Here is a 57,671-nt window from a genome sequence, read left to right on the forward strand (position 1 = left end):
TGAGAATTTCTGTAACAGCTTCGGTGTATTCGTCGTCGCCGGAAAGGCGAGGTCGGTGACCGGAATGTCTTCCTCATTTTTGCGCTTTCCGACACTCACATCGGAGCACACGGCGAAAGAGCGCAGCGGCACCGCGGATTCAATGGTCCACTCTTTGAGCGTCTGGGATAGGAGCGAGATTGACGGAACGAGAAAGAGCACTGTGCCACCGGCGGGCACTAGCCTTTCGGCTAGCTTGAGCGACGTGAAGGTTTTGCCGGTACCGCACGCCATGATGAGTTTGCCGCGGTCAGCAGTTTCGAATCCTGCGAGAACCTTGGAGATTGCCGTTTCCTGGTGCGGATACGGCTGCTTCGGTGCTTTTTTTGTCAACTCGCTCGGATTCTCGATAGAGAATTGCGACCAGTCAATCGCACTATCGTCGAGGTCCTGCACGCGCATCCGCATGACCGGCGGGTTCTGGCCCTCAACAGCTTCCTCGGCGTTAGGACCCCAGTTGTCTGTTGTCGAGATGATGAGACGAGCAGAGAACTCCGCTTTACTTGACGCGGCCAGGAACGAGTCAATGTCTGGCTTCGACAACGGGTGGTTGGGCGCGTAGAACTTGCATTGAATCGCCGTCAGCTCCCCCGTGTCCCGTGTCCTTGCCACGAGGTCGATGCCCGTGTCCTTGCGCCCGTGCCGCTCCGGGTAGTCCGTCCACATCCATACGTCGCTGTACAGCTGCGCGTACTGCGGCTCCAGTTCGAGGTAGGAAAGCATGAGCCGCTCGAATCGGCCGCCTTTGTCACGCTCATCGAACGAGTGCGTTCGCAGTTGCGTCAGGATGTCATGGATGCTCGTTGTCAACTTGTGTCCTTTGTAAGTCCGGTGCTCCCTCCGAGGCTATCGGCTGCGCTGGAGCCAGACAGCAAGCAAACTACTTACTCCTCCCCAGTTCGGGCGCAGTGCCCGCTTCCACAGGTTCTGCTGCGTGCCCCCCTCTGGGGTAACGACAAAGGCCATGCTGAGCATGATTGACCGCACCTATCGATAGGAGTTGCAATGACACCCACGTGGCTCAGCCACTATCAGGAGGGCTTCAGAACGGCTAACGGCACGTCGTGCGTCATCCAGGACGAGGTTTGCTCCTTACGCACGTGGGATTCTCCAGCCGATGCAAGACAGGTGTGGGCGGAACGCGGTGACTTCGACGACCCACGAACGGTTCCGTTTCGTAATGGCAAGATTCAAACCGACGACGTTCGTGGTCGACCTGAGTTTGAGTATCTCGGCGTTGTGTCTATCTGGCGGTCCATAACTTTTATTGACGCCAGCCTGCCGGCCAGTCAGGGCAAAGCCGGGGTTCGCCCGCCGCGCAGTCACGAGGCGACTACGCGGCCGACGGCTCCTCACCGGGCCTCAGGGGAACCGTAGGGGTTAGGTCAGGTGGGCCCCGACCCTTCTCATGTCTCAGTTGCTATCCGCGACGGTTCCGTGAAGTAGGTCCGCGACCTGTTTCAGGGCCTATTCAGTGGACTTCCGACGCGAGAGGTTGGGAGCGGGCGGGCAGCTGCACCTGCCCGCCCTGTGCTTGTATATGCAGCCGGCGGCGAAGGTTCGGTTAGGGAACTCGGACACTATGGCGCGGTGAATCTCCAGGGTTGATATTTCCGTAGGCGGTCGCCTTAAGCCGTTGGCAAGGTTCACGGCGCCCTGCGGGTCGGTCGAAGTGATTTCCGCCAATAAGCGTCCGACTTTGCAAAGTCGTATGGCTGAGGACGGGGATATTAATGAATCGAACATTTGTCTCTTTCATTTTTGAGCAACAGGCCTTCCGACACGTTGACTCGGAGACGGCGATAACGAAGCCGGAGCCGGAACCGGCTCACTCGTTACCCTGCGGCGGGTTGCCTGCGGCCTTCACCACCCCACCATCCGACCCCAGAGACGGCCGCGACGAGTGGGCGACAGCTTGACGAGGACCAACACGACCACCGGTTGACCGCCCGGCGAGCGCGACTAGTCACCGTTATCCCCAATGTTTGAGCGGTCTAAATCGGAAACTGACCAAGTGACCATATTTTTCTCATGAAATACAGAACTTCTCCTCACTGCTCCGCTGGATGTCTTATCTGACGAACGTCTCAGAGGTCCTGTCGCGGGCCGACTCTCCCCGATGGACTCCTGGTCGGTTTCGTCGAGCATCCCTGTCACCGCAACGGTCTGGGGCTGACCATGCCAAGAAACGTGTTGGTCGATGGTGGGCTGCTCTCGCCCGCGCAGGGCCCCCGGGGGCATTGCGCAGTTAGAACCGACCAATATTTCGCAGAATGTGCACCTCGTCTCAGGGGCGCGCATAGACCCGGCATGAATAACCAACGTTTATTACATCCCCCCGTCAGCGATGCCCCCGAGGAACTCTCGGTACGGCCGACCCCTACTACTCCCCCTACGGCACGTGATGCCTGGGAGACCCAATACCAGCTTGTCTGGGGTGAACACCTCGACGAGCTCCCTGAGACTGCTGTTCTAAGCTTCACAGCCAGCAGCGCGCACCAGGCGTGGCGTGTGCTCGGCACCGCCCCGGTGCACTCGTCCGATGCATGCTGGAACGTCATGCGCGCCGCCGTAGAGCGGGGCGACAGCGTCTACGTGGGCGTCGGAGTCCGCAACCCCGGTACGACCAGCCAAGGTAAGTCAACAGATGTCCTCTGCCACACGGCTCTAGTCGCCGACCTCGACATCAACACCGGAACACATGCCTCGGCCAACCTCCCGACTTTAGGGGAGGCGCTGCGCTGGGTCGCCGGTCTCCCGCAGGAACCCACGTTGGTTATTCACTCCGGCGGAGGGCTCCACGTTTGGCAGGGTTTATCTTCACCGATTGACGTCAAGGACGGCGGGAGCGGTGAAGCGCTCTATTCAGGGTGGGCGGACTACTGGAAGGAATGCGCTAGCACCGCTGGCCTCAAGGTCGACGAGGGGCCGCTGTCGAACAGCGCCTTAGTGCTGCGCGTCGCCGGGAGCCGCAACCATAAATACGACAACTCCACTGTGCAGATATTGACGTCTTCCGGGCACCTCCTTGACCTCGCAGAAGCCAGTACAGCCTTCCCAATCCGAGAACGAACAAACCCGCCCGTAAAGCTCCTGACAACTCCCGGCCTCACCCACAAAACTCCTGAAGGTGCGAACGACACCCGTCCCGGAACTCTCTTCGCCCGTGAAGTGACGCCTGAGTCCCTTCTCGTCGCCCTCTACGGCGGCGTGCAGGAAGGGGGCACCCTCAGGTTCCCTCGTGGGGATAACCCTGGCAACCCGAACACACACATCTACGTCGAACCCGACGGGACGCACAAGGTGGTGTTCTACGGAGAAACAATGGCGAGAATGTTCGATGCAAACGGCCATCAAAAATTCAATTCGTTTGATATTTTGGCTCACCGCCTCCAAGTTGAGAAGTCGCAGGCCGCAAAATACGTGATGAAATTTCGGCGCCCCGATGGCACGTACGCGCCACTGATTGAATCTCTCACATCGCCGGAAACGCCTCAGTCGGGGATACCCGGTGCGGCTGCTGAGGTGGGGGCAATGGAGAACGTGCGTCAGCACGACACTGACCTGACCAACCGTCCGGTGCCCGCTACGGTGCGCGCCGCGATTGAGACGAAAACCACCCTCGCAGTCTTCCTTGAGGGCGGGGTCGTGGTCCGGCTGGGAGCCAACCCGGAGATACTCTTACGAAGCTCGCGGCCTGGTGAAGACGGCAAGAAAGTCGAGTATCTGCAGCACCTCACCGCGTGGGTACCGTGGATGACCGGTACGCACGAGGTCTACGAAGTTCGGGTAGATGGTCGGGTGCAGTCAACGCAGGAGTCCGAGTTCTTCCTTGAAATTCTCACAGCCGGCGGGCGCCGCCATACGCTGGCAGACCCGCTCAACGAAGCGACAGTTTATGACCTCAAGAAGTTGCGCTCCCGCTTCCATCGCGCAGCGATAACTCTTCCAATTCCGGCCGCGCACCGCGCTCACATCGAAAATGTCATCAGCACGCTCGGCGCGGCAGACCAATCCAGGGACGCGCGGATTGCGTACTCAGCGATGGGCTGGGCTCTCGTCGACGGAAACTGGACATATCTGGCACCAGCAGGCTCGGTGACCGCCGCCGGCATCCGAGACCTTGTCGTTGCGCGGCCAGGCGCCCGAGACGGAGAAGGCCTCCCACCCGCGATGGCCAAGGTTGGATTTGACCGCATCCCCGCAGGAGATGAACTTCACGAAGCCGCTGCTTCGATTGCCGCCTTCAAAGCCATCATGCCGAACAGCGACGCCCCATGGATAGCGCTCGGCGCGCTCTGGTCCGCAGTGCTTCCGCAGGACAAACACACGACTCTGGCTATCCGTGGCACGACTGGCGGAGGCAAATCCGGTGTCATGGGTGCCCTGCAGGCATTTCAATCCGGCGCCGGCCCAGCAGCAGGCGAATTCACCGCTTCCCTCATCACCCGCCCCTCAGCCATTGGCCTGGAAGCGCGCGCAGCCTGGTCACGATTCGCCCTCGCCACCTGGGACGACCACCGCATGAGCGGCACGGACGCGGTCGCGGATGCTCAGGCCGCTGCCCGAGTAGAGACACTAATTCAGCTGGGAATCGGTGCCGAAACGGGCGCCAAGTCGAACGTGGGTCGAGGCATCGCCCAGTCCCGCGACATGTCCTTCACCGGAGTACTGACGTGTGAAGAGCTCCCACGCGGTGGCGCTGGCATTGTGAACCGCTTGGTCGCTGTTCAGCTGGAGCCTGGAGATGTTGAACTGACCCCTCGTGGGACCAGCGCCTTCGACTTGTTCATCCAGGATTTCGCGGACAGCGGGAAGGCGCGCGCGCTTCACGCCGCGTATCTGAGGTGGCTTGCTGAACGCATGGACAACGCCGACGGTAACGGCCTGCGCTCGCTGCATCGTGAGGTCGAGAAGGAGAAGAAGGCATGGCACCCCGAGAGGGCAACGCGTGCCGACGTCTCCGGCTCGACTATCGCGGTCGGCTGGCGGATGTTCCGTATCTTTGCTCGCTTACATGAAATCGAAGACTTACTCCCACCGGAGAAAGAAGTCGATGCTGCGATTGTTTCCGTGGTGAACGCCAACGCTGGGCTCGCTGCAGACGAAGACCCGGCGCTCCGCATTCTTTTGGACATCCGCGACCGTCTCGGCAGCCGCGGCTACATCTCTGGCGACTCATTTAGGGTTCCCGGAAACCACCAATATCGCCTTGGGTGGGAGGCCCAGCGCGAGGGCTACTCACACGGCAACAAGCTCCACCTCGGCACGATTACACCCGATTTCAAAAACGTAATCATCTCCCGAAACGCTGTCAAGGAGGTGGCGAAGTCGCTGGGTATCACCACGGCACCAGCGGCCCTTTCCAAGATGTTCGAGAAGCATGCTCACCCCGATTCCTTCACGGGCAAGCCGTCGGCCCGATGGGGTCTCCCCTCGCGCCCCCGCGGTTTCATCGTCTCGTCAGACGTCATCGTGAACTTGCTGACCGAAAGCGCAGATGCGCAACAAACGGAGCCCGACGTTTCCGCGTAACCATCGATGCGCGGAGCGCCGGCCCCCCGCCGGTGGCACGCGCTTGGAGCAAGGGGGGCGCCTAATCGGCGCCTCCCTTGCAGCAGCAGCACTCATAATTCCTAAGAAAGAAGAAGCCATGAATTTCCAAAAATATTCAAGTGTGACCGTCCCCCGTTTCGACGTGCGATTGAGCACGTCACGACAGAGCGGGCCTCGCTTACGTTGGCGGCCCACTCGCGAAAACGCGCCGTTTTCAAAAACGTCCACGGGCTGGTCCTCCCCCTGGCTCATCTCCCTCGACGTCTCGAATGGTGCGTGAAACCATGAGCGCACAACTCTCCTTCTCCATTTACCTGACCAATTGCGGAACCTCCCCAATTTTCTTCGATGATGGACGCTATCTGGGCTACCTCAACATGGATAACCACGGCGCGAAGCTCCATGCCCGCATGAGAGAAGACCTCACGTCGCAAGGCTTTGAGATACTCCATTCCAAGGCCCACGGCACCCTCAAACACCGCGGCCTCCTGCGCGTCACAGTGCGATGGTGAACCATGCCCGCACCCACGCAATCGCGGCGCGGTACACAAGCTGGGGCCAGCCGGTGCTCAATACGGCGGTAGCCGCTTCGCGGCAGTCCCCACGACCGGACGATGCGTCAAGCCCACGACTTCGAACTGCAACGTCGCGAACACAACGGTCCCTCCGATTGACAGACCACCAGGCTCCCGCTCTCCACAGCACTGGCCTTCCGGCGCAGTCTGAGCAACCACGGGCGCGCCACCCAGCAACGGTTCTACACCAACGCTTCACCTATCGTTACGCCATGCTCGGCAATGCGTTGCGGCGCTCCCGAGCTGTCGGCCGAGTGGTTCGCTCCAGTCAGCACACATGGAGTCTCAGCACGGACGCCAAAGCAACTCTTGCACGCCTTGAAGTCCACGTCTTTAAGTCGATGAGTCACCCGGCGAGACCTTGAAGCATCATCTGACGAGTACCTCAGCAGTTGCAGGGACCACACCTCGGAAGGCTGACCGCTTTGGCGCCGCGCTCAAGTTGCACACGACGAAGAACCGGCTGCCAACCAGCTGGTTCACAGAGCACCGCGTCAACCCACAGAGCCACGCAGGGGACACCCGCCACACACCCGCCAGGACGGCGACAAGAATTGGTGGGAAGGGCGGACCGCGACATGAGTGCAGAACGGGCAGTATGCACTCCGTTCTCGGACGTTATGCAGCCATTCTCCCGGCGAATACTGGCGGCGCTATTCGGCGTCGCGCGCGGAAACCGTGTGAGGCCCTTAAGGGCCGGCCATCCCCATAAATCCAGCCTCTAACGGCTCTTGGCGGGTGGAAAGCTGTCGGCTTATCGGCACCGCGCATAGACACACGTAGGCAGCGACAAACGTCGAGGCCCATGCACCGCCGGGAGGCAGCGCCGAAGACCGGGCAACCGCCCGGTCTTCTTCCTCTTGAGCATCGGAAACCTACATGACCATCATCACTTCGCCCACGACCTCGCAGGAATTTGACCGCCGCGGCTTCAACACGGATGGAATCCATCGCGTCACTGAAACAATATTCAACACACGTGTACGAACTCGCGAAGGTGAATCTCCTCGCCAATATGGAGAACGCATCGCAACCGAACAGGGACTCTCCCCAACCGACAGCCGGTGGAAAGTCGCAATCGCTTCCGTGGCCTTGCGTGCCGGGTTGCGTCGAGGGTACGCCATCCATGTTTGGCAGGAAAAGGAAGGCGACTACCTCAAGCTCAGAGTCACGGGAAACTCCTTGCCTCTCGAGATGAGCCTCTGGGTTGGCGACGGCGAGGAGCCGCTTATCGGTACCCCACCCGTGCGGCTCATCCCAACCATTGAATCGTTCGTCCAAGACTTCACCCGGCAACGCGTTCGATAGCTCACGGCTAGTGCACCCGGCGCCATACCCGCCGGGTGCACACCCCTTCGCGTACTGAACGCGTCTCCGTCCTTGCCTTCTCGTCAGTAGTCTGAGGAGACCATGGGGATTCACAAAGAGCTCGTTACCGTCCATCACGGAGACGCGCGGGACGTGCTGATTGACTTCGCAGACAATTCTTTCGATGTACTCATCTGCGACCCGCCGTATGGCATCGGTATCTCAAAAAACGAAACCACCAGGCCGCATTGGGACGGCTCCGACAACGCCGCATTCGACCCCGACTTTTGGCGCGAGTGCGGTCGCGTTCTCAAGCCGGGCGCAACACTCGCCGCCTTCGGCCACAGCCGCACTGTGCACCGACTCACAACCGCGATTGAAAATTCCTTTAGCATCGTCGACACCATCGCCTGGCTACATGGCCAGGGTTTCCCGGCCGGTAACCGCAGACTCGATACGGAACTGCACCGCTTGGGCGCCCATGACCTCGCCGACAGTTTCGAAGGCTGGGGAACGATGCTTCGCCCCGCGTACGAGCCGATAGTTATCGCGCGCAACTTATCCAAACGCGGCTCGTTGTCCGAGAGCATTTCGGCTGGAGGAGCGGGCGGTTTCCACCTCGACGCCGTCCGAGTTCCAACAGCCGACGCTCGACAGCGCACCCACGGTCAGGTCTCTCCGACCGCGACCTGGCAAGTGAATCGTCCCGCGAGCAGTCGCTCGACTCCGCATGCGGGCGGCCGCCACCCCGCCAACGTCATTCTCGAGCACTCCGAAGCCTGCCATGATGACGCTTGCGCGCCCCAATGCGCGGTCGCGACCGTGCGCGCACAGGGCGAAGTAGTTCGCAAACGCGGAGAAGATGCATCCCGCTTCTACGGAGTCCTCCATCATCCGAAGGCCACCTCGGCCGAGCGACCCGTCGACGGCGTCATCGCTGGGAACGCAGTCAAGCCGCTCACGGTAATGGACTGGCTCGTCAAGTTGCTAGCTCGCCCAGGAGAGTTAGTACTCGACCCTTTTGCAGGCACCGGCACGACGCTCGAGGCATGCGCCCGGGCAGGCGTTCGGTCCGTCGGAATCGAACGTGAATCGGAATACGTGGCCTTGATAAAGCAGCGTCTAGCGCGAGTTCTGTAGGCACGATGCTGGTTGAGTCTTGCGTGCCGACGATTGAAAGTGACACCTGATTCGCGAGGCGCGCATAGAGCCGACGTGCATAACGAAACGTGCCACGCTCCCATGCCGTGGGTGATTCGTTTTTCGACCCCTCTGCTGTAGGCCGCCATCGAGCTCTCGGCCAGCCGCGCCTCGGCAGTGATTCGGGCGAGCCAGAGGCCGGTAACAAAACTCGATGGTGGGCGTGACACCGCACTCAGGCGTTGTGGGATACGAACGCGCAGCGTGGCATGGAGAGCATCGAAGGCGGCACGCTCCGCGGCGGCCGCCTCGACCTGGCGTGTGAACCCAACCGGGTCACGGATTCGCGTGAACGCCCGCCAGCGGGTTCCGCGCTGAGCCGAATTGATTTTGCGGTGGCCGCCCAGGGGCAGCCGCACGTTCGGGGACGCGAACCCCCTGCTATCTGCCAGCGGTTTGCTGCGACCGCGCATAGAGAGAGTATGGAGTCCCCAACCGCGCTTGTCGTTTCGGCATCGCAGCCGCTCAACGAACGGCTGCAGGTCAAGTTGGCCGATGACTGTGGTTGGCTGCCCATGGGCGGCTTCGGTGAGATGGTCAGCGTTTTGGCTGGGCTCGGCCGCACCCCAGAATTAGAATTTGCGTTGTTCCGCCGCTCTGACCGGCCGTCACTATGGGCACAGGTTGTCGGAGGGTCCGGACGCGGTTACATCGTCGAAGTCTTTCAGCCCGGGACCGAAAGCGCGTTCGGTGAGTCAGGCTTTGTGGCCGGAGTACGTCTCAATATCCTCGGGCACACCACGGTCACCTCATCCATGGGCCGGGATTACTGCGGCAGGCCCGGGCAGGTGATGCACGGTGATGATGCCGCCGCCGCTATCCGCGCCTGGCTGACGCAGGCCGCGGCTGCGCCGGGACAGGACCTCTCACCCATAGAACGCGGCGGTCTTCCATGCTCACACCCACCGCGCATAGACAGGGCATGAACACCGCCGCGCTTACCCAGTTCACTCTCATTCTCGCCGGACCGGCTCAGGCAGCCGCAGCTTGGGCCGAAGCCAACCTCGACGCCGACACGCGCTGGCTCCTCATCGAGAACGACACGGACGCAGTGGGCGCGGCGGCAGCAACGGTGAGAGTGTTTCGGCTGGACGACGCGTCGGTGTCGGCGTGATTGAGACGCTACTCATACTCACGCCGGACTGCATCGGTACGCCGGCCAGCGCGGAGGCCTCTCGGGAGCGGGGTCTGTTCTTCAGCGCGCAGACACCACTGCTCACTGTCCCAAGCCCGATAGCCGGCAGGGAGACAGCGCTGACCTTGATTGGGCGCGCCGGGGCGGTCCCTCGCATCGGAGTCATATTTTGTGACGATGGGTGGAGGGGTGTTCCGCGGTGGTCGCGAGCCACAGATTTGCATTCGGTGACAGGGGTGGACCTGGCGCACAGTGTCGATGCCCGGCTTGAGAGTCAGGTGGAAACGATTGCGCACGGCGACGTGGTCTACGATGCTTTCGCCAGGCGGATGATGGAGATAAAGGCGTTCCTCAAATCCCAGGACGAAGATTTTCAACCATCTCGAATCATCCTCGTGGACCGCATCGCCGCCATGACCGAAGACGACCTCGACGCCTGCGTCGGACACTGGCGGGGGCCGACACGTCTGACAATTGTTGACCCCGGGCCATGGGCCGGCTTCACCCAAGCCACGGCGGCTCAGCTTGCAGAGCTGATGGGCCTAGCCCCTCCGGCACCTTCCGGTCATTTCGTCGAAGCGGCGGGTTTCGACCCCGACCCGGACGAGTTGTTCTGACAAACACTCACTTCAACCCCGCACCTTCGATGAGGTGCGGGGTTTCTTTTTTCGTCAATCTAAATCATCGTTAACACCCCTTATAGGGATGGTCGGGGCATCTCCGCTTTTCGATAGTTGACCGCGCATAGACAAAGGTATGGAAACGCAACTCGAAGCCGCAGGCACTCAGTTAACTCCCCGACAAATCGAACTGGTGGAGGCGGCGCTGCTCGATAGCAAGGCCGCGAACACCAGGGCGACTTACGCCAGCGCAATGCGAACATTTAGCGCGTGGGGTTTGGCGAACGGTCAGCCGGTACTTCCGTCGAACCCAGCGACGGTCGCGGCATTCTTGACTGAGCTTGCCGACCAAGGTCGCGCGATGAGCACTATCACCGTGGCATGTTCATCCATCCGCGATAGCCATGTCAACGGGAACTTCAGGGACCCGACGGGCGAACGCGGAGTCGTAGTTGTGATGGCCGGGCTTCGCCGCCGACTCGGAACCGCGCCGCGTCGTCAGGCAAGGGCCTTCGATGTTGCGGAACTCAAACGTATTCTCGGAAGCATCGACCGCAACTCGACCGCCGGCAAAAGGGATGCCGCACTGATACTGCTTGCGTACGGAAGCGCGATGCGGAGAAGCGAACTCGTGGCTCTCAAGCGCGATGACGTTCAGTTGTCGTCTGAGGGCGTTCGCATAAATATTCGCCGGTCAAAATCGGACCAGGACGGGCGCGGCGCGACGGTCGGAGTATCCACCGGCGAACACCGCTCCACCGATGTAACGAGAGCCCTTAGAGCGTGGCTCGGTGTTCGTGGCGGGTCAAAAAGCGACCCGGTCTTCGCAAGGGTCAGTCGAACGGGGACTGTACTTGCCGGTGGACTCACTGGTCAGAGCGTCAACAACATTCTCAAACATCACGCGGCGGCTTCCGGTGTGGAAACACAGAGCTTGTCTGCGCATTCCACGAGAGCGAGTCACATTTCCGTGGCGGTGCGCGCCGGCGTATCGCTGCCTGATTTGATGCAGACGACGCGACATAAATCAATGGATACGCTGCTCGGGTATGTGAGGGTATCGGCGGTGTTCGACAACAATTCCGGCGGCTCACTCGGCCTCTGAGGCAGGCGGCAAACCCAGGACGGCGCGCAATTCAGATGCGCGTTCGGCACGTGTGACCTCACCGTTTACCCAGCGCATTGCTCTGGCCTGCGCATCCGCGCTGAACGGGATGCCGCTCGATAAAAATTGGTTCCACGACGCTGATTCCCATGCTTCTAACCGCCGCGCTTTCTCCTCATCGGAGATACCGCCGTCTGTCATTTTGGCTCCTGCCCACGGTCGTCAAGCGCCTGCGCCCTCACGAGTTCCATGAGTTCCATGAGTTCCATGAGTTCCATGAGTTCCATGAGTTCCATGAGTTCCATGAGTTCTTCCATGCTGATTTCGCCACGGGCGTGCCGCATTGCAAGCATCCGCGTGTCGGCCGGCATTGGCTTTCCAGAGAGCGCCCCGTTCCACGAGGCGGCGGTCAGCGCCTTCAGCCGCCGCTCATATTCTTCCGGTGTTGACAGGCCGTGGTCGGTCACCACGCCCGTGCCACCTCGGCTGATGCCATGCCTTTTCCCATGCTGTTCGTGCCGCCCGCGATGCTGCGCCAAGGTGAGGTGGGAGAGGTGCGGTGCATTAGGGCGAAACGAATTCCTTCTTGCGCGCCGATGACCAGCCTCCCGTAAAGGATGGCATCGGCTTTCGTCATGAAAGGGACAATGAGCGACCCGATGCTTTCGCTCGCGGAAGATAGCTGAATGCCGAACGTCTCATGCTCCATGCACTATCTATGCGCGGTGACCTGAGAGAATGCGACCAGCGGAAGCGCAGGGCTGCTGGCATTCGGTGACAGAGGGCAGCTAGCCGGCTCAGCGGGGCTGATATCGCCGCTGTAGCCTGTGGGAATGGCCCGAATTCATCACCACCTCGCAAGGACGCAAGCGGCTTTCACACACTTAGAGCCTGTGGAGAATCGGACATCGCTGGTTCTGAAACATCATCAGGTCGAAGCTCTTCGGTTAGTTGTGGACCTGCAAAGTCACTTGCGGCGAGAAACGGCTGACCTCGTTGCCGCTTTGGTGGGACGTCAAATGAGTTGGGACAAAGTGGCAGAAATCGTCGGCCTCTCTGGAGGCGACGACGCTCGCCGTCAATGGGACCCGACGTTTATCAACCAGGCGACAAAAAAGACGCCGGTACTGCGAAAGCTGACCACTGTGAGGCGGACCCGCCCCTGCTATAAGCCAGCCGATTTGCCCGGATTGTCGGTGCCTCAGACTGCTACAGCCCTCGGTGTGTCAACGAGCACGGTCTATGCCCGCATTGCCCGCGGGATGCTCGTGACTATTGAGATTTCTAAGACGCACACAGAAGGTGTGTGGCTGCGAGTCCTTCACGTCGCTCCACCAACGGTAACTTAAGCCACTAACTAGCGAATGTCCCGAGTTAACCCCGTCATTCCGGCCATTTCGCTGTTCGGTGAGCCTGGAACAGACACCGACTCGTCTTGCTGCGCATAGAGCGTATTGCACCGGTACTCCCACCGTGCAGTAACTCCAACGTTTATTCGCAGAAAGTAGACCAGAAATGTTTAGTGAACTTGAGAAGGAATTTCCCGGCATTATGAGCGCAATTCAGGTCGCTCCGCCCGTGCTTGTTGGACTCGACTTTGCCGAGATGGACGGAAGTACCAACGCCAATACGGCTTACCTGTCGAACGTGGCCACCGTGCTGGCCAAGCGAATGTTCGTGGACCCGTCCAGAGCCATAGAGACAGTTAGAAATAGTCAACGTGACCTGCTCGAGAACCGCGATATTGGTGTTGATGTTGACTCCGCTGCCTATGGCTGCGCCCTCTACCTATGCATCGAACACGCCGACTATGCCCCCAAGTTCATCGCGGCAGTCCTCCCGGCTATTCCGTTGGAGCATGCACGGAAGCAGGCCGCGCAAATCCTCCGCGCTCACGGAATCCTGTAGTCACGGGTCCCGGCAGATGTAACCAGCTGCTATCTCCTTGCCACAGACACGCGTTATGCCCAACCGTTCGGGCCCACCAATGCGGTCCCATCCGTCACCGCATTGGTGGTTCCCTCATGGCTGGTGTCGATACCGGCCGGCCATGTGCCCACGCTGACGTACGTACGCGCATAGACAATTCGACGGGCACGGCTGGTGCTCGAATGAGGAAGGTTTGACAGAATGAACGCTCTGCTCCTTACTGTACTGAACCTGTTCGTTCAGCCGCTCTCCGCCGCAGCTCCTATGCCCCACATGGTTGAAGCGGGAACCATTCATACCCACCGACACGCCACAGCTCACCAACGAATCTAGCCCCGCACCCGGCGAGGGGACGAGGCTAGATGTGGGAGTTGTTACCAACCGGGGTCGCAAGTCCAGTGGATAGCCCAGCCGTCCGATGTCTCCCATGTCTCGTAGCCTGCGTTGTCCAAAGGCGGCATAAGAGTTGAGCCGTAGCCTACTGACTGTCCGCCACCGGTGCCGCTGCACGCGCTGCCACCAGCCTGAACCTTCAACGGGCGCCAGTTCGACACAGGAGCCGTTCCAGCGGAGCTTCCCCCGCCAGCACTCGTCCCCCCGCCGGCAGAGCTTCCGCCACCAGTAGCAGCACCTCCACCAGTAGCAGTTCCGGCACCGGTACTCTTGCCTGCGCTGGAACCTGAGCCGCTGTAGCTGCGGGGTGCAACCGCCTTTGCTGCGGCTTCGGCAGCTGCCTGTGCGGCTGCTGCTGCTTCGGCGGCGCGCTGTACTTCGACTGCGACGTGGGACGCGCTGGTCGCTGCGGCGGCGGCGGCGTAGGTGCTGAGCGCGGTGAGTGCATCTGCGTCCTCGAGAGACACCGCGGCGATTGCTGCGGCCAGTGCGTCGCGTTCAGGCGCTCCGGCTGACGGGGTTCCATCAAGGCGTGCCAGGCCGGCGACGGCGACGGATTCCACCAGGGCGGGGAAAGCATCGCCCACGGCGGTCGTGGCGGTGGCGAGGTCGGCGGAGAGTACGGTGACACCTTTCAGTTCGGTGCCGGCTGCGCTGGTGAGCTTCTCGAGCGCGACGGTGGATTCACGGATGCCGTCCGTCGTGGCATCGCTCTTGAGCGATACAGCCTTCGGGGCGCTGACGGTTTCGATGAGAGCGCCCGTCGCCAAGTCAAGGCCCTGGGCCTCAGCGATGTCGGTAGCGGTTGCCGTCAGTTCAACACGAGCCGCTTCGAGGGCGACTCGTGCGTCAGCGTCGACCAGGCCGTCGGTTGCGGCGACAAGGGCGAGAACCTGCGCGTCCAGAACAGCGGCGGCAGCGAGTTCTGCCGTCAGGTCGGTATCAGCCTGCGCGTCCTTCTTCCAGGCGGCAGTCAGCGTGTCTGTTGCTTCCGTGTGTGCGGTGAGGGCGCTGGTGTGCGCCGCTTCCTGCACCGCGGCGACGGCAGCGAGCCCGCCGAACGTCCCACCGGCGACAAGGATAACTGCCAGAGTGCTGGCAACGATGACCTTCCGGGCCTTACCGATACCGCGAACATTGGCGGCCTGAGCTGCCGCAGCGTCGCTCAGACGAGCGAAGACACCGGGCCTCTGCGTCGGAATCTCGTCAGAGATGTCGATGTTCATCATGTGCCTTTTTCTCATTTCAGCGATTCCTGCTCAACCGAAGTTCCGAGTGAATCCCAGAGCAGCGGTGACCTTGTGCCAGAACTGGTTGCCACACACTGCGACCTTGCGCGGTACGACAACGGCCAGTCGTGGGGCACGAACGTCCAGCCCCACTGGGACCGGTCACCATCCCGTGTCGCAGGTCCAGTGGATGCCATAGCCATAGCCTGCAATTTCGTAGGTCGTGTAGTTGAAGTTGTCGACCGGCGGCATCAGCGTACTTCCGTATGTCACTTCCTGGCCTCCGCCGGTGCCCTGGCAAGGTAGACCACCGGGTTGAATCTGAATCGGGTACCACGGCTGGTCGCCAGTCAGGTAGCTCCCACCGCTTTTACCGGTCGCCGCGCCACCATCCGCTGCTCCACCACCGTCGGTAGCCGTTCCTCCATCTGAGGAAACGCCACCGCCAGACGTACTTTTACCAGTACCGCTATAACTGCGGGGTGCGGTTGCTTTGGCTGCGGCTTCGGCCGCTGCCTGTGCGGCTGCTGCGGCTTCTGCGGCGCGCTGTGCTTCGACTGCGACATGGGAGGCGCTGGTCGCTGCGGCTGCGGTGGCGTAGGTGGTCAAGGAAGCGAGGCTGTCAGCGTCACCAAGAACGGCGGCGATTGCTGCTGCGAGTGCGTCGCGCTCGGCCGCTCCGGCGGACGGTGCGGCGTCAAGGCGTGCTTGACCGGCAGTGGCAACAGATTCCACCAGGGCGGGGAACGTGTCGGTCACAGCAGTCGTGGCGGCAGCGAGGTGTGCAGAGAGAGCGGTGACGCCCTTCTGCTCGACGCCAGCGGCGCTAGTGAGCTTCTCAACGGCGACGGTGGACTCGCGGATGCTCTCCGCGGTCGCATCGCTCGAGAACGACGGTGCCTTCGGGACGGTCACCGTTTCGATGACCGCGCCGGTCGCCAGGTCCAAGCCCTGAACGCTGGCGATATCAGTGGCGGTAGCTGTCAGTTCAACGCGCGCGGCTTCCAAGGCTGCACGGGCTTCCTCGTCGACCAGGCCGTCGGTAGAGGCGACGAGAGCGAGAACCTGCGCGTCCAGACCAGCGGCGGCAGCGAGCTCAGCAGTCAGGTCGGTGTCAGCCTGCGCGTCGCTCTTCAGTGCTGCGGCGAGCGTGAGCGTTGCGTCCTGGTGTGCGGTGAGGGCGCTGGTGTGCGCTGCTTCCTGCACTGCGGCGACCGCGGCGAAACCGCCGAAGGTTCCACCGACGACCAGGGCAGCCGCCAGGGTGCTAGCGAGGATGACCTTGCGGGTCCTACTGATGCCGCGAACCTTGGTGGTCTGCGTCGTGGCGAACGCGCGGACCTTTGCCGCCACGCCGAGTATTTTCATAGGCACAGTCACAGCAAAACCCCCGTTTTCTTTCTGAGGGTAGTGCACCGTGTGCGACCTCAAAAAAGACCCTCGGGATTCTCTTCGAACCCGGCCAGGTCGGCGGTATGTCCCGAAGGCGATGGGTCGTTTAATTTCAGCGCCTGGCAAACCTGTCGGACGGAGCCCATCGTCATCCCCACCCATGGCCCCGGGTCTACTAAGACCAATTCGACGCCCGGCCACCCGCCGCGGCAGTGCAGCGCGGCGAGTTTCTCCGATTCTCCATCTGCGAGCCGCGCCTCGCGGTCGACTATCACGATGCGCTCGGGACGAAAATCATCGTCTTGGTGCTTCAAGAACGCACCGACTTCGAGCATCCTCCGACCAAAATAGTTGAACTGGGTCGTGCCTGCATTCAGGTCCATTTCAGACTCCAACCGAGCATCCACTGACCTGCCATGTCGACCCCCGTGACGGAGTGCAAGTCCGTCGGGCGCGACCAGCGGGGCTCATCGGCGTGGCCGTCGTCAATAAAAATGATTCCGATTCCAGGTACTGCGCCGGCGCGAGCCATGAGCGTCAAGGCCATCTCTCGTCCTTCAACGCCGCCTGCCGGAATTGTGAGCACCGACGTCTGGGCGCGAAAAAAGAGAGCGCGCTCAATAGAAGAGTCGGCGCTACTCGGGAGCCCGAGCGCCCCCGGCGTCATGATGAGTAGTGACTGAATCACGCGGCAATCACCTCATCCAGCCGATAGACCCTCAACGCCGTGTCGCTCTCAATGAGCAGCCAGCACGCCTCGGCATCTAGGCATGCTTCTGCCCACGCTGCGGCTGTCTGAGCGGGTCCAGAGATAATGACCGAAAAGTTCGAGGTGTCCATGCACCGTTCTATGCGCGGTCGAGAACAACGATGCTGGCGCCGCCACGTCGGCGCCGACCGCACCGGTGTAGCGCCGGCGGGTGCGGCCGGGCGAGGTAACCCTTTGCGCTCTTGCAAAATGCCGGCCGAAGCGACCTGATATGAAGCGGTGTCCACCGAGGACCCAGACATTGAGCTATGTGAGACGTGGGTGCCGGAGCCCCTGCGATGCCTCAGGATACTCGTCTAGGAAATCGTAGAGCGCTGCGGAATACGTCGCGGTCTTTCGGATTGTGTCGACAAGGTCGGCAACGACGACCGCCCATGCAAACGCACTTCTATTGTCGACATTCTGAAGCCGCTCCCGGACGAGGACTTGCCTGACTGGAACTGCGCGCGCGGGTACCCGATTCCAAATGCGCCCATGATGGGCGCAGATATTTCGGAGGACCGCAAGGCTGTGGAATGTCCCGGGGGCAATTGTTCGGGGCAGACTCAGAGACTTACCGACCGCGTCGACAACGGCCACATTTTCAATTAAGTCGAACATCTGCGAGAGGGTGCCGAAGCTAAGAGCCTCGACGGCAGCCCAGATGGGTACACGCTTACCCTTTTTAATGTGGTGGCTGATGAACGGTTCCTTCGAGCGTTCGAGTTCACGCGAAATTTTTTCTACTAACCGTTCACGGAGGTCCGTCCCGTTTTGGGTGAACTCCTGCAGGTATGTCGGCCTGTCGAGATAATCGCACGGAGTGGTGAGACGAGTAGCTAGTTCATAGGCGAACCTGCCCCTGAACACGACCTCAATTTCGGCAAGCCCATCGAACAACAGTCGGGACAGTTGCAGGTCGAACTCATAAAGGTCACGAATCTGAGCGAACGACGTGCCCGCTCGATATCGGTCGTCCCCCCGACCTGGCGCAATTTGAAAATAACGAGCGTATCCGCTGAACCGGTAGTAGTTCGTGCCATAGAGGAACAACCTTGCCGCAGTACTCGTGGCATCGTCATCGCCCATGACAAGGCCCCGAGTGCGGAGGAGTGCTACCTGTTCTGCAAGATTTAGAGCGTTCTTCACTGAGCTCCCGTTAACGAAGGAACCCGCCGGTTTGAGGAAGCTTTCGCTCTAGCCTTGGCGGGGGGTGTTGTATTCAACATAGTTGGAGAAGCTGACCGTTGTCCATTCGCCCGGTGAACCGTCGTGGCGATAATGCCGACGAGTGGCGGTCCAGAGACAACGGACACCTCCCTCAGACGCTGCGCATAGAGCTTGGGTAACGGCCACTAATGGTCGTTGCCGGCTCAGTCCCGCACGACTGTGAAAGGCACACCATGCCGACCTCAATTAATGACCGCCTCATGACCACCGCAGAATTACTTGACTATCTCCAAGTCACGAAATCGACCCTCTACACCTGGCGCAGCAGCGGTCGGGGACCTCGAGCTTTCAGCGTCGGGAAGAATTTGCGCTTCCGCCGCAACGAAGTGGACTCGTGGCTTGAAACGCAAGTGGCCGCCTGATGGCGCGACAAGGTCTCCTCGTAGGGACGCGTGGGACTGTCAATGTAAGTCAGGTCAAGCCAGGTCGTTTCCGCGCGCGAACCCGATACCGCGATTCCGACGGAAAGGTACGCCAGCCGGCTGCCTACGGCAAAAGTGCGAGCGCCGCTGCGCGTGCACTCGACAAGAAGTTGCTCGAAAGGCCTAAGCGCGCGTCAGGGTCATTGCAACCAGATGCTCCCTTTCGGGAGGTCTGTGAGTCCTGGTACGCGCGCATTCTCCTTGAGGGTCGATTGGCACCGACATCACTCGTAAAGTATCGGCAAACGCTGGACAGCCCAATATTGTCAAGCAACACTGGACTCGGTGAAAGGGCCTTCTCGGAAATGAATACTGCGGTTCTGGACGCCTTCCTCCTCAAGGACGCGACGGAACATCCTGCCCGTGCCAAGCGAGCAAAGAACGTACTTTCACAGGTGATGCTTCACGCGATTCGTCATGACCTCATCCTCAGCAACCCAGTGCGTGACGTCGGTCGCCTCCCCAAGTCCGTGTTAGGAGACCCACGCCCTGCGACCAGCGAAGAAGTCGAGCGGCTGCGCTGGGCGGCGTCGGAATTCGAGGCAGGGAACCTCAGGCCTGGTCGACGTCCGACAATGCCCATCGGGGCGATAGTAGACGTCATGCTCTGCGGTCTCCGCCTTGGCGAGGCCATCGCGTTGCGCTGGGACGAAGTTGACCTCGACGCTCGCATTCCGCAAATTACCGTGAGCGGTACCGTTATCCAGCTGCCCAAAAGCTTTGATGGAGGTCCCACCGCTCGACGCCAGGACAAAACCAAAACTCCGCGCTCCCGCCGCACCATCGATGTCCCGGATTGGATTGCAGACAGGCTCCGTAGCCTGCCGCGTCGTGGAGAACTAATTTTCTGCACGGCGAGCGGCTCGGCGTACAGCCCCAAGAACGTCGCCCGCGCCTGGCGAGCCGTGTGTGTGGCGGCGGACGTATCGGGACTAGTCATGCACGGCCTGCGCAAGACTGCCGCCACGGTCACGAGCGCATGGGCGGGTCCTCAAGCCGCGGCGGATTTGCTCGGGCATGTGAGTGACAGACTGACAAAGGACAGATATATTGGGCGACGCGAATCGGTAACTGAGGCACGTGACGCTTTGGCTGTGCTGTTCAATGCGGGACGATAGCGGGACCTAGCCCAACAAGAAAACCCCGTCCAACAGGCTAAAAGCCTGATGAGACGGGGTTTATCTGTGCGCCCGAAGGGATTCGAACCCCCAACCTTCTGATCCGTAGTCAGATGCTCTATCCGTTGAGCTACGAGCGCATGTGAATCTTCCGAGCTGTTACTCCCGGAGACAACTTGAAAACTATACCAGCTATCGGGAGCGTTCCGTGCCGCTGCGGGGTACACCGCGCCCGGTTCCGCAGAAATCAACCCCTTTCCTCGTTTTTCAGCCAGTGCTTTACTAACCGGATGCAACGTGAATCCTTTGACTACTCAGGCCTCCGCGCCGTCTTCATTAATTGCACCCTCAAACGCAGCCCCGAGGTCAGCAACAGCCAGGGCATCGTCGACCTCAGTGCCCGCATCATGCGGGAGCAGGGTGTGCACGTAGACCTGGTTCGGGCCGTCGACCATGACATCGCCACCGGCGTTTACCCCGACATGACCGAACACGGCTGGAAAACGGATGACTGGCCGTCACTGTTTTCCACGGTGCTGGCCGCCGATATTCTGGTGCTTGCCGGGCCAATCTGGCTCGGCGACAACGGCTCGGTGACCAAGCGCATCGTGGAACGGCTCTATGCCCACTCTGGCGAATTCAACGACGAGGGCCAGTATGTTTTCTACGGCAAGGTTGGCGGCGCCATCATCACCGGCAACGAAGACGGCGTGAAACACTGCTCGGCGAACCTGCTATATAGCCTGCAGCACATCGGTTACTCCATTCCGCCCGCTGCCGATGCCGGCTGGATCGGCGAGATCGGCCCTGGCCCGAGCTACCTCGACGAAGGATCCGGTGGACCTCAGAATGAATTCACCAACCGCAATGTGACCTTCATGAGCTGGAACCTCATGCACCTCGCCTCGATCCTGAAAAAGAACGGTGGCATTCCAGCCTTTGGCAATCTTCGCCAAGACTGGGACCGCGGCGAACGCTTTGGGTTCGAACCGAACCCCGAATATCGGTAGCTATCAGCACATCAGGGAACCCGCGGTACACCAGGCACTCTGAACAGACTCTTCCGTCGTTCCTCGTGCATTTGCCGAACGCCCTGACGTGCTTGTCACCGGTGGTGCGCGGCAATAATGACGGCCCCCGTAGCCTTTAGCATGGAGTATGGCCTTCGTTCGCTCCCTCCGTGCAGCGGGCAGGGGTAGCTACCTCGCGATCGCCATGTTCGTCCTGGTTTACCTCGTCGGCGCCGTGTACTGGCCAAGGCCGCTCTGGGTGGTCGGGCTCTACCTGGTCACGGGTCTCACCTGTTTCACGCTCTACGCTATCGACAAGCGGCGGGCGAAATTTGGAGGGTGGCGCATATCGGAACGCACCTTGCTGTTCTGGGGCGTCATCGGCGGCTGGCCGGGCGCGATTGTGGCGCAGCAGGTACTGCGCCACAAGACCCAGAAGAAAAGCTTTCGAAAAGCATTCCGGGCGACGATCATCATCAACGTCGTGCTCTTCGCCCTGCTGAGCACTCCGGCATTTGACCGGCTGATAGCGCAGGCGATCACCGACTTCAGCGTTCTCTAATACTCATTGAATTCGGGGCTGGTCGCCGCGTCGTGCTTGGCCTGCAAAATAGCGAGGTTGATCAGAACGAAGGCTTCCAGACGTTCGCTCCGGTGTTCGGCGTAGTCGGGCGCGCGCGGGTCGACGGCCAATTCGATGAGTTTGGACGACACCGCCGAACTGACCTCTTCGCTCGCTGATCGTTGTGCGCTCGCCACTATCCGGGCCACCTGGTTATTGTCGGCGGCCACGGCGTCGAGGGCGAGCGTCAACCGCTCATGCACGCGAACCCTGAGGGCGAACTGCTTGAGATCGTGGCGTTGGTCGTCGGTAAAACTCGGCCGCCACTTCATAGCTGCGAGATCTCGCCCCATTCGGCTCACCCGTCGGGCATACTCTTCGTTCTGCCGAGCCAGCCGATGCACTTCGCTGCGGGCGTTGTCGGCGTATCGCGCAAAGTCGTAATCGAAGTGTTCCCGCAGCGCTCCGACGATGATGTCGTTTTTCACGGCCATCCGCACGGCTGACAAGGCGATGAGCAGGCCTTCATCGACCGTGCGCTCGAGGTCGGGCAGCTCAGCGTTCACATCGGGTTCACTGACGTGTGCGTGAGCGTCAGCACGACGCCGGGACCGGTTCCAAATGATTGCGCCACCACTTCCTCGTGCAGGTGACCTCCATTTTATCGGTGAATGCGTTTACTACGGCGCGCAGAGCAGTGCAAGGAACTCATCGGCCATGCCGAGCTGGTCTTGAAGCTTCTGGCGTCGCGTAACGGTGTCGGTGATAAAGGCATCGAGCTGGTGCCTGGACTCGACGTTGTCGGCATCCGCTCCACCGCCTTGCCGCAGGTCGATGACCGCGAGCAGGGCCGTCATCTCGTCGAGAGTGAAGCCGAGGGGTTTCATGCGGCGAATAAGCATCAGCCGCGTGAGGTCGTCGGGCGAGTACAGCCGAAATCCACCGTCGGTGCGAGCGGATGCTTTCAGCAGGCCCACCTCGTCATAGTGGCGAATCGTGCGCAGCGACAGCCCGGTCTTCTCGGCGAGTTCGCCGATGTGCATCGTGACCACGGACCCGGTCGCGCCTGGTGTCACCGGGAACCTTCTTTCTCTCAGTCACAATCAACCCTAACGTTAGGGTAGTGTTGCAGGAGTCGGCTGACATTCCCCTGTGAGCCCACCCTCCCACCATTGTCCTCGATGACCGGTGGAGGTGCGCACCGCGGCGCCCACCCAACTCTTCTCTATCCATTTCGGCCGCACGGCCGGCCCAGCTTCTGGAGGCCTCATGGCCATTGTCCACAAATCCACCGCGCCCAACCGTTACCGAGCGGAACCCTCCGTTCTCACCGCTCTGCGCACGCCCCGCCTGCTCACCCGCGAAGTTCTGGCCGGCCTCGTCGTGGCCATGGCCCTCATCCCCGAGGCGATCGCTTTCTCGATCATCGCCGGTGTCGACCCACGCGTCGGCCTGTTCTCCTCGTTCGTGATGGCCGTGACGATCGCTTTCGTCGGCGGTCGCCCGGCCATGATCACCGCCGCCACCGGTGCCATCGCCCTCGTCATCGCCCCCGTGGCACGAGAATACGGCATGGAATATTTCATCGCCACCGTCATCCTGGCCGGCGTGTTTCAAATCGTGCTGAGCCTGGTCGGCGTGGCCAAGCTCATGCGGTTCATTCCCCGCAGCGTCATGGTCGGCTTCGTCAACGCCCTCGCGATTCTCATCTTCACAGCCCAGCTCCCCCAGCTGCTCGACGTGCCCTTCATGGTCTACCCGCTCGTTGCCGCTGGGCTGATCATCATGGTCGTCATGCCACGCATCACCAAGGTGATCCCGGCCCCACTCGTCGCGATCGTCGTACTCACCGTGGTCACCGTACTGATGGCGATCAACGTCCCCACCATCCGCGACCAGGGAGAACTCCCCCAGAGCCTGCCCGAACTCTTTTTCCCCAACGTTCCGCTCAACTGGGACACCTTCACCATCATCGCCCCGTACGCCCTCGGCATGGCCCTCGTCGGAATCCTCGAGTCACTCATGACCGCAAAATTCGTCGACGAGATCACCGACACCCACTCCAACAAGACTCGTGAAACCTGGGGCCAGGGCGTCGCCAACATCATGAGCGGATTGTTCGGCGGAATGGGCGGTTGTGCCATGATCGGCCAGACCATGATCAACGTCAAGGCCTCAGGCGCCCGCACCCGCATCTCTACCTTCCTCGCCGGCGTCTTCCTGCTCGTTCTGGTGCTCGGCCTCGGTGACGTACTCGCCGTCGTGCCCATGGCCGCCCTGGTCGCGGTGATGATCATCGTGTCGTATCTGACCTTTGACTGGCACAGCATCCGCTTGTCAACTCTCAAGCGGATGCCGGGGAGCGAGACCACCGTCATGGTCACCACGGTCGTCATCATCGTTCTCACCCACAACCTGGCCATCGGCGTCGTCGCCGGCGTGATCGTGGCGATGGTCGCCTTCGCGCGCCGGGTCGCCCACCTGGCCCGGGTGGAACGCACTGTTGAGCTTGACCAGCCCGTGCCGACGGCGTATTACACCGTGACCGGGGCGCTGTTCTTCGCCTCGAGCAACGACCTGATGACCCAGTTCGAGTATGCCGACGACCCCGACCGTATCGTTATCGATCTGTCGGCGTCACACATCTGGGATGCCTCGACCGTCGCCACCCTCGACGCCATCACCTACAAGTATGAGCGGCTCGACAAGCGCGTCGTCATCGAGGGATTGAACGAGGCGAGCCACGAACTGCATGCCCGCCTCGCCGGCAACCTCGGCGGCGGGCACTAGCCTTCGAACGTGTCAGTCAGTGACCACAATCAGCCCGCGCGCGCCCTTCTCCGCATCTGACATCACGTGGCTCATAAACGGATAGGTACCCGCTTCGGTAAACGTGAGCTCGACGAAGCCGCCCTGGGCGGGCGCGAGCGCGAGCGTCTGCGCCCCGCCCGTTCCGGTGCTGCCACCGCCCCGAAGGAGGTATTCACCCTCGGAGAACACGGTGTCGAACTGACCTCCGACCACGTGAAAGGAACTTCCAACGTTCGGGCCCGCGTCGAGCACCCAGATGCGCACCTTCTCGCCGACGGTCGCGGTTAGCGGTGCGGCGACATACTGATTCGCGTAGCCGTTGAACGTGAGCAGGTCAGGCAGCTGCGTCTGCACCTTGACCGGGTCGCCTTCCTCGCCCTGCCTGCCCAGATAGAACTCGGACTGGACCAGCACATATTCCTGCTCGACGGCGGTCAGTCCGGGCGGGTCGATGATGACCGCACCGAACATACCGTTCGCGATGTGGACCGACATGGGCATCGTCGAGCAGTGATACATCCAGATTCCCGAGCGCGTGGCGGTGAACCGGTAGGTGAGCTCTTCTCCGGGATCGATGGTCTGCATTGGCTTGTCCGGTGCGAGCGAGCCGGCGTGAAAGTCGAGCGAATGGCCGATGGTTCCCGCGTTGACGAACGTGATCTCGAAGACGTCACCGACAGTGCCGCGCAGCGTCGGCCCGGGCGCCGTGTGGTTGTAGGTCCACAGCATCTGTGTGATGCCCGGCGCCACTTCGGTCTCGGTATTGCCGACGGTCATCGTGCTCGTGTGCACGGTAGCGGATGCCGCGGGCGCCAGTCGCGCATCACGCGCGACGAAATCGCTTCCCGGCTCGGCCAGAGGGTCTATGCTTCCGGATGCCGACGCGTCGCTGTGCATGGTGTTTGCGGGCGAATCGGCAGTGGCGGTCGAGTCCGCACCGATCGCGTTCACGGTCAGCAGCATTCCGAGCAGCCGGTGGCCCCCCAGGGAACACCATCCGCCCAGGTCGGCGTCGATCATCCCGACGTCGACGGTCGTCGTGGCCTGGGGCTCGACCGAGCCGGACTCCACTCCGTTGTCGAATACGAGATCGTGGAGCATGCCGTCGGCGTTGGTGAGGGTGATCACCAGGTTGTCGCCGACCGGAACGTTGATCATGTCGGGGCTGAAACGGGTGTCAATCATCGTGACGTCGACGGTCGTCGTGTGGCCGGTCGCGCCCGGGCCCGAGCCCGAGCCCGAGGCGAGACTTATGTTGGAAGGCTCGAGCGCGACGCCGACGGCGAGGGTCAAAGCCAGGGTCGCCGCCGCCGCGATGAGCATCGCGGTGCGAGGGGGCGGCTTCGGCGCGGGACTCTCCGCGACGTCACGCACCAATGGCGGAAGCTGCGCCCCCGGAGGAGTGCGGTTCTTTCGATTGATGCGCAGCGCCCGCACCATCAGAATGATGAACGCCGCAAGGGTCGTGAGGAGAACTGCCCAGAGCGCGGCGGCGACGACGTCGGGCACTGGAAGAAGCGTGACAACGAGTGCGCCATTGACGACGCTGACTCGGAACAGGCCGGCCCGATCGAGTTCGTGCGCGGTGGCCTTGAACGCCCGCGGTCCGCCGCCGAGCACGACCGGAATGAGAAAGCTCAGCGCGCCGATCATGATCTGGCCGCCGAAGCCGACCGCGAAGTACGGCACGAGTGTTTTGAGGCCGGCCGCGGCATCCGCCCAGCTGCCAGCGGTGGCTACGACGGTGCCAAAACCGAGCGCGCACACCGCAAACCAGGCAAGGGCTGCGGTGATAGACCACCCGGCGTAACTAACGGCGGGCGAACGGCGCACGTGCCCGGCCAACTCCCCGAGCACCCGGGCGAAGCCGACCAGGTAGATGAGTACACCCGCCGCAGTGATGATTCGCGAGTCGGCGTAGGCGCCAGTTCCCAAAACCACCAGTCCGGCCAGAAGAGTCGGCAGGGTGGGGCGTGCGGCGGCCCGGGTGGTCGACAGCACTCGGGAACGCAGCACGGTCGGGAGCAGCAGGGCGACGGTGCCGATAACGGTCAGGCCGACCCAGCCGAGCAGGTTCAGTCCGATGTGCGTGATGTAGAGCCGGTCGTAATAGTCACTCGCCGCCGCACTGCCGGGGTGGGCCATCCAAATTCCGAGAGTGACACCGACCACGAGGCATCCGGCCGCAGCAATGTAGTACCGCACGAGCGGAGCGAACCGGGCCGGGAGTGCGCCGCGCAGCTGCCGCACGAGAATGGTGGCGTGCACGACGGCATTGAGTCCGACCAGGATTCCTCCGGTGAGCACGACATGCCACCAGGCGCCGGTGATCCCGATCATGACCAGCGCCGCGCCGACCGTGTGAACGGTCAGTCGAACGCCCAGCCAGTACCGGCCGCCAGGAGCAGTGTTCTTCAGCAGGCTGTCGGCGAAGTGCTGGCTCCAGACCAGGATCGCAGTCGAGAGGGCTCCCAGCAGCAGTAGATGCACCATGAGCCAAGGCCCGAACGACGATCCTCGATAGAGGATGACGCTGACGATCCCGAGGATCAGCCAGACGGGCACGAGCATGCCGGTGATCTGATGCCACAGCCGGCGCTTGAGGCTCGGTTTCATGTCGAACCGTTACAGAATGCGGGTCAGGTGCAGGGTCCACACATCGGGACCACTCTCGAGGTAGGTGATGCTGAAAGTGTTCGGGTGGTTTCGTTCGAGCTGGGCCAATAGCGGCAGCGGGTCGTGCGACGCCATGAGGTCGAGCGATATTCCGGGCTGAATCGCCTCCAACGCACCGAAAATCGCGGCGTGACGGATCGCGTGCGGGATGGTGCGGCTGTCAAGAACCATCGATTCGCTGCCGTCGTGACCGCAGGTACACGTGGCCGCAGCGGGTTCGTGCTCATGGGCATTCGCCCCGGCAGTGATACGGATCGGTTCGGCGGTCATGGTGTCTCCTCGGCTCGATGCACCTACGGCACTCTCCTATTTTAGAGCATGTTTTTCCGTTTAATACACCGACCCTCGTGTGAGCGGGTGAATGGTTGCGTCGCATGTGGTGAAGCAACCGATCCCACTTTCACGACCGGTTAGACGATCGACGCGTGTTCGGTGACGGGTCGCATTCGCATCACCGACAGCCATGTCGCCAGCGTGTGCTGGTTCGAGGTACCGCGCGGTCGCGGGACCGCTGCACCGGGCGAAGTGGTTCCGGTGCTGGGAGAATTCGGCTTCCGCGGGTAACGTTGCACGCACTAGGAGGTTTGTGATGAAAGCCGTACTGAACGACACCGTTATCGCTGAGGCACCCGAGCAGGATCTGATCCGCATCGAGGGCAATTGGTACTTTCCGCCCGCGAGCGTGACGAGCGAGCTGTTCGTCGAGAGCGACACCCCGTATACCTGCCCGTGGAAGGGCGAATGCCAGTACTTCAGCTTGAAAGACGGTGACACCCTGCTGCAGGATCGTGCCTTCAGCTACCCGCACCCGTACCCGACAGCGTTCGAACGCGTCGGCAAGGACTTCAGTGGCTACCTGGCGTTCTCGAAAGACGTGCAGGTCACCGACTAGGCGGTAGCCGAATGCCGCCCCGAGCGGCATCCGCGCATCGAGGCGTGAGAGGTGCCCGTCGCATGGGCGTTTACGCTGCACTTCTCACGGCTCGATTATCTGCGGCAGGAACGCGCGCCAGGCGATCCCACCTTCACGACCGGTCAGACGATCGACGTGGGGACACGCTCGGGCGCGGCAACCGGGTGCGCCCGTTCGAGCGAGGCACCCTCCACATCAACGTTGGGCAGCATCCGATCGAGCCATTTCGGCAACCACCACGCTGCGTCCCCCAGCAAGTGCATCACGGCCGGGATGATCAGCAGCCGCACCACGAACGCGTCAAGCAGCACGCCGCCGGCGAGCCCGAAACCGATCGACTGGATCATGACCGAGTTCGAGAAGATGAAGCCGGAGAAGACCGAGGCCATGATGAGCGCGGCGGCGATGACCACCGTGTGCCCGGCGTGCACCCCGCGCTGCACCGCGAGGCGCGCCGATGCACCATGCACGTACGATTCGCGCATCCCACTGACCAGAAACAACTGGTAGTCCATCGCCAGTCCGAACAGAACGCCGACAACGAGAATAGGCAGAAAGCTCAGGATCGGCCCGGGATCATGGATACCGAACACAGCACCGAGCCAGCCCCACTGGAAGACCGCCGTGATCGCCCCAAAGGAGGCGAACAGCGACAAGACAAAGCCCAGTGTCGCAGTTACGGGCACCAGGATCGATCGGAACACGAAGATCAGAATAATCAGTGAAAGCCCCACGACAACGAGAAGGTACAGCGGGAGCGCGGCGGCGAGTTTTTCACTCACATCGATGTTTCCGGATGCGTTGCCGGCGACACCGAGGGAAGCGACCCCAACCAGGTCGATTCCTCGGAGGTCACGTACGAGCTGCTCGGTCGATTCGCTGTTCGGCCCCTCGGCGGGAATGACCTGGAAAGCGAGAAGCAGGTCATCATCGGATGCTCCGATCGGCGCGACGGCGACGACGTCGTTCTCGGCACGGAGCGCTGTTCCGATGCGTACCTGTTCAGCGAGCAGGTCCTCATCCGTGACGGCTGTCTCAAGATCGGCAACGACGAGCAGCGGGCCGTTCACGCCCGGCCCGAATTTGTCGTCGGCGAGTGTGTAAGCGTTGTAGGCGCTCGAGCCCAGTGGTTCGGACGAACCGGCGGGGAGTCCGAGGCGCATCGAGAGCGCGGGGATGGCCACGACAAGAAGAACGACGATGCCCACGACCACAGTGACGACGGCGCGTACGGTGTTCATCGGCTTGACCGGCACCCGGGCATGGTTGCTGGCGTGGCCGACCCGCGCGCGGGCCTTCTTCGTGAGGATCTTCGTGCCGACCAGGCCCAGCACTGCCGGTGTGAGCGTGATCGCTATGAGAATGGCGACGAAGACGCAGACGGCACCGACCGTGCCCATGAGCCCGAGAAAGGGGATGCCGGTGAGGTTGAGGGCGAGCAGGGCGATGAGCACGGTGGCGCCCGCGAACACGACCGCGTTGCCGGAGGTGCCGTTGGCCAGCCCGATCGATTCCTGCAGGGGCAGCCCGTTGCGCAGTTGCGTTCGATGCCGGTTGAGAATGAAGAGTGAGTAGTCGATGCCGACCGCGAGCCCGAGCATCACTCCCAGAACCGGAGTGACCGAGAGCATTTCGACGGCCCCGGACAGTGCGAGTGAAGCGAGCACGCCAACGCCCACGCCGATCAACGCGTTCAATAATGGCAGCCCCGCACCGATCAGGGTGCCCAGCATGACCCACAACACGATGGCCGCGACGATGACGCCGCCGATCTCTCCGGGACCGAGGATCTCGGGGAGGCTCGCAGCAATGTCGTTGGAGACCTCAGCCCTGACGCCGGCAATGCCGGCGTCGTTCATCTCCGCGACGACCGCCTTCTTCGACTCGGTCGAAACCTGGTTGAGCGACGTGTCGAACTGGATACTCGCGACGGCGGTCGTCTTGTCGGTCGAAACCTGACGGATGCCCGCGGCCAGGTCGAGCAGGTCGGCTCCCTGTTCGAGCGTGGCGCTCGACGCCTCGAGCTCGGCACGGCTTGCCGTGAGTGCCGTCTGTTGTTCGGCAATTGCAGTGCGGCCCGCATCGATCTGCGCCTGCTGGGCATCGAGCATCCGCCCAGCAGCAGCGAGTCGACCCGCCGCCTCGGCTCGCGCGCGGCCGGCATCGAGCTGGCTCTGCGCAGCCGCGGCCTCGGCCGTCGCCGCATCGATCTGCGCCTGCCCCGCATCGATCTGCGCCGTTCCAGCGGCGATCTTCTGCCGTCCGTCGACGACCTGCTGCGCCTGGTCATCGATCTGGGCTTGGGTATCGAAGGGATTCGTCACCGATTTCACGCTGTCGAGATCGATCGAGCGTGTCAGCAGGGCGCCGATGGCGGTTTTCTGCGTGCCGGTGAAGGCGGAGTTGTCGGTCGTGGTGAACAGGACCGTTCCTCGCCCGCCGCTGGCCGCCGGGAACTTCGCCGCGAGCTCGTCGCTGACCTTCTGAGTGGCGGTACCGGGGATACTCACGGACGACGTGAGTGTTCCGCCGAAGGCAGAGAACGCACCGACGGCGAGGCCGAGAACGACCACCCACGCAACAATGACCAGCCACGCTCGGCGGGCGGAGAACCGACCCAGTCGGTAGAGAAGCGATGCCATATTCTCAATTTCTGTGTATGAGCAAGGTGTGGTCGGATGACCGACGTGGCGTCGTGCATCCCGTCATCAAGAGTCGAGGTGGTGGATCACCAGGAATGCGTTTGGTCAGTTGGACGGAGCGTATCCGGTACGGATCGTGACGATGAGGCGGTCGAGCAGTTCGTACCAGACAGTGCGGGAGGATGCGTCGAGCGTGCCACCCGTTCGAGCCAACCAGTGCGCCGATACGATGGCGATGCCGTTCATCACCGAACTGACCAGGATGGAAACCTCGAATTCGTCGATCGCGCTCGTGCGACCGGCGATCTCCGCTGAGAGCTGTTCGGTCGTGCGCGTGAAGACGTCACCGATGCTGTGCCGGGAGCGACCGTTCTCACCCTCGACCGTGAGCACTCCGGCGAGGTAAGCGACCACGGGCGGCAGGTCGATGGCGCGCAGTGCCGTCGTGATCTCGTCGAACAGGCCGTCGCGACGACCGTCTCCCAGCGGGGTGGATGCCGTCGCCGCCCGAAATTCGTCGACGGTGGCGCTGAGCACCTGCGTGCACGTGGTCATGATCACATCGTCGAGCGATGAGAAATGATTGAAAACCGTGCGCCGGGAGACGTCCGCGCGCTCCGCGAGTTCGTCGACGCTGAATTGTGGTTTGCCCCGCTCGCGAATGAGCGAGTCGGCGGCATCCAGAATTGCCTGGCGGTACCGAGCCTTGAGGTCGGCGCGGCGATCGGGTGCGGCGTCAAGCGAAATCATGTGCTTACACTAAGTGCAACGACGCACAAAGTGCAAGGCGAACTCGAGCGAGTTACTTCTTGCTCAGTGCCCGCGGGCGATCCACTCTTCGAGGTGGCCCGCCTCGTCGCCGATCAGGGTGGACTGACCGTGCCCGGTGCGCACCACGGTGGCAGCCGGCAGCGTGAGCAGCGTGGTGGTGATCGAGTCGATGATCGTCGGGAAATCGCTGAACGACCGGCCGGTTGCACCCGGCCCACCGTGGAAGAGCGTGTCACCGCTGAACACCGTGCCGAGTGCCGGCGCAGAGAAGCAGACCGCTCCGGGCGAGTGCCCGGGCGTGTGCAGCACTTCGAGCTCGATGCCGGCGACGGCGATGCGCTGGCCGTTCTTCAGCGCGTTCGGTCGCGTGGTTGCCGTGGCAGACGCAGCAGCATCCGCTGGAAAGACCATCTCCCACAGCATCGTGTCGGCCGGGTGCAGCCAGACCGGGGCGCCCGTTGCGGCGCTCACGCTGGCGGCTGCACCGATGTGGTCGTTGTGCCCGTGGGTGCACAGAATGGCCAGCAGCTTACGGTCGCCTACTGCCTTCAGGATCGCGTCGGCGTCGTGGGCGGCATCAATGACGACGCATTCGGTGTCATCGCCAACGATCCAGACGTTGTTGTCGAGGTCCCACGTGCCGCCATCGAGGCTGAAGGTACCGACGGTGACGAGGTGGTCGATGCGTGCGGTCATCAGAGCACCACCACCGAGCGCAGCACATCGCCGCGTGCCATTTTCTCGAATGCAGCCTCGATTTCGCCGATGCCGATCTTCTCGCTGACGAATTCGTCAAGCGGTAGCCGCCCCTGCAGATACAGGTCGGTCAGCATGGGAAAGTCGCGCTCCGGCAGGCAGTCGCCGTACCAGCTCGATTTGAGCGAGCCGCCGCGCCCGAAGACGTCGATAAGGGGGATTTCGAGCATCATTTCAGGGTTCGGCACCCCGACCAGCACAACCGTTCCAGCGAGGTCCCTGGCATAGAACGCCTGCCGCCAGGTTTCGGGACGACCGACCGCGTCGATGACGACGTTGGCGCCGAATCCGCCGGTCAATGCCTGCACGGCTGCGACGACGCCAGCCTCATCCAGGTTCAACGAGTCGATGGTGTGCGTGGCCCCGAGCTGTTTCGCCTGGGCGAGCTTCTTGGGGTCGCGGTCAATGGCGATGATGACGGATGCGCCAGCCAGGCGTGATCCCACAATCGCAGCATCCCCCACTCCGCCACAGCCGATCACGGCCACCGAGTCACCTCGGCTGACATTGCCCGTGTTCATAGCCGCGCCGATGCCCGCCATGATGCCGCAGCCCAGAAGGCCGACGGCCGCGGGGTCGGCATCCGGATTCACCTTGGTGCACTGCTTGGCATGCACGAGGGTCTTCTCGGCAAAAGCGCCGATGCCGAGGGCCGGGCTGAGCTCGGTACCGTCGGTGAGGGTCATCTTCTGGGTGGCGTTGAAGGTGTTGAAGCAGTACCAGGGTTCAGCCCGCTTACAGGCTCGACATTCGCCGCAGACCGCGCGCCAGTTGAGCACCACAAAGTCGCCGACCGCGACGTGCGTGACGCCTTCGCCGATGACACTGACGCGTCCGGCGGCTTCATGCCCGAGCAAGAACGGGAAATCGTCATTGATGCCGCCCTCTTTATAATGAAAATCGGTATGGCAGACGCCGCACGTTTCGATGTCCACGATGACTTCGCCTGGACCGGGATCGGGGATGACGATTTCGACCAGTTCGACTGGCGCGCCCTTCGAGCGGGCAATGACGCCTGTGACTGTGGTGGACATGGAGCTCCTCCGATCGAGGGGTGCCGGGTACGGCGGGGACGCTTTAACCTTATCGGAGGCGTGCGACCGATCAACGTCTCCTGACGCCGGTACGACGTGCGTCAACCAGGCAGTATCTTTTCAGACGTTGTCGAGACGCAATTCGGGGGCGCAGGAAAACTTCTGATCCCGCGGCCAGACCAGCTCACACCAACATCTCCATCGGGATCGCCGCGAACGCTCGCGTGACCAGCCGGGGTCTGATCATCTGGTACCGAGGCTGCAGTGACTCCGGCGCACCGTGGACTTGACCACCGAACTCGCCGGTCAGAAGGTCAAGCACGGCCGCGGCGACTTCTCCCACCGACTGGTCCACGCTCGACAGCCCGATTGCGGCAGCAACGGGTGTGTTGTCGTAGCCCGTCACCGGCACCCGCTCAGGGTTGGCGATCATCGCCCCCAGGGCCAGCGAGTCGCTCGCACAGAGAACTGCGTCCAGCGGCCCTGCCCTGCGTCGCAGGTCCTGCATCGCAGCGGTGCCCTCAGCGACACCATCGACGGTGACTGCCTCGAGTGCGATCAGGCCAGCCTCGGTCACGTCGCCGCGTTCGTGCATCGCATCGTGCCAGCCGCGGCGCCGGTCATCGCCGGTATCCGCCGAGCTGGGCCAGCCAATGTAGCCGATACGCCGCGCACCGGCATTCTGCACCGCCCGCGTCGCCTCATACAACCCGGCCCAGCCGTCGACATCCACCCAGAGGTGCTGCGGGTTGCTCACGTCGTCGGCCCCCCAGGGCCGCCCAAAGGTCACGAAGGCGATCTTGTTCTCGATCAGCCACTTCGTGCGGGGGTCGCCAGCAAAAGTGGAAGTAAGCACGAAGCCGTCCACGTCGGCCCCGTCGTTCAGGCGCTGCAACTGGATGATCTCGTCCTCGGGGCTGGTGGCGGTGAACAGCAACACCCGTAAACCCTGCTTGTCGGCCTGCTCGGTCAACGCGTGCAAAAACCGATCCAGCACAGACCCCGATATGCCGTCGATCATCGGATCCAGCCGAATGCCAATGGTGGAGCTGCGTCGGGTGCGCAATCGCCGCGCCGAGGCGTGCGGGCGGTAGCCCAGCTGCGCAATCGCAGCCTCGACCCGTTCGCGCGTATCGGCGCGCACAATGCCGGGCGAGTTCATCACATTTGAAACGGTCTGGCGGGAAACGCCTGCCGCGAGTGCAACATCCGTCACCGTGGGCATCGAAGCCATAGTCGATCCTCCCCACGAACCTTCAGAATATATCGACCCAATATTGATTCTCCACAGGCTACCGCTTTTGCATTGGCTGAAGCCTCGCTGCATTGGATCGATCCAAGAAATTATTTGATCGATCAAATAAAGTCAGCTTCTGTGAACACCACACAAGATCTGCGCACCGTAGCGCGATAGAAGGAGCATCAAGATGCAACGACGCAACTCCCGCTTGCTGATCGGCGCCGGTCTCACCGTGGTCGGTGCCCTCACCCTCAGCGCGTGTGGTTCCGGATCCGGTTTCAGCAGTGACTCCGCCACCACCGGAGGCGAACTCACCAGCGACTCCTCCCAGGGTCTCTCGGTTCTGATCGGCTCGAGTGGGGACGCCGAGACCGCTGCCGTCAACGCCGCCGTGGCCGCCTGGGCCAAGACCTCCGGCACCAACGCCGAGGTCAGCGTCGCGAGCGACCTCAATCAGCAGCTCGCCCAGGGCTTCGCCGCGCAGAAGCCTGCCGACGTGTTCTACCTCTCGACAGATGCCCTTGCCGGGTACGCGTCGAACGGCTCGCTGCTCACCTACGGTGACAACCTGGCCAACAAAGACGACTTTTACCCCAGCCTGGTCAGTGCCTTCACCTATGACGGCGAGTTCTACTGTGCCCCGAAGGACTTTTCCACCCTGCAGCTGCTCATCAACACGGATCTCTGGGCCCAGGCCGGGCTCACGGACGCCGACATCCCCACCACCTGGAACGAGCTCGCGACGGTGAGCGCAACGCTGACCACCGACTCCCAGGTGGGCCTCGCCCTCGGCAGCGAATACGCCCGCCTGGGCGCGTTCATGGCCCAGGCCGGCGGCAGCCTGATGAACGAGGACAGCACCGAGGCCACCGCAAACAGCCCGGAGAATGTTGCGGGCCTCGAATACGCGCAGACGCTCCTCAACGACGGCGTGATGAGCTATGCCAGCGAGATCGGTGCAGGTTGGGGCGGTGAGGCGTTCGGAAAGCAGCTGTCCGCCATGACAATCGAGGGCAACTGGATCACCGGCGCGATGACGAACGACTTCCCCGACGTCAACTACACGGTGGCCGAACTGCCGGCAGGCCCAGAGGGCAAAGGCACCCTGCAGTTCACCAACTGTTGGGGCATCGCCGCCGACAGCCCCAACCAGACCGCGGCCCTGAACTTGGTGGAACAGCTCACCAGCAAGGACGCCCAACTGACCTTCTCCGAGGAGTTTGGTCCGATGCCCTCGATCATGTCGGCCGCCGCCGAGTGGAAGAGCGCCAACCCCACCCTGATTCCGTTCCTGGACGGCGCGGACTATGCCCAGGGCGTGCCCATTGTGCAGGGCGCCGCGGATGTCGTGAGCGACCTGAACGCACAGCTCGAGTCACTCAAAACCGGGAACGCGCAAGCAATCCTCGACTCCACGCAGAAGAACCTTCAAGCGCTACTGAAGTAGCCCCATGTCGATGCCTGCACGCACGCCTCACCGTTCCGGTATCCGGGGCGGTGAGGCCGCCTCGGGGTGGCTCTTCACAGCCCCGATGATCATCCTGCTCGGGATGTTTTTGGTCATCCCCGTGCTGATGGCCCTCTGGGTCAGCTTCTCCGACTGGAACGGTCGCGGCAGTCCTTTTTCCGGCTCCGTTGCTTTTGTGGGCTTGGACAATTATTCCGCTCTGGTCGGCGGCGGCGGCCTCGCCGAACAGGACTTCGGCACAGCGTTACGCAACAACGCCTGGTACGTCCTTTTAGTCGTACCGATCCAGACGACGCTGTCCCTGTTCCTGGCTGTTTTGGTCAACCGGCAGATCTTGCGCGGCCGCGGCTTCTTCCGCACCGCGTTCTACTTCCCGTCGGTCACCAGTTCTGTGGCCATCACGGTGCTGTGGCTGTTCCTGTTCAGCGCCAGTGGCGCCGTCAACAAACTGCTCTCCTTCATCGGCGTCAACGGACCGAACTGGTTCAACGACCCCAGCGGAGTGCTGCACAACATCCTCGAGGCGTTGGGCGTCGAGACGGGCCCGGCCGTCCTCACCGGCAACTCGTTCCTCGGTATCTCGTTCTGGGAATGGCTGGCCGGGCCATCCGTTGCCATGAGCGCCTTCATTTTAATGGCCGTGTTCACCACCAGCGGCACGTTCATGCTGTTGTTCATCGCCGCACTGCAGAACCTCAGCGGAGATGTCGTCGAGGCCGCCATAATGGACGGCGCCAACGGTTGGCAACGATTCTGGCAAGTCACCCTCCCCCAACTGCGGCCGACCCTGTTCACCGTGCTCACACTCGGCCTGATCGGTGCCTGGCAGGTCTTCGACCAGATCTACACCGGCACCCAGGGCGGGCCAGGCAAGACCACGCTCACCCCGGCCTACCTCTCCTACCAGGCCGCCTTCACCAACCAGGCCTGGGGCCAGGGCGCCGCGATCGCGTTCATCCTGTTCGTGATCATCGTGGTCTTCACCCTGTTTCAACGTTGGCTACTGGCCGAACGCGCCGTCTCCGCCCGGCGGATGCGCTTGTACCTGAAAACCCCAATCTCCGGAGGTTTCAAATGACCACCACCGTGAGAACCCGCATGCGCCCCAGCACCGCCTCACAGCGACTGCGCAACCTAAGCCGGCCGCAGCTACCCACCAGCGCGATCGCCGGCCGGTCGCTGCTGTACGCGATCCTGATCGTGCTCGCGATGATCTACATCGCTCCCTTCCTCGTGCAGGTCGCCACCTCTTTCAAAACGGATGTCGAAGCAGCCACCAATCCCATCTCACTGCTACCGCAGACCTTTTCGACGTCCGCGTACGAGAGGTTGTTCCTCAACTCGGACTTCCCGATCTGGTTCCAGAACTCCGCAATCGTCACGGTCTTCGTCACGCTTGGCCGCGTGTTCTTCAATTCTCTGGCCGGCTACGCCCTGGCCCGGCTGCATTTTCGAGGCCGCAATGTGATCTTCGCGCTGCTCATCGCTGTGATGAGCGTGCCCGGGGTGGTGCTGCTGATTCCCAAGTTCCTGGTGATCAACCAACTCGGCATCTACGACACCTATGTGGCCATGATCGTGCCGCTGCTCACCGACGCCGCGGGCGTCTTCATCATGAAGAACTTCTTCGAATCGATCCCGGCAAGCGTCGAAGAGCAAGCACGCATCGACGGGGCAGGCAACTTCCGAGTGTTCTGGTCGATCGTGCTACCGATGGCCCGGCCGGCCCTGGTCACGATCATCATCCTGTCGTTTCAGGGCTCCTGGAATGAGCTGTCGCACTTCATCGTGGCCACGCAATCACCCGAATTGACCACACTCACCAAGGGAGTGGCCTCGCTGGCCTCCGGGCAGCTGAGTCAGGGCACCCAATACCCGCTCAAGCTCGCTGCTGCGGCAATCATGACCATCCCGGTCGCGGTGATGTTCTTCATCTTCCAAAAACGCATCATGAACACCACCGACGGCGCCGTGAAGGAGTAGTCGGCGCCCTTCGTTTTTTCCCCCAGATCACACCACAACACCTTGGAGTCGTACCTCACTCATGCTCTCTCACCCTGTCCAGCCGTTGCTCCATAATTCCGCCATTGTTTTGGCCGCTCCAACCCAGGCATGGTCTGGGTCCGACGGACAAACGACGCTTCCTATCCATGGCTTGTACCACTCCGACACCCGTGTCCTCTCCGGCTGGAGCCTGCGGGTCGGCGGGTCTGCGGGCGAGCCGATCGGCTCAGCTGCTCGCGGCGCTGGCGAGATGACGTTCAGTGCGCTGCTGCGCCACCTTGACGATCGCACCGCCGACCCGCGGTTGCGATTGGAGGTTACCCGCAAAGTCACGGCCGGCCACCTGACCGAGAGCATCACTCTTATTTCCGGACTGCAACACGCAATTGACACGACTGTTTCCGTGCGCCTGGTTCCCGATTTCGCGGATATGCAGATCGTCAAAGCCGGCCTTGGTGGCGGCGCGGCGCACGTCACGTCTGGGACAGCCGATCTACCCGAGGCCCCGGTCATCACCGTGAAAGAGACGGGCACCGGCATCCACCTGGCCACCCCGACCGTGGCGGCTCTGGTGAGCCTGAGCGATGACGGTGTGCCGAGCACAGCGGCCGCAGAAGTTGGCGGTGACTGGTCGGTCACTGTTCCCGCCCGCGGCAGCGTCACCGTGGAGTGGACGATCGACATCGAGCACTCAACGACCGTGGTGCAGGCGGCCTCGGGCCTGCCCGAGTGGGCCGGGGTATCGGTGAGCTCCGGCGACGCACGCCTGGACCGCTGGGTGCAGCGCGCACTCGACGATCTCTCCGGCCTGCGGATGGCAACGACGGCACAGCCGGATGAGCCATTCCTCGCCGCCGGCGCTCCTTGGTTCTTCACCCTGTTCGGCCGGGACTCACTCTGGGCTGCCCGGTTCCTACTCCCCCTCGGCACCGAGATCGCGGCCTCCACCCTACGGTTACTCGCCCAGCTGCAGGGCACCCGGATTAACGCCGAGACCGCGGAACAGCCCGGCAAAATCATGCACGAGCTGCGGCCTGCCGCGTTCACGATCCCTGGCGAAGACATGTCACTGCCGCCGCTCTACTACGGCACCGTCGACGCCACTCCCCTGTGGGTCTGCCTACTGGCCGACGCCCACCGCTGGGGCATGGCCGATGCCGAGGTCGAGGCCCTCCTGCCACACCTCGAGGCGGCTCTGGGTTGGATGCGCGACTTCGGCGACAGCGACGGTGACGGATTTCTCGAGTACGTCGACAGCACCGGGCACGGGCTCGCCAACCAGGGCTGGAAGGACTCCGGTGACTCCATCCAGTGGCGTGACGGAAGCCTCGCCGCCGGACCTATCGCTCTCTGCGAGGTCCAGGCCTACGCCTACCAAGCCGCGATCGATGGCGCCGACCTGCTCGACACCTTTAACCGGCCCGGCGGCGACACCTGGCGCGCCTGGGCCGAGGAGCTCAAGACCCGGTTCCGCCAGTCGTTCTGGATCGACTCCCCACAGGGCCGTTACCCGGCTGTGGCCTTGGACGCCCTCAAGCGCCCGGTCGACACCGTCACCAGCAACATCGGCCACCTCCTCGGAACAGGACTACTCACCGCCGAAGAGTCCGCTCTCGTCGCTGCCCGTCTGGTCTCTCCCGAACTCAACTCCGGCTACGGCCTTCGCACAATGTCCACCGACTCGGCCGGGTACTGGCCGGTGAGCTACCACGGCGGCTCGGTCTGGACCCACGACACCGCGATTGCCATCGCCGGGCTCGGCCGCGCCGGCTTCGGAGCCGAGGCAGGCGTTTTGATCACCGGCCTGCTCGCAGCGGCCGAGTCGTTTGACTACCGGATGCCCGAACTCCACTCCGGCGACGCCTCCACTGCTGTCACCGCGGCGGGTTCCTACCCTGCCGCCTGCCGCCCGCAGGCCTGGTCCGCTGCAGCCGCAGTGTGCGTGCTCAGCACCGTGCTCGGCCTCGAACCGAACCCGGTGACGGGCGAGGTGACTTCCACTCCGATCAGCCCCGCCATCGTTGGAAACGTCACGCTGAATGGCCTCACTGCCACTCTCCGAGTCAGCTGAGGATGCCCTCGCTCACCCTGCCAGCGGGTCGGCCGATGACGGTAACCACGTCAACATCCTGATGAAAGCCCCGCCGGAATCCTCCGGTGGGGCTTTTTCACACCCCAAATCGTCTCCGAAATGACGCGGTCATCGTCGAAAACGCGACGGGTGACAATCCATGATCGCCGACCGAATCCAGCCCTAAAATCGCTCGACGACACTAGGAGCATCCACCCGGCATGCCGTGACCAAATGCAGCGAGCGCTGATGACATTCGGTCGGAACGAGCAATAATTTGTGAGGCGTAAGGTGAGCTCCTGAACATACCGCGGGCTTCGGCCGGGAGCCTCAAAGCCTGGCTTATACAAGACGGTGGAGACCGGCAGGGTGTCTAGGTGGGCCCGCCGCGGCCACGGCCGACAAGACTCATTCATGGTGGCGCGTGATGTGCCTGACCGGTGTCGACTATTTCTCCACGTTGGGTTATCAGCCGGCGATCGCGGCTCTAGCCGCGGGGCTGCTCTCGCCCATCGCCACCATCGTGCTGGTCGCCCTTACCCTGTTCGGCGCTTTGCCGGTGTACCGGCGGGTGGCTGCCGAAAGCTTCCGCGGATCCGGCTCCATCCACATGCTGGAAAAACTGCTGCCGTGGTGGTCCGGCAAGATCTTCGTACTGGTTCTGCTCGGATTCGCTGCGACGGACTTCATGATCACCATCACCCTGTCGGCGGCCGATACCTAAACGCGGCCGCGGTCAAAGTGCCAGATCGCTGCAGGCTTAAATAAGGCCTCTCGGCGTGCCGCAGTCGCTGACTCAAGCCGTGTTACCCACTGGTAGAAACCAGACGTGAACACGACCAGTCCGGCATATTTTCACCACCGAATTCCGCTTGGGGGCTCCCCTTTTCGGGAGTTGATGTATTCGTACGTACCCATTACCGCTGCTTCGCGCGAACTAAACGCTGGCTTTTTTCAAGAACGCGGTTTTCGTTGCCGCACAGTTCATGGAAACATGCCGGTTACCAGGAGATCGAACGACTGGCAACTATTTCAGACCCGGGTTAGTCGGCCTCGCGTGCGCGACTGAAGAGAAAGCGACGGCGCCGTGTCCGGCGTGCGTGGTTTTCGACCGCTAGAGGTGCGGCAAGAGTTGATAATGCGGGTGTCCGCACGAGTTCAACATGGGAATACACCGCACATTCAATAATGAATTCGTGAACAGATAAACCGCGCCCGAAGAACGGATTCCGACGGAACCTCGCCTCTTTCCCGCATGTTTTGCACCGACAAATTAGGTGAATAAGTTCGGGCGCACCCCTCCTAGCCGTTCTCGGACCCCATTTCCCAGTTCGAACTCTGATGTACAAGGTGCCGTTAGCATGGTCGTCAAGATCCGCGCCCAGCCAGATTCCGTCAACGACAATACCCTTACGGTCTATCGGGTCGATAAGCACGGCAGGAACGTGTCCAAACTGGTTGACCCGGACCAAAACTATCGAGGGCGCGCGGGAGGCTTCCTCGTGACGAAGAACAACCGTCACAACACGTACATTTATCAATAGATCGTTCCTTCGAAATTGCAAGACACGGAGGACCATGGACCGATGATCTTCCGCAAACGCGCCGCTCCCGGTCATCGAAACGCACAGAATGGGCCACTTACTGCCCCCTCAAGCCCACAAGGCATGTCCAAGCCGCGCGTGGCGATCTTTGGGACGACCGCGCGGTCGCGAGTTCACTGTAAGAGCGTGAATCCGAGCGCACCATGCACTCGATTTTCGGGCCATCGATCCGGTCACGCCCATCGCGTGGTTTCCGAAACGTGTGCGTCTTGAATTTGACAGTTAAAACACAAGGCAGAACACAAACATCTATATGCACTCTAGCAACTGCCCCACATTTCAGATACCGGGTTCGGTGTGAACATAACGGTGCAACTGTTGAGGTGGGCCTGTTCAATATTCCACCGTTCAGCGAATGCGCCGCGAAAGACGGAAAGACGATAGCAATGCAAAAACTATGCATACTATGGCCAGCGCGGTGAATGCTCCCGCGCTCGAAACATCAAAGTCCCCGACAGAGATGGCTATTCCGTAAAAATCGTTTAGCGCAGATACCGCCTCGGATTTTCCGTCAGTGAGAGCTTCCGCCGAATGCGCGGTGAACGGCTGCCGAAGGAGCATCGCTGCCTGGGCGAAAGGCATCGCGTTCATGACATTCACGACGCTTGCCGGAAGAGTACCAGCAGGAATATAGGCACCCGCCAGGAAACCAATGACCGTTCCAACAATGGTGCTCATCGCCGCGAAAGCACTATTGGACCGAACGAACGTCACGATAAATCCGGAGAGAGCAGAAAACGCGGCGGCAGCGACAACGACAACGACATAGCCAAGGGCAAGAAGCAGTTCGGTCGCCGTCATCGTAGCGTTGCCGCGAATGGCCGTATACCCCTGCGATATCGAGACGACAACCACGGTCATGACGATAGAAACGATGAAGCTAGAGGTCATGTAGCCGAAGATCAGGCTGGCGCGCCGAATAGGCGAGACGAGAAAGTCTTTGAAGCGACCGCTAGAGGAGTCTTCAATGAAAACGCTCAACGCAGCGAGTCCGGTTGTCAGGATTGTGATCATCGTGATTCCGGCAAAGACCCACGCGTCAACGAAAGCCTGAACCTCAGCATTTGTTGCAGTTGGAAAGCGCGATTGCAGGTTGTCGACCTGCAGACTGCCCAAAACCAATGCATAAAGACCGATGAGGATCAGCGCAGAAAGCAGCGAAAAGAAAACCGCGGTCCGATCCCGGAAAAAAATGCGCAAGTTACGGCGAGCAAGAATCAGTGCACTCATGCGGTCGCTCGATTCGAGGTCACGGACAGGAATACATCGTCCATCGTCCCGTGCCGGAACTCGAAGTCATCCACGATCAGTCGGTTGTCGCGCAGAAATTTAAGAGCTTCCGCGGATCCGCCAACCGCGATGCGCGCAGCTCCGGCGGCACGGGTGACCGCAAATCCTTGGCTTGCGCACGCCTCGTGCAGTTGCTCCACATCGTCGGACGTAACGGAAAGAATACTTGAGCTGTACGTCTTGCGGAGATCAGCGGGGGTGCCCTGGACAACTAATTCGCCTGCATGAATAATAGAAATTTGATCCGCCTCTTCTGTCTCCTCCATGTAGTGCGTTGTGAGGAACACAGTCATACCTTGAGTGGAACGCAGGGACCGGATTGTCTCCCATACCTGCTCGCGGCTTTGCGGATCGAGCCCCGCTGTTGGCTCGTCTAAGAACAGTAAAACGGGCTCATGTATGAGCGCTCGCGCAATGTCGACCCGGCGCTTCTGTCCGCCTGAGAGCAGCCCATACGGGCGGTCAAGAAATTCTCCCAGGTCGATCATGTTGGCGAGTTCTGCAATACGCCGCGCGCGATCGACTCTCCGCATCGCATAAAAGGCCGCTCGATCGGCGAGGTTCTCCCGGACTGTCAGACTCGGGTCCAAAAGCGAGGCTTGAAAGACGACACCGATATTTCGACGGATCTGCTCATCATCACGGCCAACCGTCATGCCGGCGATCTTGATCGTTCCGGAGTCGGCAGATGACACCGTCGTCAAACACGAAATAGTTGTACTTTTCCCAGCACCGTTTGTCCCGAGAAAAGCAAATATGCTGCCCTCCGAGACTGAGAAAGACAGGTCTTTTACGGCCTTGAGAGAGCCAAAACTCTTGGATAAATGGCTAACATGAATCACGCGTGTTGTTCCCCCGGATAAATCGCCTAATTGTTTATGGCCTGGGGTGTGACATAGCAACTCCCCCCAGCGCCGAAAAGACTCTAACAGGTAGCGAGTCGGGCATCAATACATCCTTCGAGATCTCGATACCATCGGCGTATCTCAGGCGAGAACCGCGTCTCGTATCCCCTGAATACGCGACACGTGGTTGCCCTCGAGTCTTGCGGATTGAGTGCGCGATCGTTCCCACATCATCACGACTGCTCAGGATTAATAGTACGTTCTCTGGTCGCGTCCCTGCGTTGGACACCGCAAATACCTGGGATAAGTGCCTGTCGAGTAGCGACGCGGAATGTTGAAAACGTGCAAAACATGCATATCGTTCCCGCTCTCATTCTCATCTAAGTCGTCGGTATTATCTGCATATGTTGCAGATCGCGAAGTTTGACCTCGGATACCTCTGGGTCAAGCGCATTGTGGCGATTTTCGGAGTGATCGTCACCGCCGGGGCCGCCATCGCAACCGGAGCGATGCTGATTCACGGGCATCCGGCGTACATCGTTCTGCTCGCGGCGTCTCTCGTCATTAGTTCGGCTGTCGCCGTGCGGTCGTGGTCCTTACTCGCACCGCGCAAGCCCGTCTATCGTGGGCACAGAGTGGTTCAGGCGGTATTGATTGCACTGAGCTCTCTCATGATCGCGGCGGTTGCCTGGCTGGTGCCCCAGTCGGCCGAAGCTCCAGCACTGGCTGCCATGAAGTCCGACCGCATAGTCACGGTGACGGAGGACGCCACCGAAATCGTGATGAGGCCAACGGGCGTCGAAAGCCCCGTGGGAGTGTTCTTTCAGCCCGGCACTCGAGTCGATGCTCGGGCTTATTCCGCGATTCTTCGACCACTGGTTGAGTCGGGGCACCTGATGGTTATTGCCAAGCAACCCCTCGGAGTTGCTTTTCTGTCTACGGGAGCGTTTGCAGCGGCCCGGGCCGCGCATCATCCGGTCAATCGCTGGGTTGTCGGAGGTCACTCCCTCGGCGGACTTGTGGCGGCGACAGACGCTGAAACTTTTGCCGGGACCGCTCGCGACCCGGTCGTCGGGCTGCTGCTCTTCGCCTCCTACCCAGCGACGAACATGGCTCAGGTGAACGTCGCCGTGTTGTCGATCTCGGGGTCGAACGATGGCTTGTCAACCCCAGCCAAAATTGCTGCAGCGAAGCCGGCGCTCCCGGCCGCCGCCCGCTACCTCGTGGTGGAAGGCGGAGTTCACGCCTTCTTCGGAGACTACGGGCGTCAGGATGGGGACGGCAAACCCGCCATCAGTCACGAACAGGCTCGCACGCAGATTGCTGCCGAAAGCGTCGCGTTTGTGAACGGGATCGGCGGCTAATTGTTCTCGCCCACAGTGCAGTGCGCCCTGGCTGGTACGAGTCCGGCGAGCACAGAGCGGGCTGTGTTCTCGCATCAAGGGTGTCAGATTCCAAGACGTGGGCATCTTCCACTTAAAAAAAGGTTTGACCCCTAAGATTTGAGCGAATTGCGGATTACCCGAGACTGGCACCACTGATCGAAGGCAAATCGTGAAATATCTTGTAGCTACAGTGCGACTTTCTGTCGCGATACTGGGCACGGTGGCGATTCTGTCGACATTTTTCGACACGGCCACGCGCGCGACGATCAACCCGTTCAACTTCTTCGGGTTTTTCACCATGCAAAGCAACATTATTCTGGTTGTTGTGCTGCTGGTCGCCGCGGTCGTGTCCCTCTCCGGACGACCCCAATCCCGGTCGTTGATGTTGGCGCGAGGTTGTGCGACAACCTACATAGTCATCACCGGCGTCGTGTATAACGTGTTGTTGGCTGGACTTGAAGGTGGCGTGTCGCTCGCGTGGGCCAACTCCGTCTTGCACGTAATCCTGCCCCTCTATGCCGCACTGGATTGGGTGATCTTCAGCGACCGCAGTGCCCTTCCGCTCCATAAAATATGGGTCGCGCTGGTCTACCCCATCGTGTGGATCATCGTTGTCACCATTCGCGGGGCAACCGACGGATGGGTACCCTACCCATTCCTCGATCCCGCACAGGGCTACGGCGTCGTCATGATCTACGCTCTGGCCATTGCTATCGCAACTGTCGTCTTTGCTGCAATTATCTGGGCCATCAGTCGATTGCAGCTCGTGAGTAATTTCACACCTGGCGATGGTTCCGAAACCCGGCTCTCGGAACTTGGGCTGCCCCCCATCATTCACAGATGACAGCCCCGATAGTCGATAAACACTTCGACATGGTTGCAAGCCGAACTCGAGTCATATTCCGCGCGGCTCCCGAAGTGCAATCTGTCTTATAACCGATGTGTTTCGACACGCGGAGGGCACGAGACACCGCCGGTCTGAACCGAATTGGGGCGCAGCTACCCGCAGAGACTCCACTTCGCGATCAATGAGACGGCCGTCGCGAATGCATCGTGACCGGGCCTGTTCAAGAATGCGTGATGAGTGCCCTGCAGGACGTGGTGCTGTACGTCTACTCCGTAGGTGGAAAGTTCTAATGCGAATGTGTCACCGGACGCGCGCATGTTGTCCTTCTCTGCGTTGATTGAGAGGGTTCTCGGAAACCGGTGCAGGTCGTGACCGCCGGGGAACGCGAATCTATTAGCGAGTACGGCCTCTGAACCGGCGTAGTTGCGGTTCATCGCATTCAGGCCCCAGACGGAATGTGTGATCCGGCGGTGACCGCGAGCCCGCTGCTGGACGTCATCTGTTCGCTGGTGCCTGGCATGGAAAAACCCGAATGCAAGTACGGCACCGACCGGGGGTAGACCTTCGTCGGTGGCGCGAAGGGTTGCGGCAGCGGCGAGGCAGGCTCCAGCGCTCGCTCCACCCAGAATCACTCCCTGGGGTGACCGCGCACGCACCTTACGGTACGCGGCGAGCACATCGTTGAGTGGCAACGGAAAGCGCCCCCTGGACAGGCCCGCACGTGTCTTCATCCAGCTCAAACCCGGAGGCGGAGCAAGTCGGTAGTCCACTGTCGCGACCGTCATCCCGTGCCGGGCGAGCGATTGTGCAACGGCATGCGCTTCAGGCTGATCGAGACCGCCTCGGAAAAAACCGCCTCCATGCAGCCAGAGCAAGGTTGGCCCAGCTGCTGTCGGGCCGATGGGCGTTGGTTCGTACCAGCGAACTGGAACCAAATCGTGAGAACTGACATCGGTTGCAGAGACGGTCCGCGCCGGGCTACGCAACCGCAACGTCGCCTGCTTCAGGGGTATCGGCGTTGCGAATCTTGGGTGCCCATCCTGAGAGGATGGCTGCAGTAGCTAGTGCCAATTGACCGACGTACGGCAGGACTGCCGAAGCGATCGACGTACTGGCGCCATTCGTTCCGAAGGTGTCAGCTATCGACATCCCAATACTGAAACCCGCGAAGAAGCGGAAGAAGACTGCGCCGCCGATGATGCTCAGCAAGAGCATCGACACTCGTCTTGGTGTCATCCACATCTGGCTCCGTCGTGCCGCGAGAATAAAGACAGTCACCGCTAAACCACCCCAGAATGCCGCCCACAACGTCACGCCGACTATTGCCGTCGATGGACTGAACTGATCGACCTCAATCATTCGCGCGTAAATAGCGTCGAAACTCAGCGCCGGCACTTTCGACTGCGGGTTCCATACCAGAAGATCGACCGCACCGATCACGATCACCATGCCAACTGCAGCAACACCGAGCAAAGCGACTGGGATCCTCTTCGAACGGCTGGCTACACGTCGTTCTAGTGAGATCGGGGATGGACCGGTCACCACCACGAGCCCTACCAGGAACCCGAACGCTGACAAGAGGATTCCGGCCAGCATCACAGTCCGATGGGGGTCGAAGGTGACGGCCAGGGCGATTGTAACGGGGCCTGTCACGGCAGCCGCTGTAGCAATTCTGGCAAGGGTTGATCGGGCCATGATCGCAGCACGGCCGAAGTACAGCACGCCGACCAAGACGGCCAGTATCGCCAGACGAAAGCTGATCCACGCAACTGCGCTGAGTGTGACGAGCGCCTGCGGAGAGACATCGCGTCCCTCGGGCACGATTCCACCGTTGGTGAGCCACGCTCCCGTAAGAACAACCGCCGCGGCCGCGAAAAGTCCAAGTCCTCGGCGCGTGAGACGGCGCGGCACTGCGCCGCGAGGCTCCATTGTGTGTGCGGGCAGATCGCGGTCAATCGTCAAAGTGAGCGCTGCAGCCCCGCGAGCGATGTCGCGTCGCCGGAGACCGGCATCCGCCGCGGCCAATGAGTCTGCGCGCCATTCCTCGAGATAGCGGGCGCGTACGGCGCCGGGCAGCATGAGCGCAATGATGCGAAGAACCACGTCGCTCTTCATGCGAGGGTCCCAGCCGCGATCTCACTCGGGACGGCAACGACTCGGACCGCCCGTGCGCGACCGCGCAATTCAGCCGCGGCGACCACTTCCCTCGCGGCCGCAGCTCCATCCGAAGTCAACTCGTAAAGGCGTCTACGTGGACCAGTCCGTTCGGAATCATCCTCCCAATTTGATGTCACCCATCCCGATCCTTCCAACCGCTCCAAAATGGGGTACACACTGCCTGCCGGGCGACCCGTCTTTTTCACGACGAGCAGCCCCCAGATGGGCGCTTCGCCACCAAGAAAGACATTCAGCACATCGACGGTGGCCGGAGTGACACGACTGAGAGGAACCATGACGTGAAACTACCACTATATATATAGAGATGCATTGTCCGATTTCAAACAGCGCACTCGATGGCCTGGACGCACCCCGACGCGCTCTCTACTGGGGAGCAATAGTCGGTCAGTTCCGCGCCAGGTCGACACGCCACCACGGACCCTGGCTCTGTGCCCTCGAGGGTCCGCCAATCGCGAATATAGCGAGAATCAGAGGACCAGTCCCGACTGAATAAGTCAGGGCGAGGACCGGGGCGAAGGCGTGCCGCGTCGTGTAGCGGCGGCGCAACTAGAAGTCGTGGTCGCGCAGCCAGGAGAGGAGCTCGTCCTCACGCCGGGAGGTGTCGGACTGTTGCCACGCGCCCAGGTCTCGCTCATCGACGAGGAGGCCGTCGCGCAGGTAGACGACGCGGTCGGCGCGGGCAGCGCACGCGGGGTCATGGGTGACCATCATGATCGTGGCGCCGTCCCGATGCACGCCGGTGAGGGCGTCCATCACCTCGAGGGTCATGCTGCTGTTCAGGGCTCCGGTGGGCTCGTCGGCGAAGAGCACTGCGGGCTTGGTGGCCAGAGCCCGGCAGATCGACGCGCGTTGCAGCTGGCCGCCCGACACCTGGGTGATGCCGTGGTGGGCGACGTGCGCGATGTCGAATCGCTCGAGCATCGCGTCGACGCGGGCTTCGACTTCGGCGCGGGCTGTGGGCTGTGCCTTGAGCGCGGGCAGCAGAATGTTGTCGCGCAGATTGAAGTTGGACAAGAAGTACGCCTGCTGGAAGATGAAACCCATCTTGGTGAGCCGAGTGTGGCTCATGGCGCGTTCGCTCAGCTTGGTGAGGTCGAGGTCGCCGAGGCGCACGTGGCCCGCGGTCGGCCGGTCCATTCCGCTGATGCAGTACAGCAGCGTGGATTTTCCGGAGCCCGAGGCGCCCATGACGGCGAGGAATTCGCCTTGGCGAACGGCGAGATCGATGCCGTTGAGCACTCGGGTGGGCGGCTCGGTCGAGTGGTAGGTCTTTTCCAGGCCGGTCGTGACGAGGGCGGTGGTGACGAGCGCGGGAGAAGTCGAAGGTGCTTCGGAGAGCGTCATGGGTGATCCGTTCGGGGATTCGTGATTCGCGGGACGGGGCGTGTGCATCATGCGCGCAGCCACGCGCTCGTGTCGCCGCGACGCAGCCGCGACGACACGACCACGGCACTGATCGTGCCGACGGCGATGAGCAGCAGCGGGTAGGCCACATAGACGAGCAGCGGGTTCGGAATAAACGCCAGGTTCGAGATGCCGAGACCGGCGAAAGAGATCGCTGCGCCCACGAGAGCCTCGCCGAGGGTCGCAGCGACGACGACGCCGAGCAGGGTGCCGATCACGACGGTGAGGATCCCCTTGAACCGTAGCTGTGCCGCGAGCTCCGATCCGGAGAATCCGAGCGCGGAGAGGATACCGGAGCGGCGCTTCTCGCGGGCGAGACGCAGGGTGAGATTCAGGGTCGTGATGAGCGCGGCGACCCCGATCGCGAACACGATGGCGAGAAGCGCCGCGTTGAAGAGAGCACTGGTGACGTAGCTGAGGGTCTGCGAGACGTACTCGCGCATCGGCACGACGGTCGCGGCCGGGAACCGGTCGCCGTAGTCGGTGGCGATCACGGTGGGGTCCTGCCCGGCGGCGGCGGTGGCGTAGTAGATGTAGCCGGTGACAACACCGGTCGCGTCGCCCGCCATCTTGGCGGTCTGGCCGCCGCTGGTGATGTCCTGATAGACACCATTCACTGTCAGGGCCACCTCGCTTCCGTCACGGCGCACCGTGAACGCGTCGTCGACGTCGACACCGAATCGGTCGGCGTTGAGCACCGACAGCGATATCTCCCCGGCGGAGGGTGGCCCGCCTCGCAGGTACTGGATCGTGTTCCCCGAGTAGTCCCCGACCTCGACGCGCATCGACTCCCACCCCTTGTCCCCGTGCGTCTCGACAAGTTCGTTGGCGAACCTGTGCACCTGGGCGAGACGGGAGTCGGTGGCAAATGCCGTATCCGCTTCCTCCCGCACCTGCTCCAGATCGCCGGAGAATTGCAGGTCGAGACGCAGGTCACTCTCGGGCGCACCCATGTAGGTTACGAACTTCGGGCTCTGGAAAGTGGTGAGCAGGTTCGTCGGCAACGTGATCAGAACCACGGCGAGCAGGAAGACGAGCGGCAGCAGCATCCACTGGCCGGCCTCGGAGCGGAGGTCGACGAGCGAGATTCGACGGCCCAGGTCGCCGCCGCCGTACGAGGCGAACGCCGAGCGGCGCACCCGGCGGGCAAGCCGCATCCCGCGTCGGGCGGTTTGCCGCTCGTTGAGGGTCGAGCCGTGGACGAGGGCGCTGACGACCTCAATGCGATTGATTATGCGCAGCACGCGGCGGCAAATTGCGATGACGACGAGGAACACCGTGGCGAGCGCGGCGATCGGAACGAAAAAGGTCAGGGCTGTGACGGGGGCGGTGGCGTAGCTCGCCTGCATGCCGCTGGTGAGCGCCTGCGACGCGACGATCGCGAGCCCTCCGCCGATCACGCAGGCGATGAGCGTCATCGCGCTGTATTTCGACAAGTACAGACCGGAGATGGTCGAGTTCGGCAGGCCGATCGCTTTCATCGCGCCGATCTGATGAACCTCGTCCTGCAACGTGCCGCGGATGACGAAGCGCACGTTGAGGAGGGCGATGGCGATGAGTAGCAGGCTCACGAACATCAATGCGATCGCGACCAGGCCGTCGCTGATGGCGTTGATGATGCGGATCATGTCGCCAGTGACGGCCTGCCCGTTCTTCGGCAATGACTGATCCGACTCGTAGGCGGCCTGGAAATCACTCGCCTGTGCCGCGTCGGTGAGCCGGTACTCAACGATGATCTCGGGACTACCACCGCTCGTGCCCAGTCGCTCGAAATCGGCGTCGGAGACGAGAAACCGCGTCGCGGAGGAGAGCGATGAGGCCATTTGCGAATCACGCACAAAGCCCGCGATGACAAAGTCCTCGATGCCGAGATCAGTGCGGATGCGCAGTTCGTCACCGGCTTGCAGCCCGAAGCGCTGCTGATAGGCGACAGGCACAAAGGCCTCACCGTCAGCCGGGTACGCGATGGCGCTGTCGGTATCGAGCAGGAAATCGAACGCGGTGTTCTGCGTGACGAAGAGGTTGTCGATAAGGCTCTCCGCCAGGGTGCCGGACTCCGTCGTGCCCGGTCGAGCCCAGGCGATTGCGGCGCTGTCGTAACCGACCATGTCCTCGATAAGCCACGAGTCGATTTCCGGATGCGCGGTGGCGAAGGCATCCAGTGCCGCTTTGTCGTAAGCACCCTTATGCATTTGCAAGAAGTGAGGCGGCTTGGCTTGATCGAACAAGGCGTTCACCGAGCCGAGCGTGCGCTCCATCACCATCGCGCCGCTCGCCATCAGGAAGGCGCTAAGGACGAGGACCACGAGCAAAGCGATGTTCACGCCGGGGTTCTTGCGCAGGTCGTTGAGCGTGTACTTGAAATGCATGTGCTGCGGTGCCTCCGACGACAAGACCCCGATACCGATACCGATACCGATACCGAGGATTTGGAGCGACATCCGGGTGAGTACCACGTGATACACGATGTCGAGAACGATGTTGAACAGGTCGACGCCGGCGACATTCCGCGTCTCCCTGCGTTTGCGCAGCGCGTGGGTCCACAGTCCGCTGAGACCGTAGATGTACAGGATATCGAGGACCCCCTCCCAGAAATTACCACGGAACCAGATCTCCAGGACGCCCTCTCGACGACCGGCGACCAGAGAGATACCGCGGGCCGACACGGCGGGGAGGAGCAAGACTCCATATGGCGAGAACCAACACAGGGCATACGCAAGCGGCCGAAAAAGTCAGCAACCACCCCTGTCAGGAAGACCGATTTGCGGATACTCTTCGCCGCAGGCGCGCGTGCGTGCGATCCATGCCAATGCATTTGGCTGAAGGCTACGTATCAGCGCTGTCGCACTAATCGTCGGGATCGTCCCGATGGGCGAAAACCCATAGGAGTGAATCGTGAAGAAGAACATCAAACTGGTGCTCGGCGCGAGCGCAGCCGCGCTAATCGCCGTGTCGTTGGGCGCTGCACCGGCATCAGCGCATGTGCCGAAATCGGTGCGCGGCAACGTAGTGCTGACCGCCCACCTCACGGAGCTGAACGACTCGGGAGCGTCGGGTAGAGCGGTCGCCATTGTTCGCGGCGAGACAATCCGGGCGATCGGAATCCGCGCGCGGGGTTTGACGCCCGACGCTCCCCACGCTCAGCACATCCACTATGGCGAACAGGCCATGAACGAATGCCCCACGCTGGCGTTGGACGCAAACGGCGACGGGCGACTGAACACCGCCGAGGGGGTACCGGCCTACGGCCCCGTTGTGGTGTCCCTGAACACCAGCGGAGACACCACGCCGGCCAGTTTCCTCGACGTTACCCGGTTCCCCGTCGCGAAAAACGGCTCCTATAGCTACCTTCGCACCAACATCCGCTTCACGGACGTAGCCGGAATCGGATACCCAGGAGCCGAAGGGCTCGGCACCGCCGCGCAAATCGCCGAAGCCATCCGCGCCGGCGAGGGCGTCGTAGTCATCCACGGAAACGACTACGACGGCAACGGCACGTACAACCTCAGCGATCCCGAGGGTGCGAGCGAACTCAACCCAGCTCTCCCCGCCGAGGTAACCGACCCGGTCGCCTGCGGAGTCCTGCGCTAGCTGCGAGCGTCCGGCCAAGACTGAGGTCCAGGCACCGTGCGAGCGCCCACAGCGCCGCATGGTCCTGGACCTCAGCCTTCGACAGAAGGTCAAGACCCTGGCTCGCCTGCGCCAGGGTCATGTCTTCCTGGTTCATCTTTTCCGGTCTCCTCGAGAAGGCTAGCCCTGGCGTCACGAGTGACCTACCTTGGTATCAGTGGCATGCCCCGGCGGTTAATTCATACCGACGAATGTCGGCGGGCGCCGCTATCGAGTAAGGGAGCTCACCGTGGCCTACAACGTCGCACAGAAACTCATCGCATCACACCTGGTCTCCGGGGAGATGGTGCCGGGAACCGAAATCGGCCTGCACATCGACCAGACCCTCACCCAGGACGCGACCGGCACCCTGGTCATGCTGGAGTTGGAGGCGTTGGGACTGGATCGCGCTCGCACGGAGGTTTCCGTGCAGTACGTCGACCACAACCTGTTGCAGGCCGATAGTAAGAACGCGGAGGACCACGATTTTCTCCGCTCCGCCTGCCAACGGTTCGGCCTGTGGTTTTCGAAGGCCGGCAACGGGGTGTCACACCCCACGCACATGCAGCGCTTCGGTATCCCCGGCAAAACCATGGTTGGTTCCGACAGCCACACCCCGGCCGCCGGCTCACTGGGGATGCTGGCCATCGGCGTCGGCGGCACCGAGGTAGCCCTGGCCATAGCCGGCGAGCCCTTGTACATCAGGATGCCCGAAATCTGGGGCGTGAAGCTCACCGGACAATTGCCGCCGTGGACCAGCGCCAAAGACGTCATCCTCGAAATGCTGCGCCGGCACGGCGTCAAGGGAGGCGTCAATCGGATCGTCGAATACTACGGCCCCGGCCTCGCAACCCTGACCGCGATGGATCGGCACGTGATCGCCAATATGGGCGCCGAACTGGGCGCGACCACCACCATTTTTCCGGCCGATGATCAAGTGCGAACCTTTCTGCGCGCCGAACAGCGCGAGCAGGATTTCACCGAACTGCTTGCGGACGAGGATGCGACCTACGACGTGACCGAAGAGATTGACCTGGCTTCGATCGTGCCGTTGATTGCGCTTCCCAGTTCGCCCGGCAACGTCGTGCCCGTACGCGAAGTGGCAGGGCGCCCGGTGGAACAGGTCGTGATCGGGTCCTCCGCGAATCCGGGCCTACGTGATTTCGCGATCGTTGCCGCGATCACGAAGGGGCGGCAGTCATTTCCCGGCCTGTCCCTCGACGTCAATCCCAGCTCCCGGCAGATTCTGCAGGACCTCACCATCATGGGGGCCACCCTGGATTTGATCGGGGCGGGCGCCCGGCTGCATCAATCCGGCTGCATGGGCTGCATCGGTATGGGCCAGGCCCCGGCGAATGGCAGCATCAGCCTGCGCACGATGCCGCGCAACTTTCCCGGTCGCTCGGGCACCCAGGAAGACTCGGTCTACCTGTGTTCGCCGGAGACCGCCGCCGCCGCTGCGCTGACAGGACAGATCACCGATCCGCGCGACCTGCCCGGGCTCTTCGGCTTGGAATATCCCCAGATCACGCTTCCGGCGGTGTCGAGCGTGAACCTGGCGATGCTCGAGAAGCCCTTACCTCCGGAGGAATCCATCGGGGTGCATCTAATCAAGGGCGAAAACATCTCTTCACTGCCGGTCTTCGGACCGCTCTCCGAGCGCATTGAGGCACCCGTCGCCCTGATCGTGGGTGATGACATTTCGACGGATGAGATCCTGCCGGCGGGTGCTCGCGTGCTTCCTTTCCGCAGCAACGTTCCCAAGCTCGCCGAGTTCACCTTCGACCAAGTCGACCCGACCTACCCGACTCGCGCCGCCCTCACCCGGGATACGACCGGCCACATGATCGTTGCAGGGGCCAATTATGGGCAAGGCTCCTCTCGAGAGCACGCCGCGATCACCCCGCGCTTTCTCGGACTGCGGGTGGTGCTGGCGGTCTCGTTCGCACGCATCCACTGGCAAAACCTGGCCAACTTCGGCGCGCTGGCGCTCCAGTTCGCGGATCCGGCCGATCACGATCGCATCGCGCAGGATGACGTGCTCGTGCTCGACGGGATCCGGGAGGCTCTCTCGAACGGAACGGAGATCCTCGTGCGCAACACAACGCGTGATGAGGTCTACTCCGTGCGCCACGAACTCTCGACCCGGCAAATCGAAATGCTCCTCGTCGGTGGCCTCATCCCGTGGCTGCGCACCCGGAGCGCGCGCGGAGCCGCCGATCCTGTGGAAACCAAATAGACCCGCACCGTTTGATGTCCCCAGGATTGGCGGCTCTATGCGCCCGGACCGGACGCACCAACCAGCCACACACGGCGATCACAGTACCGTTGACACGCGCGCAGCGGTAGCGGAGCATGGGGGAAATGAAAGTTGAGAACGACATGCAAAAGAAGTCGCTCACCGCACTCGTGCGCCACCATCTCAATCACGCACGGGACGCATCCAGTGGTCGCAGCGCGGAGACCGTATACGGCGGCCACGCGCACGTCCTCCGCCAAACGCTGATCGCTCTGCGTGCCGGTCAACACCTCGGAGAACACGACAACCTGGCCGAAGCGACCGTGCAGGTCCTCGAGGGGCGGGTCGTTCTCACCTCGGATGGCGCATCGTGGTCTGGATGGCGCGGGGACCTGATCACGATGCCGCCGGGCCGCAACTCGCTGGAGGCTGTCGAGGACGCGGTCATCTTGCTCACTGTAGCCAAGCTCATCGCTCCGGCGGCGTCCTGAGCCGATTGCACTCGACCGGTCGACGGCAGATAGTGCCGTTGACGGGATGGTCGCGGGGACGGAAACCGTCGTGCTCGACTACCCCCCAAGCACCACAACACTGAACATATCCACACGGGCACGGGAACCATCCCGTTCCTGCTAATGTCACCAACTTGGTGGCCCGGTACAACGAGACGCCGTTGCTGAGCGCCTCGATGACGCTATGGCTCTCTTATTTGTGGGCAAACGCCGATTTTGCGGCAAAGGAAAACCCCTGAGTCCCAGTTTTTACATGGGATTCAGGGGTTCGAATGGCTGCGGAGACGGTGGGATTTGAACCCTAATACTGCCTCAACGAAGCAACGGGATCGGCCCGAAACCCGCGGAATTACGCGACTTTTCAATCATCTGAGCCCGGTTGAATTTGAAGTATTCTGGTTCAAATGTTGCCAAAATGTTGCCACGGCCAGCACACAGAGAATCGACCACTACGTCGACGTGCACACCTGAATGCGCGCTCGCGGACGAAGAGCAAAGTCTAAGCGCCGCGACGATCCTCCTCGAAGCCTGGCGACGACAAGCTCGCGTTCGCCTCGTCCAAGTTCTGCAGGCCGGAGAGGGCGCGACTCTCTTCATGATTGACTCTGCTGACGACGCCGCAGTCGCTGCCGTGAAAGTTTCGGCCACGCCAATATGCGCAGAAGAGAACACTCACAGCTTTGCCTATGAGTGGGCGTGCGCGACCGGCAGTTGCGTCTAACGCTTCCACCCCACCTTCGAGAAGCTCACCGATCCCCACCTGCTCATCATCATGGGCCTGCCCGTCTGCTACCGGTGCCACCAGCGCTGCGAGAGGACGCGCATCGGCCACATCAGGCGTTTTAAGTGTGGAAACCCGGCCTGTAACGAGCTCATCCACCTCCACAGCTTCTATTCCGCGCAGGCCAACAAAACTGCAGCCTGTGGCGGCGCTAGAGTCTGTGCGCCTCAGGCTCGCGCCTTCTGAATCCCGGACTAACCCGACACCACCACCCGGCACGGGGTCGCGCGCTTGATAAATAGCTTGTCAAATACTCAGGACCGATAATGGTGATTATGTCAAATAACGCGGCATCTATTGCAACATTTGCAGAATAGGTCCCCCGGCACGAGACTCTCAACCAATACTTGCAAGCTGTGGCAGTATTCCCCGATGCCGGCAAAAATCCGGCGCCGCAGCCCTCAATGCAGTGAGCCGCACCACCTGCAAGACCTGTGCAGAGGCGACCGCCTTACCCCACAGCAGGTGACTCTCGTCCCACTCCCATGGGATCTCGACAAAGGCGCAAACATCGTCCGCTGACCAACGACCGAATTGTCCTCTGTTGGTCATCCAGCTTTCGCTGGCCAGGCTCTAGCTCGGGTAGATGGGACGGTCACAGCCAACAATGTTTGGAAAGGGGGGGGTGAGCCTCGCACGCATGTAGGCGTCGTGGCAGATGCCTTTATGGTGTGCTCAACGTGCGCGCTCTTGGAGAACTGACAGCCTCGGTTTGATCCCTGAGAGAGAGAACCCACCAATCCGAGAACGCCACCATCCCATCCGTGTCCGTCGTCAATTAACGCGATTTATAGTACACGTGGACTTTTCTTCAGGAAGCGTTGATGAAAACCGCTCGCAGATCGCCGTAAATGGAGGACTCGGTGGGGACCAGCAGCGGCGCCACCGAACCGCGGCTCACCGGCCTCCTACGGATACGGCGGATTACAACATTTCTATTGCTCGCTCGGTGGTAAGTACTACCCCGGCGATGTAGTTGAAGTTGATTAGGGCGGCCGCATACCCGTCGCCGAGTTCAGG

Annotated in this window: 52 protein-coding genes, 1 tRNA gene and 1 pseudogene (2 of these 54 cut by a window edge); 26 read left to right on the forward strand and 28 right to left on the reverse strand. The window is 61.8% G+C overall.

Features of this window, described 5'->3' with window-relative positions:
• Positions 1–849 carry the 5' end (the start) of a DEAD/DEAH box helicase gene (locus E3T27_RS07575; RefSeq protein WP_241992168.1) on the reverse strand. 3,921 nt of this gene lie to the left of the window's left edge, so the window shows 849 of its 4,770 coding nt (coding positions 1–849); it begins with the start codon at positions 847–849; the stop codon falls past the left edge of the window.
• 1,500 nt (positions 850–2,349) lie between these two features.
• On the opposite strand from E3T27_RS07575, the gene E3T27_RS07580 reads away from it, so the two are divergent.
• The 8 genes from E3T27_RS07580 (at position 2,350) to E3T27_RS07615 (ending at position 11,538) form a co-directional block, all read left to right on the forward strand.
• Positions 2,350–5,574, forward strand: a complete 3,225-nt coding sequence (locus tag E3T27_RS07580; RefSeq protein WP_134572109.1) for a hypothetical protein — start codon at positions 2,350–2,352, stop codon at positions 5,572–5,574.
• A gap of 290 nt (positions 5,575–5,864) precedes the next feature.
• The gene (locus E3T27_RS07585; protein WP_166786139.1) at positions 5,865–6,107 is read left to right on the forward strand and encodes a hypothetical protein; all 243 of its coding nucleotides are present in this window, start codon (positions 5,865–5,867) and stop codon (positions 6,105–6,107) included.
• A gap of 942 nt (positions 6,108–7,049) precedes the next feature.
• Entirely contained in the window at positions 7,050–7,478 is a 429-nt protein-coding gene (locus E3T27_RS07590; protein WP_134572111.1) for a hypothetical protein, read from the forward strand.
• A gap of 102 nt (positions 7,479–7,580) precedes the next feature.
• Positions 7,581–8,618: a DNA-methyltransferase gene (locus tag E3T27_RS07595; protein WP_134572112.1), complete on the forward strand. Its 1,038-nt coding sequence runs from the start codon at positions 7,581–7,583 to the stop codon at positions 8,616–8,618.
• Between the two features lie 482 nt (positions 8,619–9,100).
• On the forward strand, positions 9,101–9,604 hold the full coding sequence (locus tag E3T27_RS07600) for a hypothetical protein (RefSeq protein WP_134572113.1): 504 nt from the start codon (positions 9,101–9,103) through the stop codon (positions 9,602–9,604).
• On the forward strand, positions 9,601–9,792 hold the full coding sequence (locus E3T27_RS07605) for a hypothetical protein (protein ID WP_134572114.1): 192 nt from the start codon (positions 9,601–9,603) through the stop codon (positions 9,790–9,792). Before E3T27_RS07600 ends, E3T27_RS07605 begins: the two co-directional genes overlap by 4 nt.
• A gap of 257 nt (positions 9,793–10,049) precedes the next feature.
• Positions 10,050–10,430: a hypothetical protein gene (locus E3T27_RS07610; protein ID WP_134572115.1), complete on the forward strand. Its 381-nt coding sequence runs from the start codon at positions 10,050–10,052 to the stop codon at positions 10,428–10,430.
• 139 nt (positions 10,431–10,569) lie between these two features.
• Positions 10,570–11,538, forward strand: coding sequence for a site-specific integrase (locus E3T27_RS07615; RefSeq protein ID WP_134572116.1), 969 nt, complete (start codon positions 10,570–10,572; stop codon positions 11,536–11,538).
• On the opposite strand, the gene E3T27_RS07620 is transcribed toward E3T27_RS07615, so the two are convergent.
• From E3T27_RS07620 to E3T27_RS07630, 3 genes are read right to left on the reverse strand one after another with little or no spacing between them, the layout of a single operon-like run.
• On the reverse strand, positions 11,524–11,739 hold the full coding sequence (locus E3T27_RS07620; RefSeq protein ID WP_134572117.1) for a hypothetical protein: 216 nt from the start codon (positions 11,737–11,739) through the stop codon (positions 11,524–11,526). The two genes, E3T27_RS07615 and E3T27_RS07620, sit on opposite strands and share 15 nt — an antisense overlap.
• Positions 11,736–12,008: a hypothetical protein gene (locus E3T27_RS07625; RefSeq protein ID WP_134572118.1), complete on the reverse strand. Its 273-nt coding sequence runs from the start codon at positions 12,006–12,008 to the stop codon at positions 11,736–11,738. Before E3T27_RS07625 ends, E3T27_RS07620 begins: the two co-directional genes overlap by 4 nt.
• Positions 12,002–12,247, reverse strand: a complete 246-nt coding sequence (locus E3T27_RS07630; protein WP_134572119.1) for a hypothetical protein — start codon at positions 12,245–12,247, stop codon at positions 12,002–12,004. The genes E3T27_RS07625 and E3T27_RS07630 overlap by 7 nt, the downstream gene beginning before the upstream one ends.
• An 842-nt stretch (positions 12,248–13,089) precedes the next feature.
• On the opposite strand from E3T27_RS07630, the gene E3T27_RS07635 reads away from it, so the two are divergent.
• Complete coding sequence (locus E3T27_RS07635; RefSeq protein WP_134572120.1) at positions 13,090–13,446, forward strand: hypothetical protein; 357 nt, start codon at positions 13,090–13,092, stop codon at positions 13,444–13,446.
• 395 nt (positions 13,447–13,841) lie between these two features.
• Here E3T27_RS07635 and E3T27_RS07640 read toward each other — a convergent pair whose 3' ends face one another.
• The 5 genes from E3T27_RS07640 to E3T27_RS07660 form a co-directional block, all read right to left on the reverse strand.
• Complete coding sequence (locus E3T27_RS07640; RefSeq protein ID WP_134572121.1) at positions 13,842–15,089, reverse strand: hypothetical protein; 1,248 nt, start codon at positions 15,087–15,089, stop codon at positions 13,842–13,844.
• A 162-nt stretch (positions 15,090–15,251) separates the two neighbouring features.
• Positions 15,252–16,469: a hypothetical protein gene (locus E3T27_RS07645; RefSeq protein ID WP_166786142.1), complete on the reverse strand. Its 1,218-nt coding sequence runs from the start codon at positions 16,467–16,469 to the stop codon at positions 15,252–15,254.
• A 47-nt stretch (positions 16,470–16,516) separates the two neighbouring features.
• On the reverse strand, positions 16,517–16,864 hold the full coding sequence (locus tag E3T27_RS07650; protein ID WP_134572123.1) for a hypothetical protein: 348 nt from the start codon (positions 16,862–16,864) through the stop codon (positions 16,517–16,519).
• Positions 16,855–17,169, reverse strand: coding sequence for a hypothetical protein (locus tag E3T27_RS07655; protein WP_134572124.1), 315 nt, complete (start codon positions 17,167–17,169; stop codon positions 16,855–16,857). Before E3T27_RS07655 ends, E3T27_RS07650 begins: the two co-directional genes overlap by 10 nt.
• Before the next feature lie 327 nt (positions 17,170–17,496).
• A complete protein-coding gene (locus E3T27_RS07660) occupies positions 17,497–18,378 on the reverse strand; it encodes an Abi family protein (protein WP_134572125.1) in 882 nt (293 codons plus the stop codon).
• Between the two features lie 281 nt (positions 18,379–18,659).
• On the opposite strand from E3T27_RS07660, the gene E3T27_RS17325 reads away from it, so the two are divergent.
• Together E3T27_RS17325 and E3T27_RS07670 are read left to right on the forward strand one after the other, a co-directional pair.
• Complete coding sequence (locus E3T27_RS17325) at positions 18,660–18,821, forward strand: helix-turn-helix transcriptional regulator (RefSeq protein ID WP_198416499.1); 162 nt, start codon at positions 18,660–18,662, stop codon at positions 18,819–18,821.
• A gap of 365 nt (positions 18,822–19,186) precedes the next feature.
• A complete protein-coding gene (locus E3T27_RS07670) occupies positions 19,187–19,999 on the forward strand; it encodes a tyrosine-type recombinase/integrase (protein WP_166786143.1) in 813 nt (270 codons plus the stop codon).
• 67 nt (positions 20,000–20,066) lie between these two features.
• Here the strand turns inward: E3T27_RS07670 and E3T27_RS07675 are convergent.
• Positions 20,067–20,139, reverse strand: a tRNA-Arg gene (locus tag E3T27_RS07675).
• A 150-nt stretch (positions 20,140–20,289) separates the two neighbouring features.
• Here E3T27_RS07675 and E3T27_RS07680 point away from each other — a divergent pair.
• Positions 20,290–21,009 carry a flavodoxin family protein gene (locus E3T27_RS07680; RefSeq protein WP_134572128.1) on the forward strand — a complete coding sequence of 240 codons (720 nt, stop codon included), beginning with the start codon at positions 20,290–20,292 and terminating at the stop codon, positions 21,007–21,009.
• A 148-nt stretch (positions 21,010–21,157) separates the two neighbouring features.
• Positions 21,158–21,571: a DUF1294 domain-containing protein gene (locus E3T27_RS07685; protein WP_134572129.1), complete on the forward strand. Its 414-nt coding sequence runs from the start codon at positions 21,158–21,160 to the stop codon at positions 21,569–21,571.
• Here the strand turns inward: E3T27_RS07685 and E3T27_RS07690 are convergent.
• Positions 21,568–22,137: a hypothetical protein gene (locus E3T27_RS07690; RefSeq protein WP_104196913.1), complete on the reverse strand. Its 570-nt coding sequence runs from the start codon at positions 22,135–22,137 to the stop codon at positions 21,568–21,570. The genes E3T27_RS07685 and E3T27_RS07690 overlap by 4 nt on opposite strands.
• 114 nt (positions 22,138–22,251) lie before the next feature.
• The gene (locus tag E3T27_RS07695; RefSeq protein WP_134572186.1) at positions 22,252–22,614 is read right to left on the reverse strand and encodes a MerR family transcriptional regulator; all 363 of its coding nucleotides are present in this window, start codon (positions 22,612–22,614) and stop codon (positions 22,252–22,254) included.
• Between the two features lie 226 nt (positions 22,615–22,840).
• Between E3T27_RS07695 and E3T27_RS07700 the strand changes: the two genes are divergently transcribed.
• Entirely contained in the window at positions 22,841–24,361 is a 1,521-nt protein-coding gene (locus tag E3T27_RS07700) for a SulP family inorganic anion transporter (RefSeq protein WP_134572130.1), read from the forward strand.
• 12 nt (positions 24,362–24,373) lie between these two features.
• Here the strand turns inward: E3T27_RS07700 and E3T27_RS07705 are convergent, their stop codons facing one another.
• Both E3T27_RS07705 and E3T27_RS07710 read right to left on the reverse strand, forming a co-directional pair.
• Positions 24,374–26,998 (reverse strand): multicopper oxidase domain-containing protein, encoded by a 2,625-nt coding sequence (locus tag E3T27_RS07705; protein ID WP_134572131.1) that lies wholly within the window; start codon positions 26,996–26,998, stop codon positions 24,374–24,376.
• A gap of 9 nt (positions 26,999–27,007) precedes the next feature.
• On the reverse strand, positions 27,008–27,328 hold the full coding sequence (locus tag E3T27_RS07710) for a DUF2249 domain-containing protein (RefSeq protein WP_134572132.1): 321 nt from the start codon (positions 27,326–27,328) through the stop codon (positions 27,008–27,010).
• A 319-nt stretch (positions 27,329–27,647) separates the two neighbouring features.
• Between E3T27_RS07710 and E3T27_RS07715 the strand changes: the two genes are divergently transcribed.
• Positions 27,648–27,950, forward strand: coding sequence for a DUF427 domain-containing protein (locus E3T27_RS07715; protein ID WP_134572133.1), 303 nt, complete (start codon positions 27,648–27,650; stop codon positions 27,948–27,950).
• Positions 27,951–28,093: 143 nt separating this feature from the next.
• Here the strand turns inward: E3T27_RS07715 and E3T27_RS07720 are convergent, their stop codons facing one another.
• The 5 genes from E3T27_RS07720 to E3T27_RS07740 all read right to left on the reverse strand — a co-directional run bounded on the left by E3T27_RS07720 (position 28,094) and on the right by E3T27_RS07740 (position 34,408).
• Complete coding sequence (locus tag E3T27_RS07720; RefSeq protein WP_134572134.1) at positions 28,094–30,613, reverse strand: MMPL family transporter; 2,520 nt, start codon at positions 30,611–30,613, stop codon at positions 28,094–28,096.
• 105 nt (positions 30,614–30,718) lie between these two features.
• Positions 30,719–31,363, reverse strand: a complete 645-nt coding sequence (locus E3T27_RS07725; protein ID WP_134572135.1) for a TetR/AcrR family transcriptional regulator — start codon at positions 31,361–31,363, stop codon at positions 30,719–30,721.
• Between the two features lie 63 nt (positions 31,364–31,426).
• Positions 31,427–32,080, reverse strand: coding sequence for an MBL fold metallo-hydrolase (locus E3T27_RS07730; protein ID WP_134572136.1), 654 nt, complete (start codon positions 32,078–32,080; stop codon positions 31,427–31,429).
• A complete protein-coding gene (locus E3T27_RS07735) occupies positions 32,080–33,174 on the reverse strand; it encodes an S-(hydroxymethyl)mycothiol dehydrogenase (protein ID WP_104196921.1) in 1,095 nt (364 codons plus the stop codon). The genes E3T27_RS07730 and E3T27_RS07735 overlap by 1 nt, the downstream gene beginning before the upstream one ends.
• A 184-nt stretch (positions 33,175–33,358) precedes the next feature.
• The gene (locus E3T27_RS07740; RefSeq protein ID WP_134572137.1) at positions 33,359–34,408 is read right to left on the reverse strand and encodes a LacI family DNA-binding transcriptional regulator; all 1,050 of its coding nucleotides are present in this window, start codon (positions 34,406–34,408) and stop codon (positions 33,359–33,361) included.
• Positions 34,409–34,601: 193 nt separating this feature from the next.
• On the opposite strand from E3T27_RS07740, the gene E3T27_RS07745 reads away from it, so the two are divergent.
• The 6 genes and pseudogenes from E3T27_RS07745 to E3T27_RS07770 all read left to right on the forward strand — a co-directional run bounded on the left by E3T27_RS07745 (position 34,602) and on the right by E3T27_RS07770 (position 41,501).
• Positions 34,602–35,861 (forward strand): sugar ABC transporter substrate-binding protein, encoded by a 1,260-nt coding sequence (locus tag E3T27_RS07745; protein ID WP_134572138.1) that lies wholly within the window; start codon positions 34,602–34,604, stop codon positions 35,859–35,861.
• 4 nt (positions 35,862–35,865) lie between these two features.
• Entirely contained in the window at positions 35,866–36,960 is a 1,095-nt protein-coding gene (locus E3T27_RS07750) for a carbohydrate ABC transporter permease (protein ID WP_134572139.1), read from the forward strand.
• Positions 36,957–37,865, forward strand: a complete 909-nt coding sequence (locus tag E3T27_RS07755) for a carbohydrate ABC transporter permease (protein ID WP_104196925.1) — start codon at positions 36,957–36,959, stop codon at positions 37,863–37,865. The genes E3T27_RS07750 and E3T27_RS07755 overlap by 4 nt, the downstream gene beginning before the upstream one ends.
• Before the next feature lie 61 nt (positions 37,866–37,926).
• Positions 37,927–39,957 carry a glycogen debranching N-terminal domain-containing protein gene (locus E3T27_RS07760; protein ID WP_134572140.1) on the forward strand — a complete coding sequence of 677 codons (2,031 nt, stop codon included), beginning with the start codon at positions 37,927–37,929 and terminating at the stop codon, positions 39,955–39,957.
• Between the two features lie 344 nt (positions 39,958–40,301).
• A pseudogene (locus E3T27_RS07765) lies at positions 40,302–40,675 on the forward strand (amino acid transporter); the annotation flags it as partial.
• Between the two features lie 643 nt (positions 40,676–41,318).
• Positions 41,319–41,501, forward strand: a complete 183-nt coding sequence (locus E3T27_RS07770; RefSeq protein ID WP_104196927.1) for a hypothetical protein — start codon at positions 41,319–41,321, stop codon at positions 41,499–41,501.
• A 408-nt stretch (positions 41,502–41,909) separates the two neighbouring features.
• On the opposite strand, the gene E3T27_RS07775 is transcribed toward E3T27_RS07770, so the two are convergent.
• The gene (locus E3T27_RS07775) at positions 41,910–42,791 is read right to left on the reverse strand and encodes an ABC transporter permease (protein WP_134572141.1); all 882 of its coding nucleotides are present in this window, start codon (positions 42,789–42,791) and stop codon (positions 41,910–41,912) included.
• On the reverse strand, positions 42,788–43,693 hold the full coding sequence (locus E3T27_RS07780; protein WP_241992169.1) for an ABC transporter ATP-binding protein: 906 nt from the start codon (positions 43,691–43,693) through the stop codon (positions 42,788–42,790). Before E3T27_RS07780 ends, E3T27_RS07775 begins: the two co-directional genes overlap by 4 nt.
• 407 nt (positions 43,694–44,100) lie before the next feature.
• On the opposite strand from E3T27_RS07780, the gene E3T27_RS07785 reads away from it, so the two are divergent.
• Both E3T27_RS07785 and E3T27_RS07790 read left to right on the forward strand, forming a co-directional pair.
• Complete coding sequence (locus E3T27_RS07785; protein WP_134572143.1) at positions 44,101–45,060, forward strand: alpha/beta hydrolase; 960 nt, start codon at positions 44,101–44,103, stop codon at positions 45,058–45,060.
• 190 nt (positions 45,061–45,250) lie between these two features.
• Complete coding sequence (locus E3T27_RS07790) at positions 45,251–45,925, forward strand: Pr6Pr family membrane protein (RefSeq protein WP_198416500.1); 675 nt, start codon at positions 45,251–45,253, stop codon at positions 45,923–45,925.
• A 155-nt stretch (positions 45,926–46,080) separates the two neighbouring features.
• Here E3T27_RS07790 and E3T27_RS07795 read toward each other — a convergent pair whose 3' ends face one another.
• The 5 genes from E3T27_RS07795 to E3T27_RS07815 all read right to left on the reverse strand — a co-directional run bounded on the left by E3T27_RS07795 (position 46,081) and on the right by E3T27_RS07815 (position 52,191).
• Complete coding sequence (locus E3T27_RS07795; protein WP_338144895.1) at positions 46,081–46,920, reverse strand: alpha/beta hydrolase; 840 nt, start codon at positions 46,918–46,920, stop codon at positions 46,081–46,083.
• Complete coding sequence (locus E3T27_RS07800) at positions 46,907–48,043, reverse strand: hypothetical protein (protein WP_134572145.1); 1,137 nt, start codon at positions 48,041–48,043, stop codon at positions 46,907–46,909. The genes E3T27_RS07795 and E3T27_RS07800 overlap by 14 nt, the downstream gene beginning before the upstream one ends.
• Positions 48,040–48,381 (reverse strand): PadR family transcriptional regulator, encoded by a 342-nt coding sequence (locus E3T27_RS07805; RefSeq protein WP_104195691.1) that lies wholly within the window; start codon positions 48,379–48,381, stop codon positions 48,040–48,042. Before E3T27_RS07805 ends, E3T27_RS07800 begins: the two co-directional genes overlap by 4 nt.
• A gap of 271 nt (positions 48,382–48,652) precedes the next feature.
• A complete protein-coding gene (locus E3T27_RS07810) occupies positions 48,653–49,450 on the reverse strand; it encodes an ABC transporter ATP-binding protein (RefSeq protein WP_134572146.1) in 798 nt (265 codons plus the stop codon).
• A 47-nt stretch (positions 49,451–49,497) separates the two neighbouring features.
• Positions 49,498–52,191, reverse strand: coding sequence for an FtsX-like permease family protein (locus E3T27_RS07815; RefSeq protein ID WP_241992170.1), 2,694 nt, complete (start codon positions 52,189–52,191; stop codon positions 49,498–49,500).
• A gap of 214 nt (positions 52,192–52,405) precedes the next feature.
• On the opposite strand from E3T27_RS07815, the gene E3T27_RS07820 reads away from it, so the two are divergent.
• The 3 genes from E3T27_RS07820 (at position 52,406) to E3T27_RS07830 (ending at position 55,849) form a co-directional block, all read left to right on the forward strand.
• Positions 52,406–53,101: a hypothetical protein gene (locus tag E3T27_RS07820; RefSeq protein WP_134572147.1), complete on the forward strand. Its 696-nt coding sequence runs from the start codon at positions 52,406–52,408 to the stop codon at positions 53,099–53,101.
• 268 nt (positions 53,102–53,369) lie between these two features.
• Positions 53,370–55,358, forward strand: coding sequence for an aconitate hydratase (locus tag E3T27_RS07825; RefSeq protein ID WP_134572148.1), 1,989 nt, complete (start codon positions 53,370–53,372; stop codon positions 55,356–55,358).
• A 125-nt stretch (positions 55,359–55,483) separates the two neighbouring features.
• Positions 55,484–55,849 (forward strand): cupin domain-containing protein, encoded by a 366-nt coding sequence (locus tag E3T27_RS07830; protein ID WP_233193103.1) that lies wholly within the window; start codon positions 55,484–55,486, stop codon positions 55,847–55,849.
• Positions 55,850–56,369: 520 nt separating this feature from the next.
• Here the strand turns inward: E3T27_RS07830 and E3T27_RS07835 are convergent.
• Positions 56,370–56,750, reverse strand: coding sequence for a hypothetical protein (locus tag E3T27_RS07835; RefSeq protein WP_134572149.1), 381 nt, complete (start codon positions 56,748–56,750; stop codon positions 56,370–56,372).
• Positions 56,751–57,575: 825 nt separating this feature from the next.
• Positions 57,576–57,671 carry the 3' end of an isochorismatase family protein gene (locus tag E3T27_RS07840; protein ID WP_134572150.1) on the reverse strand. 549 nt of this gene lie beyond the right edge of the window, so only the last 96 of its 645 coding nucleotides appear in the window; the start codon falls outside the window, past its right edge; it ends in the stop codon at positions 57,576–57,578.

The sequence above is a fragment of the Cryobacterium lyxosi genome (assembly GCF_004403345.1).
Classification (GTDB): domain Bacteria; phylum Actinomycetota; class Actinomycetes; order Actinomycetales; family Microbacteriaceae; genus Cryobacterium; species Cryobacterium lyxosi.

Excerpts from the sequence above, each read along its gene's own strand:
- E3T27_RS07580 (WP_134572109.1), top strand. The coding sequence starts at position 2,350 with ATGAATAACCAACGTTTATTACATCCCCCCGTCAGCGATGCCCCCGAG.
- E3T27_RS07585 (WP_166786139.1), top strand. The coding sequence starts at position 5,865 with ATGGTGCGTGAAACCATGAGCGCACAACTCTCCTTCTCCATTTACCTG.
- E3T27_RS07590 (WP_134572111.1), top strand. The coding sequence starts at position 7,050 with ATGACCATCATCACTTCGCCCACGACCTCGCAGGAATTTGACCGCCGC.
- E3T27_RS07595 (WP_134572112.1), top strand. The coding sequence starts at position 7,581 with ATGGGGATTCACAAAGAGCTCGTTACCGTCCATCACGGAGACGCGCGG.
- E3T27_RS07600 (WP_134572113.1), top strand. The coding sequence starts at position 9,101 with ATGGAGTCCCCAACCGCGCTTGTCGTTTCGGCATCGCAGCCGCTCAAC.
- E3T27_RS07605 (WP_134572114.1), top strand. The coding sequence starts at position 9,601 with ATGAACACCGCCGCGCTTACCCAGTTCACTCTCATTCTCGCCGGACCG.
- E3T27_RS07615 (WP_134572116.1), top strand. The coding sequence starts at position 10,570 with ATGGAAACGCAACTCGAAGCCGCAGGCACTCAGTTAACTCCCCGACAA.
- E3T27_RS07620 (WP_134572117.1), bottom strand. The coding sequence starts at position 11,739 with ATGACAGACGGCGGTATCTCCGATGAGGAGAAAGCGCGGCGGTTAGAA.
- E3T27_RS07630 (WP_134572119.1), bottom strand. The coding sequence starts at position 12,247 with ATGGAGCATGAGACGTTCGGCATTCAGCTATCTTCCGCGAGCGAAAGC.
- E3T27_RS07635 (WP_134572120.1), top strand. The coding sequence starts at position 13,090 with ATGAGCGCAATTCAGGTCGCTCCGCCCGTGCTTGTTGGACTCGACTTT.
- E3T27_RS07640 (WP_134572121.1), bottom strand. The coding sequence starts at position 15,089 with ATGATGAACATCGACATCTCTGACGAGATTCCGACGCAGAGGCCCGGT.
- E3T27_RS07650 (WP_134572123.1), bottom strand. The coding sequence starts at position 16,864 with ATGGACCTGAATGCAGGCACGACCCAGTTCAACTATTTTGGTCGGAGG.
- E3T27_RS17325 (WP_198416499.1), top strand. The coding sequence starts at position 18,660 with ATGACCACCGCAGAATTACTTGACTATCTCCAAGTCACGAAATCGACC.
- E3T27_RS07670 (WP_166786143.1), top strand. The coding sequence starts at position 19,187 with ATGAATACTGCGGTTCTGGACGCCTTCCTCCTCAAGGACGCGACGGAA.
- E3T27_RS07680 (WP_134572128.1), top strand. The coding sequence starts at position 20,290 with ATGCAACGTGAATCCTTTGACTACTCAGGCCTCCGCGCCGTCTTCATT.
- E3T27_RS07685 (WP_134572129.1), top strand. The coding sequence starts at position 21,158 with ATGGCCTTCGTTCGCTCCCTCCGTGCAGCGGGCAGGGGTAGCTACCTC.
- E3T27_RS07695 (WP_134572186.1), bottom strand. The coding sequence starts at position 22,614 with ATGCACATCGGCGAACTCGCCGAGAAGACCGGGCTGTCGCTGCGCACG.
- E3T27_RS07700 (WP_134572130.1), top strand. The coding sequence starts at position 22,841 with ATGGCCATTGTCCACAAATCCACCGCGCCCAACCGTTACCGAGCGGAA.
- E3T27_RS07705 (WP_134572131.1), bottom strand. The coding sequence starts at position 26,998 with ATGAAACCGAGCCTCAAGCGCCGGCTGTGGCATCAGATCACCGGCATG.
- E3T27_RS07710 (WP_134572132.1), bottom strand. The coding sequence starts at position 27,328 with ATGACCGCCGAACCGATCCGTATCACTGCCGGGGCGAATGCCCATGAG.
- E3T27_RS07715 (WP_134572133.1), top strand. The coding sequence starts at position 27,648 with ATGAAAGCCGTACTGAACGACACCGTTATCGCTGAGGCACCCGAGCAG.
- E3T27_RS07720 (WP_134572134.1), bottom strand. The coding sequence starts at position 30,613 with ATGGCATCGCTTCTCTACCGACTGGGTCGGTTCTCCGCCCGCCGAGCG.
- E3T27_RS07725 (WP_134572135.1), bottom strand. The coding sequence starts at position 31,363 with ATGATTTCGCTTGACGCCGCACCCGATCGCCGCGCCGACCTCAAGGCT.
- E3T27_RS07730 (WP_134572136.1), bottom strand. The coding sequence starts at position 32,080 with ATGACCGCACGCATCGACCACCTCGTCACCGTCGGTACCTTCAGCCTC.
- E3T27_RS07735 (WP_104196921.1), bottom strand. The coding sequence starts at position 33,174 with ATGTCCACCACAGTCACAGGCGTCATTGCCCGCTCGAAGGGCGCGCCA.
- E3T27_RS07740 (WP_134572137.1), bottom strand. The coding sequence starts at position 34,408 with ATGGCTTCGATGCCCACGGTGACGGATGTTGCACTCGCGGCAGGCGTT.
- E3T27_RS07745 (WP_134572138.1), top strand. The coding sequence starts at position 34,602 with ATGCAACGACGCAACTCCCGCTTGCTGATCGGCGCCGGTCTCACCGTG.
- E3T27_RS07750 (WP_134572139.1), top strand. The coding sequence starts at position 35,866 with ATGTCGATGCCTGCACGCACGCCTCACCGTTCCGGTATCCGGGGCGGT.
- E3T27_RS07755 (WP_104196925.1), top strand. The coding sequence starts at position 36,957 with ATGACCACCACCGTGAGAACCCGCATGCGCCCCAGCACCGCCTCACAG.
- E3T27_RS07760 (WP_134572140.1), top strand. The coding sequence starts at position 37,927 with ATGCTCTCTCACCCTGTCCAGCCGTTGCTCCATAATTCCGCCATTGTT.
- E3T27_RS07770 (WP_104196927.1), top strand. The coding sequence starts at position 41,319 with ATGGTCGTCAAGATCCGCGCCCAGCCAGATTCCGTCAACGACAATACC.
- E3T27_RS07775 (WP_134572141.1), bottom strand. The coding sequence starts at position 42,791 with ATGAGTGCACTGATTCTTGCTCGCCGTAACTTGCGCATTTTTTTCCGG.
- E3T27_RS07785 (WP_134572143.1), top strand. The coding sequence starts at position 44,101 with ATGTTGCAGATCGCGAAGTTTGACCTCGGATACCTCTGGGTCAAGCGC.
- E3T27_RS07800 (WP_134572145.1), bottom strand. The coding sequence starts at position 48,043 with ATGAAGAGCGACGTGGTTCTTCGCATCATTGCGCTCATGCTGCCCGGC.
- E3T27_RS07805 (WP_104195691.1), bottom strand. The coding sequence starts at position 48,381 with ATGGTTCCTCTCAGTCGTGTCACTCCGGCCACCGTCGATGTGCTGAAT.
- E3T27_RS07810 (WP_134572146.1), bottom strand. The coding sequence starts at position 49,450 with ATGACGCTCTCCGAAGCACCTTCGACTTCTCCCGCGCTCGTCACCACC.
- E3T27_RS07830 (WP_233193103.1), top strand. The coding sequence starts at position 55,484 with ATGAAAGTTGAGAACGACATGCAAAAGAAGTCGCTCACCGCACTCGTG.